This is a genomic window from Pseudoalteromonas sp. BSi20480, assembly GCF_000241365.1.
Classification (GTDB): Bacteria; Pseudomonadota; Gammaproteobacteria; order Enterobacterales; family Alteromonadaceae; genus Pseudoalteromonas; species Pseudoalteromonas marina.
This window is the reverse complement of record NZ_BADX01000075.1, coordinates 1-57,671: the sequence shown is the minus strand read 5'-3', so window position 1 is coordinate 57,671 and position 57,671 is coordinate 1. Positions and strand designations below refer to the sequence as shown.

47 protein-coding genes and 1 pseudogene (1 of these 48 running past the window's edge) are annotated in these 57,671 nt (G+C 38.5%); 19 read left to right on the top strand and 29 right to left on the bottom strand.

Going from position 1 to position 57,671, the window contains the following annotated elements; genetic code table 11:
* The 5 genes from radD to P20480_RS10085 form a co-directional block, all read right to left on the bottom strand.
* On the bottom strand, positions 1 to 1,449 hold the 5' portion of the coding sequence (gene radD, locus P20480_RS10065; RefSeq protein WP_008129314.1) for a DNA repair helicase RadD. 303 nt of this gene lie to the left of the window's left edge; 1,449 of the gene's 1,752 nt are visible here — the first part of the coding sequence; the start codon lies at positions 1,447 to 1,449; its stop codon lies beyond the left edge, outside the window.
* Positions 1,450 to 1,588: 139 nt separating this feature from the next.
* On the bottom strand, positions 1,589 to 4,480 hold the full coding sequence (locus P20480_RS10070) for a TonB-dependent receptor domain-containing protein (protein WP_008129313.1): 2,892 nt from the start codon (positions 4,478 to 4,480) through the stop codon (positions 1,589 to 1,591).
* A 413-nt stretch (positions 4,481 to 4,893) separates the two neighbouring features.
* Entirely contained in the window at positions 4,894 to 5,199 is a 306-nt protein-coding gene (locus tag P20480_RS10075) for an H-NS histone family protein (protein WP_008129312.1), read from the bottom strand.
* A 228-nt stretch (positions 5,200 to 5,427) separates the two neighbouring features.
* Positions 5,428 to 8,352 carry a TonB-dependent receptor domain-containing protein gene (locus P20480_RS10080; RefSeq protein ID WP_008129311.1) on the bottom strand — a complete coding sequence of 975 codons (2,925 nt, stop codon included), beginning with the start codon at positions 8,350 to 8,352 and terminating at the stop codon, positions 5,428 to 5,430.
* Positions 8,353 to 8,682: 330 nt separating this feature from the next.
* A complete protein-coding gene (locus tag P20480_RS10085; protein ID WP_008129310.1) occupies positions 8,683 to 11,046 on the bottom strand; it encodes a DNA polymerase II in 2,364 nt (787 codons plus the stop codon).
* 60 nt (positions 11,047 to 11,106) lie between these two features.
* Between P20480_RS10085 and dinG the strand changes: the two genes are divergently transcribed.
* From dinG to P20480_RS19180, 6 genes are read left to right on the top strand one after another with little or no spacing between them, the layout of a single operon-like run.
* The gene (dinG, locus tag P20480_RS10090; RefSeq protein WP_008129309.1) at positions 11,107 to 13,182 is read left to right on the top strand and encodes an ATP-dependent DNA helicase DinG; all 2,076 of its coding nucleotides are present in this window, start codon (positions 11,107 to 11,109) and stop codon (positions 13,180 to 13,182) included.
* Entirely contained in the window at positions 13,182 to 13,958 is a 777-nt protein-coding gene (locus P20480_RS10095) for a TSUP family transporter (RefSeq protein WP_008129308.1), read from the top strand. Before dinG ends, P20480_RS10095 begins: the two co-directional genes overlap by 1 nt.
* Before the next feature lies 1 nt (position 13,959).
* Positions 13,960 to 14,568: a primosomal replication protein gene (locus P20480_RS10100; protein ID WP_008129307.1), complete on the top strand. Its 609-nt coding sequence runs from the start codon at positions 13,960 to 13,962 to the stop codon at positions 14,566 to 14,568.
* 10 nt (positions 14,569 to 14,578) lie between these two features.
* A complete protein-coding gene (locus P20480_RS10105) occupies positions 14,579 to 15,478 on the top strand; it encodes a histone deacetylase family protein (protein ID WP_008129306.1) in 900 nt (299 codons plus the stop codon).
* A 51-nt stretch (positions 15,479 to 15,529) separates the two neighbouring features.
* Entirely contained in the window at positions 15,530 to 15,811 is a 282-nt protein-coding gene (locus P20480_RS10110) for a late competence development ComFB family protein (RefSeq protein WP_006793580.1), read from the top strand.
* A complete protein-coding gene (locus P20480_RS19180) occupies positions 15,795 to 15,947 on the top strand; it encodes a YbaM family protein (RefSeq protein ID WP_008129305.1) in 153 nt (50 codons plus the stop codon). The genes P20480_RS10110 and P20480_RS19180 overlap by 17 nt, the downstream gene beginning before the upstream one ends.
* Positions 15,948 to 15,949: 2 nt before the next feature.
* On the opposite strand, the gene P20480_RS10115 is transcribed toward P20480_RS19180, so the two are convergent.
* Entirely contained in the window at positions 15,950 to 16,474 is a 525-nt protein-coding gene (locus P20480_RS10115) for an SEL1-like repeat protein (RefSeq protein WP_008129301.1), read from the bottom strand.
* 103 nt (positions 16,475 to 16,577) lie between these two features.
* On the opposite strand from P20480_RS10115, the gene P20480_RS10120 reads away from it, so the two are divergent.
* Positions 16,578 to 17,462, top strand: coding sequence for a DMT family transporter (locus P20480_RS10120; protein WP_008129299.1), 885 nt, complete (start codon positions 16,578 to 16,580; stop codon positions 17,460 to 17,462).
* Positions 17,463 to 17,494: 32 nt separating this feature from the next.
* On the opposite strand, the gene P20480_RS10125 is transcribed toward P20480_RS10120, so the two are convergent.
* The 3 genes from P20480_RS10125 to P20480_RS10135 are packed head-to-tail and all read right to left on the bottom strand — an operon-like array spanning position 17,495 to position 19,261.
* A complete protein-coding gene (locus tag P20480_RS10125; protein ID WP_008129297.1) occupies positions 17,495 to 18,007 on the bottom strand; it encodes a CC0125/CC1285 family lipoprotein in 513 nt (170 codons plus the stop codon).
* Between the two features lie 25 nt (positions 18,008 to 18,032).
* A complete protein-coding gene (locus tag P20480_RS10130; protein WP_008129295.1) occupies positions 18,033 to 18,773 on the bottom strand; it encodes an anti-sigma factor family protein in 741 nt (246 codons plus the stop codon).
* A complete protein-coding gene (locus P20480_RS10135) occupies positions 18,770 to 19,261 on the bottom strand; it encodes an RNA polymerase sigma factor (protein WP_008129292.1) in 492 nt (163 codons plus the stop codon). The genes P20480_RS10130 and P20480_RS10135 overlap by 4 nt, the downstream gene beginning before the upstream one ends.
* A gap of 140 nt (positions 19,262 to 19,401) precedes the next feature.
* Between P20480_RS10135 and P20480_RS10140 the strand changes: the two genes are divergently transcribed.
* Positions 19,402 to 20,748, top strand: coding sequence for a S8 family serine peptidase (locus P20480_RS10140; protein WP_008129288.1), 1,347 nt, complete (start codon positions 19,402 to 19,404; stop codon positions 20,746 to 20,748).
* Here the strand turns inward: P20480_RS10140 and P20480_RS10145 are convergent.
* The 3 genes from P20480_RS10145 to P20480_RS10155 form a co-directional block, all read right to left on the bottom strand.
* On the bottom strand, positions 20,732 to 21,685 hold the full coding sequence (locus P20480_RS10145; protein ID WP_008129287.1) for a hypothetical protein: 954 nt from the start codon (positions 21,683 to 21,685) through the stop codon (positions 20,732 to 20,734). The genes P20480_RS10140 and P20480_RS10145 overlap by 17 nt on opposite strands.
* A 62-nt stretch (positions 21,686 to 21,747) precedes the next feature.
* The gene (locus P20480_RS10150; RefSeq protein ID WP_008129285.1) at positions 21,748 to 22,629 is read right to left on the bottom strand and encodes a hypothetical protein; all 882 of its coding nucleotides are present in this window, start codon (positions 22,627 to 22,629) and stop codon (positions 21,748 to 21,750) included.
* Between the two features lie 136 nt (positions 22,630 to 22,765).
* The gene (locus tag P20480_RS10155) at positions 22,766 to 25,003 is read right to left on the bottom strand and encodes an exonuclease domain-containing protein (protein WP_008129283.1); all 2,238 of its coding nucleotides are present in this window, start codon (positions 25,001 to 25,003) and stop codon (positions 22,766 to 22,768) included.
* A gap of 89 nt (positions 25,004 to 25,092) precedes the next feature.
* On the opposite strand from P20480_RS10155, the gene P20480_RS10160 reads away from it, so the two are divergent.
* Positions 25,093 to 25,587, top strand: coding sequence for a phosphatase domain-containing protein (locus P20480_RS10160; RefSeq protein ID WP_008129281.1), 495 nt, complete (start codon positions 25,093 to 25,095; stop codon positions 25,585 to 25,587).
* Between the two features lie 7 nt (positions 25,588 to 25,594).
* Here the strand turns inward: P20480_RS10160 and P20480_RS10165 are convergent, their stop codons facing one another.
* The 4 genes from P20480_RS10165 to P20480_RS10180 form a co-directional block, all read right to left on the bottom strand.
* Positions 25,595 to 26,314, bottom strand: coding sequence for a DUF6445 family protein (locus tag P20480_RS10165; protein WP_008129280.1), 720 nt, complete (start codon positions 26,312 to 26,314; stop codon positions 25,595 to 25,597).
* Entirely contained in the window at positions 26,307 to 27,047 is a 741-nt protein-coding gene (locus P20480_RS10170) for a SapC family protein (RefSeq protein ID WP_008129278.1), read from the bottom strand. The genes P20480_RS10165 and P20480_RS10170 overlap by 8 nt, the downstream gene beginning before the upstream one ends.
* Before the next feature lie 38 nt (positions 27,048 to 27,085).
* Positions 27,086 to 28,642, bottom strand: a complete 1,557-nt coding sequence (locus tag P20480_RS10175; protein WP_008129276.1) for a tryptophan halogenase family protein — start codon at positions 28,640 to 28,642, stop codon at positions 27,086 to 27,088.
* Between the two features lie 71 nt (positions 28,643 to 28,713).
* Complete coding sequence (locus P20480_RS10180; protein ID WP_033025396.1) at positions 28,714 to 31,560, bottom strand: TonB-dependent receptor; 2,847 nt, start codon at positions 31,558 to 31,560, stop codon at positions 28,714 to 28,716.
* An 801-nt stretch (positions 31,561 to 32,361) separates the two neighbouring features.
* Between P20480_RS10180 and P20480_RS10185 the strand changes: the two genes are divergently transcribed.
* The 8 genes and pseudogenes from P20480_RS10185 (at position 32,362) to P20480_RS18025 (ending at position 38,974) form a co-directional block, all read left to right on the top strand.
* The gene (locus P20480_RS10185; protein WP_033025389.1) at positions 32,362 to 32,934 is read left to right on the top strand and encodes an RNA polymerase sigma factor; all 573 of its coding nucleotides are present in this window, start codon (positions 32,362 to 32,364) and stop codon (positions 32,932 to 32,934) included.
* Entirely contained in the window at positions 32,927 to 34,021 is a 1,095-nt protein-coding gene (locus tag P20480_RS10190; protein WP_008129270.1) for a FecR family protein, read from the top strand. The genes P20480_RS10185 and P20480_RS10190 overlap by 8 nt, the downstream gene beginning before the upstream one ends.
* Positions 34,022 to 34,057: 36 nt before the next feature.
* On the top strand, positions 34,058 to 35,488 hold the full coding sequence (locus P20480_RS10195; protein ID WP_008129267.1) for a sugar porter family MFS transporter: 1,431 nt from the start codon (positions 34,058 to 34,060) through the stop codon (positions 35,486 to 35,488).
* Between the two features lie 224 nt (positions 35,489 to 35,712).
* Positions 35,713 to 36,357, top strand: a complete 645-nt coding sequence (locus P20480_RS20010) for an OmpP1/FadL family transporter (protein ID WP_008129266.1) — start codon at positions 35,713 to 35,715, stop codon at positions 36,355 to 36,357.
* Positions 36,258 to 36,971 carry an OmpP1/FadL family transporter gene (locus P20480_RS20005; RefSeq protein ID WP_256438041.1) on the top strand — a complete coding sequence of 238 codons (714 nt, stop codon included), beginning with the start codon at positions 36,258 to 36,260 and terminating at the stop codon, positions 36,969 to 36,971. Before P20480_RS20010 ends, P20480_RS20005 begins: the two co-directional genes overlap by 100 nt.
* Position 36,972: 1 nt before the next feature.
* Positions 36,973 to 37,386: a YeeE/YedE family protein gene (locus P20480_RS10200; RefSeq protein ID WP_008129261.1), complete on the top strand. Its 414-nt coding sequence runs from the start codon at positions 36,973 to 36,975 to the stop codon at positions 37,384 to 37,386.
* 3 nt (positions 37,387 to 37,389) lie between these two features.
* A complete protein-coding gene (locus P20480_RS10205) occupies positions 37,390 to 37,791 on the top strand; it encodes a DUF6691 family protein (protein WP_008129258.1) in 402 nt (133 codons plus the stop codon).
* 102 nt (positions 37,792 to 37,893) lie between these two features.
* Positions 37,894 to 38,974: pseudogene (locus P20480_RS18025) on the top strand (mechanosensitive ion channel family protein).
* Positions 38,975 to 39,003: 29 nt separating this feature from the next.
* On the opposite strand, the gene P20480_RS10210 reads toward P20480_RS18025, so the two are convergent.
* Complete coding sequence (locus P20480_RS10210) at positions 39,004 to 41,139, bottom strand: TonB-dependent siderophore receptor (protein ID WP_008129252.1); 2,136 nt, start codon at positions 41,137 to 41,139, stop codon at positions 39,004 to 39,006.
* A 221-nt stretch (positions 41,140 to 41,360) separates the two neighbouring features.
* On the opposite strand from P20480_RS10210, the gene zigA reads away from it, so the two are divergent.
* Both zigA and P20480_RS10220 read left to right on the top strand, forming a co-directional pair.
* Positions 41,361 to 42,560: a zinc metallochaperone GTPase ZigA gene (gene zigA, locus P20480_RS10215; RefSeq protein ID WP_008129250.1), complete on the top strand. Its 1,200-nt coding sequence runs from the start codon at positions 41,361 to 41,363 to the stop codon at positions 42,558 to 42,560.
* Entirely contained in the window at positions 42,560 to 43,255 is a 696-nt protein-coding gene (locus P20480_RS10220; RefSeq protein ID WP_008129249.1) for a DUF1826 domain-containing protein, read from the top strand. The genes zigA and P20480_RS10220 overlap by 1 nt, the downstream gene beginning before the upstream one ends.
* A 54-nt stretch (positions 43,256 to 43,309) precedes the next feature.
* On the opposite strand, the gene P20480_RS10225 is transcribed toward P20480_RS10220, so the two are convergent.
* The 12 genes from P20480_RS10225 to P20480_RS19495 form a co-directional block, all read right to left on the bottom strand.
* On the bottom strand, positions 43,310 to 45,721 hold the full coding sequence (locus P20480_RS10225; RefSeq protein WP_238530296.1) for a response regulator: 2,412 nt from the start codon (positions 45,719 to 45,721) through the stop codon (positions 43,310 to 43,312).
* 773 nt (positions 45,722 to 46,494) lie between these two features.
* Positions 46,495 to 49,269 (bottom strand): tyrosine-protein kinase family protein, encoded by a 2,775-nt coding sequence (locus P20480_RS10230; protein WP_008129246.1) that lies wholly within the window; start codon positions 49,267 to 49,269, stop codon positions 46,495 to 46,497.
* A gap of 7 nt (positions 49,270 to 49,276) precedes the next feature.
* A complete protein-coding gene (locus tag P20480_RS18020) occupies positions 49,277 to 49,780 on the bottom strand; it encodes a hypothetical protein (RefSeq protein ID WP_033025388.1) in 504 nt (167 codons plus the stop codon).
* Between the two features lie 520 nt (positions 49,781 to 50,300).
* Positions 50,301 to 50,903: a type I-F CRISPR-associated endoribonuclease Cas6/Csy4 gene (gene cas6f / locus P20480_RS10235; protein ID WP_008129244.1), complete on the bottom strand. Its 603-nt coding sequence runs from the start codon at positions 50,901 to 50,903 to the stop codon at positions 50,301 to 50,303.
* A complete protein-coding gene (csy3, locus tag P20480_RS10240) occupies positions 50,900 to 51,928 on the bottom strand; it encodes a type I-F CRISPR-associated protein Csy3 (protein ID WP_008129242.1) in 1,029 nt (342 codons plus the stop codon). Before csy3 ends, cas6f begins: the two co-directional genes overlap by 4 nt.
* A complete protein-coding gene (locus P20480_RS10245) occupies positions 51,928 to 53,979 on the bottom strand; it encodes a type I-F CRISPR-associated protein Csy2 (RefSeq protein WP_008129239.1) in 2,052 nt (683 codons plus the stop codon). The genes csy3 and P20480_RS10245 overlap by 1 nt, the downstream gene beginning before the upstream one ends.
* 101 nt (positions 53,980 to 54,080) lie before the next feature.
* On the bottom strand, positions 54,081 to 54,335 hold the full coding sequence (locus tag P20480_RS19815) for a hypothetical protein (RefSeq protein ID WP_238530295.1): 255 nt from the start codon (positions 54,333 to 54,335) through the stop codon (positions 54,081 to 54,083).
* Positions 54,336 to 54,375: 40 nt separating this feature from the next.
* Positions 54,376 to 55,161 carry a TniQ family protein gene (locus P20480_RS18015; protein WP_008129236.1) on the bottom strand — a complete coding sequence of 262 codons (786 nt, stop codon included), beginning with the start codon at positions 55,159 to 55,161 and terminating at the stop codon, positions 54,376 to 54,378.
* Positions 55,162 to 55,270: 109 nt separating this feature from the next.
* On the bottom strand, positions 55,271 to 55,666 hold the full coding sequence (locus tag P20480_RS10250; protein WP_138922283.1) for a hypothetical protein: 396 nt from the start codon (positions 55,664 to 55,666) through the stop codon (positions 55,271 to 55,273).
* 86 nt (positions 55,667 to 55,752) lie between these two features.
* Entirely contained in the window at positions 55,753 to 56,124 is a 372-nt protein-coding gene (locus tag P20480_RS10255) for a hypothetical protein (protein ID WP_008129232.1), read from the bottom strand.
* 16 nt (positions 56,125 to 56,140) lie between these two features.
* Complete coding sequence (locus P20480_RS10260; protein WP_008129230.1) at positions 56,141 to 56,470, bottom strand: hypothetical protein; 330 nt, start codon at positions 56,468 to 56,470, stop codon at positions 56,141 to 56,143.
* A partial coding sequence (locus P20480_RS19495) for a hypothetical protein (RefSeq protein ID WP_033025380.1) occupies positions 56,454 to 57,671 on the bottom strand: 1,218 nt, incomplete at its 5' end. The genes P20480_RS10260 and P20480_RS19495, both read right to left, overlap by 17 nt.

The following is a 57,671-nucleotide window of genomic DNA, read 5'->3' as shown; positions in this document are numbered from 1 at the left end:
TTGAGTTACTGTTAGCCCACTACAACGAAGCACTAATGCATCTTTTAAGTTTAGCGCATTACGCAACTTGTCGTCAGGATCAGCCATTATAGCGCCGCAGTCGTGGCATTTTCGAGCAGCAATATCGTTTTGCGCACCACATTCCTCACACTCTTTAAATCTAAAACGATAATCGCACTGCTCTTTGCTACCTTCATCGTCTTCTAATACCCCTTGGCAACGTCTACCAAAATGCTCAACAACTTTGCCAGCAGAGTTCGTTTTACCCCAAAATATATTAGCAAACCCACAACCTGGACAAAGTACTTGTACAGGTTCATTATCGCTGTCGCCTTTTTTATCCCCTACTTCAGGGTGAAATAAATTAAAACCATTTCCGGCATAATCAATCACTAAGCAATCGGTTTTAGATTCTGATAATCGTAAGCCCCGACCTACAATTTGTTGGTATAAGCTTACAGACTCTGTAGGACGCAAGATGGCAATAAAATCTACATGTGGCGCATCAAAGCCGGTTGTTAACACAGAAACATTAACCAAATACTTTAACGTTTTACTTTTAAACGCAGAAATGATTTTATCGCGTTCAATATTAGGCGTATCGCCTGTAATTAGCGCGCTTTGGGCTGTTGGTAAGTAGCTTAATATTTCTTGGGCATGCATAACTGTTGCCGCAAAAACCATTACACCTTTGCGCTGCTCGCTATATGCAATCACTTGTTTAAGAATAGCCTGAGTTGCTCGCTCGTTACTTTTTAAAAGCGCGTTCATATCATCGGCAGTGTATTGGCCAAACGCATTCGTCTCTAGAGACGAAAAATCATAGTGGTTAATGGCAGCATCAACTTCATTTGGTGGGGTTAAGTAGTTATTTTTAATCATGTACCTAAGCGGCAATTCAAATATACAACGTTTAAATGGGCTTTCTGTCGTCCCTTTAACAAAACCATGATAATGGTGATGGTATATCCACCCCATGCCTAAACGATAAGGCGTAGCCGTTAAACCCAATACTTTTAAATGCGGGTTGTACGCTTGTAATGCACTTATAACTTTGCCGTATTGGCTTTTTTTATCACCATTTACTCTGTGGCATTCATCAATAATAAGTAAAGAATAATGCTCATTGAGTTTATCCAAATTACGTGAAAGTGACTGCACACTAGCAAAAGTGACTTGATGGGTTAAAGATTTTTCTTTTAAACCTGCGGAAAATATACTCGCCTCTAAACCAAAACTTTTATATTTTTGTGAATTTTGCTCTACAAGTTCTTTAACATGAGCAAGGACCAATATTTTTTGTTTAGCTATACGGGCAAGCTCAGCAATGACAAGGCTTTTACCTGCACCTGTTGGCAACACAATAACTGCAGGATCATTCGTTTTTCTAAAGTGAACAACGGTGCGTTCAACCGCCTCTTGCTGATAGGGTCTAAGTTTATAGCTCATAAGTGTAAGAGTTCATATTATATATTTACTATTGTACCTTAATATAAAAAGCCCCCTTAATAAAAACTAAGAGGGCTTGTAATTACTTTAAAATGTAATTGCTTTTTATACGTTCAGTTTATGCATCAAAACATTAAACTTAGAACTTATAAGAAGCTTGTAGGTAAGCAAATCGACCAATATTGTCGTAAATTGCCGATCCTGCACCTGTACCGGTAGTGCTACCAGGTAAGCCACGATTAAATAGGTTATCAACACCTAACTTAAAGCCAACTCCACTATCAAACTTATAAGCAACTGATGCATCAGTTATAAAGTAAGAACCGTAACGCATCTGGTTAGATGGATTTGGATTTGTCTCGATAGACTTATGATCGTACAACTCAACACCGTTAATAAAGCGAGTACTAAAATCTAATACAAGATTTTCGTATGTATAATCAACTGAGATACTACCTTGCCATGTTTCATCACCTAACACACCTTCATAATCAGTATAATTTTCAGGCTCTGCAGAGAACGGGAAGTCTTTTGCTTCAATTAAGTAAGTACCAATAAAACTAGTACCAAAACTTCCGCCTAGCGCATCAAAATCATAACCAAACTCAAAATCGACACCAGAATTTAGGCTTCGAGCAATGTTCAATGCAAACCCTTTAAGAAGCGTAATTTCACTTGTATTTGGATCACGAGTAATCAGACCACAAAACTGATTATCAATACCTGTTGGTGAATCAACACAACGGTCTATAATTGTTTGAAAGCCGATACCGCTAATTGTGTCATCAATATCAATTTCCCAGTAATCAGCTGTTACACTGAAACCCTCTAACCACTCAGGTTGATAAACAATACCTGCAGTGATTGATCTAGACTCTTCAGGTTGAAGATCAGGGTTACCACCCACTAAAGTTTCAAGCGTTGCGCTATCGTAGTTTGAATCAAAATCTGCTGGAACGCCTAATGCAGCACAGTTTTGCTCTCGGATAGCACGACCTGAATCGCTTAATTGAGCAAGCTCTGAGACCTTACAACTATCGTCAACACCTGCGAAAGACTGGCTTTGACCGGAGAATAACTCATCAATATTTGGCGCTCGCATAGCTTCTGACAATGTAAACCTAGCACGAAGCTCTGGTGTAACAGTCCAATCAAGTCCTAACTTCCAGCTTGTTGTATCACCAATTGTTGAGTAATCAGCATAACGAACTGCTGTATCAAATACTAAGGTATCAATTAAAAATACATCTTCAATAAGCGGAACTGATAATTCAAAAAATGCTTCAGTTACATCATATCCACCATCAGTCTCACCGAGCGCATTAAAGAATGTTGCACCTGTTTTAGCAAAGGCATCTTCAATAGTAACACTTGTTTCATCTCGGTATTCAACACCGCCAGCAAATCCAACCATACCCGCAGGTAGCTCAAAAATAGCAGAGTTGCTAAATGTTGCATTGAACACGGTTTGTTTAATTTCAGACGTACCAATTGAAGTCGTTGTTACATAGTCAATCGCTTCTTGGCTAATAGCGCCGTCACCCATTATATTCGCAGCTACACAGCCATCTTCACGGGCTGCTTCATCACGACAAACAATACTTCCGCTATCATCAAATACAGCATCTATAGCATTAGCATAATTTGCCATAATAACGTTAGCACCGTTAATACGCTCAATTTCTGATTTACCATGTACGAGTGAAATATCCATAGACCAGTCTTCACTGATTTCGCCTTGAATACCAGCTACAAAGCGCGTTGTTTCACGAGTGTTTTCTTCTAGACGACGACCAATATCATTAAACATTTTGTTAACACCAATAAAGGGTAAGTCGTTGTCGTCCATTAACTGAGCAACATCTGGTGTTAAGAATGCATTGTCTCGTTGAATTAAGTTGGCACCACTGTAAAAACGGAAAAACGGCTGTCCAACATTTTCACCCTCAGTTTTAGAGTATTTTGCTTGAAAATAAACGTTCAGTTCATCCGTAACATCATAATTCGTTTTAAAGTTAAAGTTTACACGATCAAATTTTGGTTGAATTTCTGAATATTGTCTTAAATTAATATAATCACAACCAGGGCTTGCACAAAAGGAACCATCCGCAATAGGTCCAGTGTAAACATCACCAAGTGTACTATCACCATTAAACTTACCCATTATGCCACCAGTGAATGGATTCCACACTGTGCCTTGGTTTGATATTAGGTAATAACCTGCGTTTGGTAATAGAAATTTATCAGGATAGTCCTCACTATCAATTTGGTCATCTGGTCGAGTTTGACCTGTAACCACATCATAAGGTAAAGATGCATATGACGTTGCCGTCCATGGATTATCAAGCGCATTCAATGAGTCCTGGGCATTATATTCGACTGAAAATGCAGCATTACCACGGCCTTCGTTAAAATCTGTGCCATATGATAATGTAAATTTCTCATTTTGATATTTACTATTATCTGCATAACCCTTTGTAGCGGTTGCGTTAAAACCTGTAACATCTTTTTTCAATATAAAGTTAACAACGCCAGTTACAGCATCTGCGCCATAAACAGCAGAAGCACCACCTGTAATTATTTCTACTTTTTCAATCCAAGCGCTAGGTATTGTATTGGTATCTACTGATGATGTACCAGGCGCACTAGCAACATGACGCTTACCATCTACCAATACTAGGGTACGAGAGCTGCCCATTCCCCGTAAGTCAAGTAAGCTGATACCAGCCGTGCCTATAAAACGACCTGAGTTAGCAAGCGAGTATGTGGTAGCTAATGCTGGTAATTTATTTAAAACTTCACCAATATTCATTGCACCAGTACTAACTAGATCTTCACCTGTAATAACTGTAACTGGTGAAGGTGCTATTGCCCCCTCACGTAAAATACGAGAGCCTGTCACTTCAATTCGCTCTACTTTTTCGGCTCCTTCTTGCTCTTCAGCAAATGAGTTTACTGAAAAAGCAGCTGTTGATGCCGCACCAAAAGCAATCGCTAAGCGAACTGCTTTTGAAACTTTATTATTTATCATATTGAAATCCCTGTTTGTATTTTAATTATTTTGATTCAAAACAAATAAATTAACATTAGTACCTGTTTTGAATCTATATATTAACCACAAGTTTACAAACTTATCAACACAGATTGCGTTAAGGTGTAGCTTTTATAAGTTATAAATAATGAAGTGCTAAAAAGCTTAGAAATGTTCGATGATTGAATACTTAATGGTACTCGCGTACCGAAACGTTAATCGCCGTTTTAGGAATAAGCGGCTTATTAGATTACTATTAAGTTATAAGCTACGATCAGTATAACTTTGTTAGCAGAAGTGGTATCAAACCAAGGGACTAAGGAATGAGAAAGGGTTATAGTTACTGAAAAGTCATTTGAATACCTAATTAACTTATTAGGTATTCAAAAACTAATTTCTAACCACTAATATAATTATTTAGCTAAATACTTTTCAAGCTCAACGCCTTCAAACGCTTTGGGACGACGACCCCGGCCGGTCCACTCTATTACTTCACCATTTAGTTCCATTCGGTACTTAGGCGCAACTTTAGTACGTTTATCTGAGGTAATATCTTGTAAATCTTCTAACGTAAGTCCTTTTTCTTTTAAAAGATCCAAAACTTCCTGTTTTGCTTTTTGCTGTTGGGTATATTTTGAAATTGCATCAGTAACTAATTGTTGTGCTTTTTCAAGTTCAGTTAAGGATGCAGTCTTTATAAAAGCTCGAACTTCTTTCATCTATATCTCTTTAATTTAAAATTATCTAAGTTGTAACGATCACACAATAAGGCAAAAATTGTATTCTCTCTATTAAAAATCATTTAAACAATGATGGTTCACACTCTTGATAAAGTAAACTTTTGAATTTGACCCCTTGGAGTCTGAAACTACAAACCGCATTTAAATGAAAAAACCCTGCTTAAATTCGCAGGGTTTTAAATAGTATAAACTTAACTAAGTTTTGGCTTAGAAGCTTTGAGAAAATCTCATGAACCAGCTACGGCCAAACAGTCTGTAGTTACTTTCATCAGTGTTACCATTGAAAGCAGGCTCAATGTATGGAGGTAACTCATCAGTAAGGTTGGTGATACCAACTGAAATTGTAGTTTTAGACTCAAAGTTATATGTGGCTGTTAGGTCATGGTACATGTAAGAATCTACACCATACTGAACTAGTGGACTATTTTCGTCATCCGGGTTAACAGCCGTAGTACCCCAGTAAAGAAGGTCTTCATACTCGGTCCCGCCAATGTAGTTCATGCTGTAAGCTAAATTTAAGTTATCCAAAGTGTAAGAAACATTTAAATTAACTTTATCTGTAGCGTACGTTGTATCATTTTCAAAGCGACCATTTAAGTCTCTCATTTTGAAAGCGAAATCAGCTGAGTCATAAACTTGGTTTTCACGCTCTAAGAAGTGTGTCCAGCTTAAGACCGAACTCCAAGAACCGTTTAAAGCTTCAAATGAATAGCTAGCTTCGAAGTCAATACCTTTAGCTGTCATACGGCTTAAGTTAGTCGCCTGAGCGCTAAGAAGAGATATCTCGCCGTTTGTACGTTCAACATTAGAACATAAAGACTCGATTCCACCTAAGTAACAACCTCTTAAAGAATCAGATGCACCTACTGAATCAATAACTTCTTCAAGCTCAATTGACCAGTAATCTACAGTGATACCAAGGCCTTCAATGAACTCAGGAGACCATGCTAAACCTAATGTAAAAGTATCACCCTCTTCAGGCTGTAATTCTTCATTACCGCCCACTTTCGCTAACTGCTGAGAGTCAAGGTTGTTACTACCGCCAGCAGGAACACCATCGGCAGTACAGTAACCTTGCTGCGTAGATGTTAATGATGCCCAGTTAGATGTGCTACATGGATCTGTAGCTGATGGGAATGAATCATTTTGTGGTCCGTATAGAGAAGAGATGCCTGGTGCTCTAAATACTGTCCCGTACGTTGCACGAAGTAAAAGATCATCATTAGCTTTCCACTCAAGACCTAGCTGGTAAGTTGTTGATGAATCAAAAGCACTAAAGTCATCGTAACGCACGCCAATTGGCATTTCTACACGCTCAGCGAAAGGTAAGTCTTCTAGTAATGGGATACGGAATTCAGCAAATAAACTATGTACATAGAAGTCACCAATTGTACCTTTACTCTTATTACCTGTTACTTCACCCATAAACTTACCAGAATCGACTTGGCTCTCTAACTCTTCTTTACGGTATTCGTAACCAAAACCACCTGAAACTACACCTGCTGGTAATTCAAAGAAGTCGCCGCCCAAAAACCCAGTTAGAGTTTGTATGGTGTAATTTGATGAATCAACTAACGGTGAAGTAACGTAGTCAAGCATTTCTTGAGTTACAGAACCTGGGCCGCCAAATACGTTCATAGAAACACAGTCAGCAATTGGAGAAGCTTCGGTTCCACAAACGATATTACCAGCATCATCTTGGAAAGATGGACCCATTGCTTTAGCTAAATTTGGCCCATAAAGTTGACCAAAATCAGTACTGATTGTTTGGCTATAACCGTAGTTGTAATTTACGTCATAATACCAACCATCACCAAAGTCACCTTCAAGCCCTAAAACTTGTTGGAATCTAACGATGTCTTGCTCAAAACTACGTCCACCTTCAAGCATGCGTCGGCGTGAACGAGTTACGTCATTGTCAAATGGGTTATAATAGTTGTCTTTCGAAACACCATTAAAAGCGATCATTACAGGATTGCCATCTGCATCTAATACAGTATTACCATCTGCGTCTAATTGCTCATATGTACCACTGTAAGCTGGATCAAAGCGAGTATCGTATGGAACTGCAGCTAACTCTTGACGTGATGTACGCTTGTTAATTCGCGTTTCAGTGTACATACGAGTATCGTCATTAATCTCAAAACCACCTTCAATAAAGAAGTTCAATTTTTTATATGGCGTTTGAAGATAGTTTACTGGTGCATAGTTATAAGTGTCGTTATTTGCTCCACCACCCACATAAGGACGCATATCAGCTGCAGAAGCGATACCACCATCACACGTATCATTAGTAAAACTACCAGCTGTATTAGCTAGATAAAAGTTACCACAAGGGATAGAGCCAGAGCCAACTTCAATTACGTTAGCATTTTCATTTGGCAAACCAATTAATCCGTTCTCACGGAAAGATTTTTCAGCATCATCGCCCCATACCTGCCATGGGAAATTGAAGAAATCAACTTTATCTACATCGCCTTGATATACTTCAGATTGATCAACATAATCTATACCAACAACAATATTACCAGCATCAAAATTCTTACCAGCAACTAAACTAAAACCAACTTGTTTATTTTCTGATACATCAAAAGAACCAGAAGTTTGAGCTTTAAACTCAACGCCTTCAAAATCATCACGAGTGATGATGTTAACAACACCAGCTACTGCATCGGCACCGTAAGTAGCAGACGCACCATCTTTAAGAACTTCAATTCTGTCGATCATTGAAGCTGGGATACCTTGGAAATCAGAAGAAACTGGGCGTCGACCGTTTACAAGTACCAAAGTTCGAGACGAACCTAATCCGCGAAGTTCTACGAAAGTCCCACCGTTACCACCGTTGTTTGTAGTTGTCATTGCCGGTGAACCAGACATCACAGCGCTAGATTGTAGGAATTGCCCAACGTCTTGTATACCTTGATTCTCAAGTTGAACAGAATCAATCACTGTTACCGGTGACGCTGTTTCTAAATCTGTACGTTTAATACGTGAACCAGTTACTTGGATACGCTCAACTTTTGCTGCAGATTCTTCTTCTGCAGCAGAAGAACTTGCTGAAAACGCAGCTGTAGATGCTGCACCAAAAGCGATCGCTAAGCGAACTGCTTTTGAGATTTTGCTATTTAACATTTGATTCTCCCAGGAATACATTTATTAATTATAATTTTTTCAATCTAGCGGCACGTAACTTGTTACAAGACGCCATGATTGTGTTACCAATGATAATACTAGTGAAACAACAAGGTCAACAAGGAATTAACGTTGCATTAATATTTAATTATTACATATGAAAAGAAATTGCTATTACAGGGATAAATACACCACTAAAAACTTGTTTTTATTAAAAAAAATAAAAGTTAAATATTTCGTTTTTATTAATTATTCAATATGAAATGCAAAAATTTCGATTTAAATGTTTATTAATTTTAACTTTTACGTGATAACTGGCCACTTATTAACCTAAAAGTTGATAAGTGAAAGCTGTCCATTGATAGGTTTTTCTTCTGAACTTGATATTATGGAGTCAATAATTGAATTAGAAATTGGCGTTAATTGGCGCTGCAAATATAGCTGATAATTAAGTACATTTTTTCCATTAAAAATTTCAGCCCCTGACATCGCATAAACATACTCTATAATTTGCCCGCGCCTTACTTCAAAGTCAGGATGTTCTGCCTTGTGTTTTTTTACCGCTTGTACATGTGGTGGAATATTTTTTTCGTAATCGTTTAAATTTCTACCAAGGCGTTTTTTGTAAACAAGTTTTTGATCAAACTCACCGGCAAAAAGTCGCTTAGTATAATCTTTTACTATTTCGTCAAGTTGGGCAATTTCAAACTGTGAATCAAACAAAGCCTCAAATAGCTCTTTTTGAAACTCTTGGGCAAATTCAGTCCAATCACTTCTCACGGTTTCCATACCTTTAAAGACGATTTTAGATTCATCACCTTTTACTATTTTACCAACGTAACGTTTTTTAGAGCCCGTTTTTTTATCGCGAATTGTAGGCATAAAAAAGGGACTGTAATGGGTTTCAAATTCAATTTCTAAATAGCTTTTTAAATTAAAATGCTTCGCTATATGCCGCTCCCACTGATGATTAATATGAGTCATCAATTCATTACCAATTTTATTGCAGCATTGGGCAGTTAAGCTCTCATCCACTTTTACAAAAATTGAGTCTGTATCACCATAAATAACACTGTACCCAAGCTCCTCCATCCATTTACGCGTCGTTTGCATAATTTCATGGCCGCGCAGTGTAATAGAACTTGATAAACGAGGATCATAAAACCGACACCCCTTGGAACCAAGTACACCATATAAGCTGTTCATAATAATTTTAATTGCTTGCGATAACATTGGTTGGTTGGTGTCTTTGGCGTTTTGGCGGGTTTTAGTTAGGTATTCAATTAGCTTTGGTAAATGATGCTCACTACGAGAAAACACTGCATTATTAAAGCCTTGTATTGCATCATTAGGGGCATTTAACCCTTTTATTAATCCTAGAGGGTCAATACAAAAAGTGCGCATAATAGAGGGGTATAAACTTTTAAAATCTAAAACCAAAATATTTTTATAAAGCCCAGGCAATGAGTCCATCACGTAGCCACCAGGGCTGTCAAAAGACAAACCATGGTCGCCTAAATTAGGGGCTACATAACCACTGCGGTGCAGCAAGGGTAAATACAAATTAGTAAAAGCAGCTACAGAGCCGCCCATTCGTTCAAGCTCAAGGCCTGTTAGCTGTGTGCGAACAATAGCAAATTCATATAAGTTTAATTTAGTAAAAATACGATTAACTAAAATACAGTCTTGGCGGTTGTAAGCCGCTAGAGTCAGTTTATCCTCATTAAATTGGCGAATAATTTCGCCTAACCGGTTGTCTGATTGAATTAGTTTGGCTTCACCTAATACTTTTTCGGCAATGTTCCCTAAAGAGTAATTATCAAAGTGGTAAGTCGCATTTTTTAAAGTGTCAATTCCATCAACAACACATCTCCCTGGCAACGTAAGGCGTGTATAGTGCCCCGTATTGATATTAATTGGTTGGCTATCTCTGCCCAATTTAAGGGAAGTTCCAAGCGCTTCAGCACGGGCATTAAGTACTGTAAAATCAAACTCTATTACATTCCACCCAATAATAATATCGGGATCATTACTACTTAAATAAGTATGTAATTTTGTAAGTAACTCAAGCTCATCCAAACACCAGTCAATGTTGATTTGTTCACTATGATTGTGTGGTTCACCAATCATTAAAACGCAGTCAAGTCCATTACCAACAAGACCAATTGAAAACAGCACGCCTTCCCCATCACATTCAATATCTAATGACAGCGACTTAAGCTTGGGCGTGTAATCTGTATTTGCTTTCAACTTTGCGTTTTGTATAAGTAAAAAGCCATTTTTTTGACTAACATCTCCAGTAACCCAAACACCACCTCTAATAAAGCGCTCCATTAAAAAGCGATCGCTATGGCGAATATCACCCTCGTAAACAGTTATGGTGTTTTCAAATAATGTTCGTGCCTTATAAAGACTGCTGGTATTATTAAAATAGCAGGCAACACAGGCTTTGCCGCTAAAGTGACTCATTTCAATTGTTTTAAAATTAACACTTATACGTGCTTTACCTAATAACTGCTGGGCATGTTGCTGTTGATCTTGTGAGATAAAAAACACAGCTTGCTGATTTTCAATAACAACTTTAATTGGGCCGTGATCGGATGCAAGCCAATAGCATAGTGTGATCCCCTCACTATGTTTAGACGAATATTGTTGCCTTGATAAAATAAAGCCCTGATAGATTGCTTGTGTCAATGCACGATCCCACTTAATATACACACTGTAATTATATACATACTTTAGGCAAATCATTCCATGCTTTCTGACTCTCTAAAAAAAACTATTAGGCAAGTGCATCAGCATGTGGCTAAAAACCTGAATGATTATAGGCCGCGCAGCAGTCAAAATTACCTTGTTGCAGAAATTGCAAAAACATTGGCTGGTGAGTATCACAAAAAACAACGAATTTGCGTCATAGAAGCTGGAACAGGTACCGGTAAATCACTTGCTTATTGTTTGGGAGCCTTGCCTTTAGCATTGGCACAAAAAAAGAAGCTAGTAATTTCTACGGCTACAGTGGCATTGCAAGAGCAATTAATTGCAAAAGAACTGCCTTTTTTTAAAACACATTCTGGGCTCGACTTTAAGTTTGATTTAGTTAAAGGGCGCCACCGCTATATTTGCGCCCATAAACTTCATAATGCTGTTAATGGTGATAGCCAAACCCAAATGGACTTTATGCCAACGCTTACCTCTCCACTAAGTGATATGGAAAGCAAGTGCTTGCAAGGGCTATACGATGCTTACGTAAATAAAAAATGGCAAGGCGATAGAGATAGCTGGGCAGATACAATTCCCGACAGAGTTTGGAATTTAATTGCTTGTGACAAGCATGCTTGTCAGCGCCAAATGAAAGCGCATTTGACTTGCCCATTTCAATTAGCTCGCCAACAACTCATGCAAATGGATGTGCTGGTTATTAATCACTCTTTGCTACTGGCTGATTTAGACTTAGGCGGTGGTAAAATTTTACCCGAGCCAGACAACACTATTTATGTAATTGATGAAGCACACCATTTAGCACATATAACACGCGATTTTTCGTCTGCTGCAGCAACCATTAAAGGCACAATAGAATGGCTCGATAAGCTCACTAAATTCAGTGGAAAAATGGCAAAAGTGCTAGTAGGACAAAGAGCCATAGGTCAAAATTTTAAGCTTTGCGATAGTATAAACGATGCAAATAAAGACCTAAAAGTAGTGAGAGATATTCTTGATAATGCTGACTTTGAATATTCAAAAGACGACACATACCGTTTCGAACATGGTGAAATACCCAAATCGCTACACAGCAAAGCAAAAGATATAAGCGAAGCCACACAAGATGCACTGCGTTGTTTAAATAAAATGCACGACACCCTTACACAAGATGTGAGCGACGGCGACATAAAACCTTATATTGCCGATCCTATTCTTGCTGAAAGCGGTCACTACATTAATCGTTTAGAACAACTAAATAAATTATGGTTTAGTTATGCCAACAAAGGAGAAGGCATACCCCACGCACGTTGGATAAAACGCCTTGAATATAAAAGTCATCATGACCACCTTTTAAGCGACTGCCCCATTGAAGTAGGCTACTACCTAAAAGACAAACTTTGGAACGAGTGCGCCGGCGCTGTTTTATGTTCTGCTACATTAAGTGCACTTGGTTCGTTTGACCATTTTGCTTATGAAAGTGGTTTAGCAAAAGAGGAAGGCGTTAAATTTATAAAGGTTCCCTCGCCCTTTGATTACCCAAAACAGGCAACATTACGCATTCCTGTGTCTAAAGTTGAACCTACCGATAAAGACTTTAGCGATCACTTAGCAACCACCTTGCCAGAGTATTTGAGCACTAAAAAGGCAAACTTAGTCTTGTTTGCCTCGTACTGGCAAATGGACCATGTAGCAAAGTTTCTTAGAACAAAAGGTTTTAACTTATTAGTACAAGGTGAGATGTCGAGAGAAGCACTGCTTAAAAAACACAGCCAAAATATTGATAGCGGTAAAGGTAGTATTTTATTTGGTACGCAAAGCCTTTCAGAAGGTCTTGATTTACCTGGTAAATATTTAGAGAACCTCATTATCACAAAAATCCCTTTTGCTGTGCCTACCTCTCCAATAGAGGAAGCGCAAGCAGAATTTGTGCAAAGCAAAGGCGGTAATCCGTTTTTAACAATTACAGTCCCTGATGCTGCTAAGAAATTGGTACAAAGCTGTGGTAGACTGCTGCGAAAAGAGAGTGACGAAGGCTGTATTACTATTCTTGATAGGCGTTTAGTAACCAAACGCTACGGTAAAGCCATGCTCGACACCCTACCACCATTTAAAAGACAAATAGACTATTAATGTTTGAACTCGCACTCGACCCGACAACTTGGGCAATTTTATGTGCTGTTGCATTGGCAGCAGGCTTTATAGATGCAATAGCCGGTGGCGGTGGCATGTTAACCGTGCCCGCATTACTTACGGCCGGTTTACCACCGCACCTAACATTAGGTACTAATAAACTCGCTGCGAGCTTTGGTTCGTTAACAGCAAGTTTTACCTATTACAAAAAAAACCTTTTTAGCCCCAAATTTTGGTTGGCATCAATTATTGCAACCGCAATAGGCGCGCTACTTGGTACGGTTATTGTTGATTATTTAAGCATCGACTTTTTAAATAAGCTGCTACCAATTATTATTATTATTGTTGCCTGCTATAGCTTATTTGGAAATTTGAGCACCACACAAGGTGATGAGTTACCAAAACTCAACAATGCAATGAAAGTAAAGCAGTGGGTCCAAGGCTTAGCACTCGGTTTTTTTGATGGATTAGCAGGCCCAGGCACCGGCACATTTTGGACCGCGTCTAACGGCATGCTTTATAAAATGAACCTGCTTCTTAATTGCGGTTTAGCCCGCTCTATGAATTTTGTGTCTAACTTTATTTCTCTTATAACCTTTGTAGCTTTAGGGCATGTAAACTTTTTGCTTGGTATAACAATGGGCTTTTTTATTATGTTAGGAGCCTGGTTTGGTGCGCACTCAGCAATTAGGTTCGGCAGTAAATTTATACGCCCTGTTTTTAATACCATGGTTATACTTTTAGCATTAAAACTCATTTACGAGGCTTACTTTTAGCATGCAAGTGAATGCATTAGAAAAACTACAACAGCAAGTTACTTCGCTTAAGCAACAAGCTGAGCAATTTGACAGAGCTAAATTGTTTGCTAAAAACCGTTATATGCAAGCACAGCCTAGCCTATTTGACCGCGCTGTATTTCAAACTAAAAGCATGAACCTTGTTGATTACGTAAACGAAATAGAAGAAGAAGTAGCAAGCTTACCACCGAGCGATCACCGCCATGCTTATACCTATGCGTTAGAGCGAATTGCATCGCAAGTCCAGGCCGTATTTAATGTCATTAAATCAACACCAATTTGGGAAAAAGAAAATAAAAGTCGGTATAAACCTCGCCCAAAACAAGCTGTTTATAAGCAAGCTGTAAAAAAAGTGATGCAGTCTTCTCATGAACTTTACGACGAGTTAAAACAAAACCATGAGTTTGAACGCCGCTTAATGCTGATGATAGAAGAGCGTAAAATGCAAATGGAAAATGCATCCCCAGCAAAAGCTCAAAAGCTTAACCTTGAAATATTAAGTACTCACGCACGTTTAGGTCGATGCAGAAAAGCCATTTCAGCCACTGAAGACAAAATACAACAAGTAGAAAAACAGCAACTCCGTTAGGGCTTTGTCCATGCAGCTATACTACCACCCTCTTTATTCAAATTTGCCTTTGCCCGAAAAGCACCGCTTTCCAATTCAAAAATATCAACGGCTTAAAACCGAAATAGAACATTTAGGCTTTTTACCAACCGCATTCAAGCAGCCCGCCAAGGCACGCCCCTCGCAATTAGCCTTATGTCATAGCGAGCAATATATTAATAATTTTTTAACTGGGAACTTATCTGATAAAGCGATAAAAAAGATGGGCTTTCCTTATTCGGCTCAATTAGTTGAACGAACATTGCTGTCTGTCGGTGGGAGTATTCAAGCAGCAGAAGAGGCTTTAAAAAGCGGACTAACCTGCAATTTAAGCGGTGGTTATCACCATGCCTATAGCGATTACGGCAGTGGTTTTTGTATATTTAACGATTTAGCCATAGCGGCCACACACTTATTAAATACTCATAAAGCTAAAACTGTGCTGATTTTTGATTGCGACGTGCACCAAGGCGACGGCACAGCGCAGATTATTAATCAGCAAAGCCATAAAAATATCATTACTTGCTCAATTCATTGCGAGCAAAACTTTCCGCGTTTAAAGCAGCAATCTGATTACGACTTTTCTTTACCTGCTAAATCTGGCGACGATGAGTATATCGACACATTACAACACGCACTTGCGCTGTGTGTAAGTATCCATCAGCCAGATATTATTCTGTACAACGCGGGCGCAGACATTTACACAAAAGATGAGCTAGGTTTATTAAATGTATCTATTACAGGTGTTTATGAACGAGATCTTTTTGTTCTTGATTTTTGTAAGCAACATAACATTCCCCTTATGTGTGGTTTAGGCGGCGGTTACCAACGTAATTTAGACAGCTTAATCAATGTGCATAAACAACTATTTAAAGCGGCTATCGATTTATAACAATCCTTAGTATAGACTTACTCAAATGGAACATAACAAAGCGGTAGGAACATGCGATTACACGACGATATACATAACTATTACGAAAAAATTGTTGTTGAAGAAATCATAAAACGAAAACTAGACGAAAAATATGACGACGACGTTATGGCCGACTTTTGCTGTACCGTGTTAAACCAACTGCCACCTCGTTACATTCGTTACGACGTAGATATGGCGTTTTATTTACCACAAGCTGAACGCATACACATGGAAGAACGTGTTCAAACCGCTATTGATGTGGCTATTAGTCAAATATCTAAAAAGAAAAATTTAAATGACCAACCCTCTTGAGGAAGCGCCAACGCATATTAAACTCGCTGTTGATTTAATTATGATACTGGAGCAACACAACGTAGAGCCTGAAGAAGTCTTAAAAGCGCTCGATATAGTGAAAAGTGACTTTGAAAAGAAGCTAGTTAACAACTAGCTTTATTCAACTGTGTCTACTTCATACACAGTGACCGCTCCGTCACGTTTAGTGCAATCAATTTTAATTTCGCCAAATGTTCTTCTAGCTGATGTTGACCTTCGGCAAGTCATGTTTTGAGCTTTAATACCAAACTGCTTAATGTAGAGCGCAACAATTGCATCTATTTGCTGCTTCTCTTCTAATGTTGCAGCGGCATAGAAAGTATCATATTGATGTGACCAATTTTCAACGCCAGCTTCTGCAGCTACACCTAACCACCCCATGCCAAGTTTGGTTGATTGATCTAAATATTGACCTTTTAAAAACATAAACGCTAGGGTGTATTGTGCGCTTTTATACCCAAGTGCTGCAGGCTCTTTTAAATCATTAAAAGCTTGTTCGTACAGCCCGTTTTTATAGGCTTTAATACCGTTGTATTCTTTTTTCTTCATTGTATTATCGCTGTATAAATTAACTGGGGTCGACCCACACCCACTTAATAAACTCACAGCCAAAATTGCTGTAGCCAGTAAATACCTAACCATAACTAGTCCTTTATTATTTTTAATATGCGAGTACCGAATCTGGCTTACACTCTTCGTAAAGCCTGTTATTCTATAACTCTATTCGTATAATTAAAATATTATCATGGGCTTAGCAAGTTTACTTCGATTATTTTTCCTAGCTGCAATTTGGGGCGCGTCATTTTTATTTATGCGCATGGCCGCCACTAGTTTAGGGCCCGCAGTCTTAATAGAATTTAGAGTAGGCTTTGCGGCACTCACACTATTTATAGTTGCGCTGTATTTAAAACGTCGCTTGGCGTTTACTAAACACAAAAAGCACTTTTTTATAATTGGCGCTCTTAACTCCGCCCTGCCTTTTTTACTTTTTGCTTATGCCGCGCAAACTATCAGCGCATCTACGTTATCTATTTTAAATTCTACAACGCCTATTTGGGGCGCAGTTGTGGGTATTATCTGGAGTAAAACCAAGCCAACTAAGAGTATGGTTTTAGGCTTGCTGTTGGGTTTAGTAGGTGTGGCAATTTTAGTTGGGCAAAACCATCTTATACTAAATACTCAGTCACTTATTGCTATTGTAGCAGCGCTAAGCGCTTCATTTTGTTATGCCATTGCATCCCATTACACAAAAAATGCGCCAAAGCTTGCACCGTTTGATAACGCACACGGCTCAATGTGGGCAGCAAGTTTTATGGTACTGCCCCTTATACTTTTTATGCCAATGCGTGAAGTACCAACCACCAACGTTATGCTTGGCGTTTTAGCCCTTGGCGTAGTGTGTACAGCGCTTGCTTATATTTTATTTTTTAAACTTATTGAAGATATAGGCCCAACCTCAGCTTTAACGGTCACGTTTTTAATTCCGCTATTTGGCATTTTTTGGGGACATTTAATTTTAGACGAACAAATTGGGCCAAACACGTTACTAGGCGCTTTATTTGTTATTGTGGGCACTATGCTGGTTACTGGATTTTTACCACGAAAAAAGCACTTAGCTAAAACAAGCTAAGTGCTTATATCAAGCACTTTTACCAAAAAAGCTTACTTTTGTGCTTTTTTGCTTAAGTTTTCAATTAAGTCTTGGGCGCTAAAACTGTTGTCGCTTGGCTTTATACCTTTGCCCATTTTAATATCAATTAAGGTGTGCACTTCTTTGCGTTTATCATTGTTGCTCACTTGTACGCCTACGCTGCTTGTCGGACGTACGCGTGTTTCGCAGGTTAATAAACCGCAGCTTCGCTCATATTGCTGGCTTTGTGATGCACTAATAGATGACGCGGGAGCTTGCGATTTAAACTCAACAAAGGTTTCTTTGTTGGTTACAACAAACCAGTCGTAGCCTTGTGCTTGTGTAAGCTCAGCCGCGCGTAATAATGCATAGTCACCGGCATCGGCTACGTTGTTTGACACACTTTTAAACTCTACTCGGTATTGATCGTCGCTAATTTTTTGCTCGCTATAACCTTGCGATCCATTATTTGCGGCGCGATAATCAGGTTTAGATGCACAGCCCGCCATAAGTAAAATACTGATAATTAAAATAGATGTTTTCATAGTTCACCTCGTTTTATACACATTATTATTTGTTTAACTGCCACTTTGCGCTAATTGCTTGCTGCTCTTGTGCTCTATCGAGTGGTGCGCCGCTGATCATGCTATCTATAACAGCATCTAAGTCACTGTTATTAGACGCCGTTTGATATTGCGCGCCATTGTTACTTTGCTGCGTAGCTGTTTGCGCTTTAATTTGCCAACCGCTTTGCGTTTTACAAGCAATGCTTGTTTGCGTTGTATTATTTGAGCTTAGTGCATACTGCCTACAAAGCTCACCTTGCTGATTTTTAAAACTTAGCTGTGCGCTAAATACTGAGCCATCACTTTGCTCAAACACACCACTACTTAGCTGCGTATTAAGGGCTGAAGCTGTATTGCTGGCTACTAAGTTTTGCGCCTCACTGGGTTGTAAATAGCTCGTCATTGCAATACCAAATACCACAGCTACGCTTGCTGCTATTGCTATACTTTTATTAGCCGATTGCTTAACCTTTTGCCAAAGCGTTAACGTTACTACATTACTGTTTAACGTGTTTTTTGTCGTTGCTGTATCAAGCTTTGCAACCGTTTTAGCTAATGAGTCACTAAGTGGTGCGTCGTCAATACTTGTTGCGTGCTCTTTTACTAACATGTCTACTTCGCTAAATTCTGCAAGTCGCATTACTAGCTCATCATCGGTTTCAAGGGCTTTGCGCACTTGTTCCATTTCGTGCTCGCTTAGTTCTGAGTCTAAAAAGGCGCTAAGTGTTTCGTCGTTAATGTTCATACTTGCTCCTTTTTAAAGTCGGGTTTTATTAAATTATAAAGTGTACTGCGTGCGCGCGATAATTTACTCATTACACTGCCTATAGGTATATCTAGCGTATGTGCTACCTCTTTATAAGCCATGCCCTGCACTGCCACCAGCGATACTATGGCGCGTTGCTCTTCTGGTAATTGCCCAAGTGCTGTATTTACATTTTTAAGCATTTGTTTGTTTTCGAGTGTTTGGTGTTCATTGCTTGTAATTGGCTCTGGTAAAATATCGGCCTGAGCCGTATTTTGCCTTACCTTGCGTGAGCGGTATTCGTCTATCCACACATTACGGCAAATTTTAAATGCCCATTTAGCAGGCTCAACGTCATCCGGAATGCCTTTTACTAATAGTTTTTCAATTGTTATTTGCACTACATCGTCTGCATCTGCTTTACTACCCGTTAGCGAATAGGCAAAACGCCTAAGCATGGGCAATAAGATTTTTATAGTTTCGTTCATTAATTTTTACCCCTTTTATAAAGAAGACGATTCAAAAAAGCATTTATTCCCAAATAATCAAAATAATTTAAATAATGAAATATTTTTATGTGTTAAACGTTAACTAACCAGCATGATAAATTTAATAGAAGTAACCCACTATGAATATTATAAACACACGCGTTAAACACATAATAGCCGCTTCGCTTTGTATATTTAGCGCAACGAGTTCAGCCAACATAGTAAGAGTCGATCAGGTGCTTGGGCAGCTAAACCCAATAGAGCAGCGTATTGAACAAACTATAGAGCGAGCACAGCGCCTGCCGCTTCCGGTGCCTGTTCCGCAAATATCGATTGATGAACTAAAAGCGCAAATAAGTGAGCCAATTAGCAGCTTACCTAATGTGCTTAACATTAATATAAATAGTCAAAACACCGCATTTGTTGAAGTAGAGCTAGAAAACGGCTTTAGAGCAATAGAGCGCCAATGGTTATTAATGGCAAATAGCCAACAACTTAATACCCTACAGCAGCAAAATGTTACTATTGTATCGGTAAAAAATTACAACGCACTTAACATGAGCTTAGTGCGCTTTAACGTGCCCCAAGGTGTTAATTCTAAAAGTGAGTTATTAAAAGTGCTTAACTTAGATGAGTCTGCAATACTTGACCGAAACCACATATACCAAGCGCAAACTGGAGAGCCTACCGCAAAAGTAACACCAAATAACTCTATTGCCCCTTACTGCACACAAAGCGTAAAAATTGGCATGATCGACAGCGCCATTAATACCAAACACAGTGCTTTTGAAGGCGCAAATATCACTACGCAAAGCTTTTTACCACAAGGGTTAAGCTCGCCAAATTTACACGGCACCGCCATTGCAGGGCTAATTACAGGTAAAGGCGCAAAACTTAGCCCGCTTTTAGGCAGTGCCAAGCTTTACAGTGCCGAGGTGTTTTATAGGCAATCTGAATATGCACAAGGGGCTACATTATTTGCCATAGTAGAAGCACTTAACTGGTTAGTAAGTAATAAAATACCCGTAATTAATATGAGCCTAACAGGGCCAAATAACGCAGTTTTAGAAGCAAGTATTACTGCAGCAATAAAACAAAACGTGTTGATTGTAGCTGCTGCAGGTAACCAAGGGCCGGCGTCGCAGCCGTTATACCCAGGTGCGTATAAAAGCGTGATAGCGGTAAATGCTATTGATTCACAAAACCAAATTTATAGATGGTCAAATAAAGGCGATTACATAGACTTTGCAGCTCTTGGTGTAAATGTTGTTACAAGCCAAGGCAGTGGAAAATTTGGGAGGGAGTCGGGTACGTCAATGGCGGCGCCGCATGTAAGCGCGGCATTAAGTTGTTTATTGTTAAAGCATGGTAATAATAAAACCAAAGCTCTTAACGAGCTTACATCGCTTGCCGTCGATTTAGGCGAGCATGGCAAAGACACCACCTTTGGTTATGGTGCCATTTACCCACCTAAAAATGCACTTTAACTGACGCCGATAAAACCGATTGCGTATAGGTATTGCTACTAAGCTTTGATTGATAATCGCCATATTCAGCCTCGGCTATTAATGTTACGTGCTCAAATAAAGCTAGGTTATAAAACGCATTAACGACATTTCGGTGCTCATCTCGCGACGGTATTTGCTCAAAAAAATCATCCGTTGTTTGCTCATCGTAATCTTTATTTTGATAACGCCAGCCTGCGCCCACTTTATTCGCTACATTAAAGGCCGTAAATTTGTGCGTAACTTTAGTAGTAAAACCGTAGCCGTTAAAGTCGTATTGGTTGTCGTCGGCGTTTTCTTTATCGGCACTTAGCGCTGCCATTAGCATGGTTTGGCCATTATTTATAAAATGATAAAGCGCTACATCGCCGCCTACGCCGTCGGCATTACGTGCTTTTGCAGTAGCAAAACGTTTAGCTTTGGTTTTTACACTCATACGCAAATACGTATGCGGGTTTAAAAAATGGCCATAGTAGGCGCTGGCTTGGTTAAAATGTAAAAATGGTTCGCCATCTACATTTGCTTTTGCACCATCGTAACGAACCCCTAGCTCATGGCTATTAAAGCTATAACTGCCATCTAAACCGTATTGATGCAGGTCTAAATCGTATTGATCAAACTCATCGTAGTCTTGTTGTTCAAACTTATAGCTTGAGGTTAATTTAGTGCTTTTGGTTACTTGCCATTTTGCATTAACACCGGCTGCGGTTTTTATGCCGCTGTCGCTTTGCGACGAAATATCGTCAAGCTCCTGAACAGACAGCGCCGAGTTACTTAATACTCCAACTTCTGCATCTGCATTTAGCTCAAAGCTACTTTTAAAGGGCTTATTTTGCTCAGCTGTTTTAATGTGGTTAGTTTGTGCAAGCACCGCTTTGGCACTAAAAACACACAATGTGGCGGTTATAACTGCTTTCATATTTATTCTCCAACAGGCCGAATAGGTTTCCCCATTCGGCATTTGTGCAAGCACTTGGCGTATTAAAGGCCTAGGTCTAAATCGTTAGTAATGTTGGTTACTACTTCACTTGCGGTGCTGAGTGCTACATCGTTACTAACTTGATCAGTAACCGCTGCACTCACCTGCCCGCTAACACTTTGTTGTACTGTGCTTTGTAAACTACTAACCGTACTGTCTTGCACACTGGCAATTAAAGATTGCTGAACATTGCTTACTACTTCATTACTGGTATTAATTGCATCACCCATTTGCAGTGCAGAACTCACTGAGTTTGCAGCCGTATTAGTAATTGCTAATTGGTTTGTAAGCTCACCCGCATTAAGCGCATTAGTTGCATCAGCTTGTGTAACTGAATCGGTAGCGCTGCCCACATTTGAAAGTAAAGAGGCATCGGCTGCTGCGTCGGTAGTGTCTGGCTGAGCGCCTTGCTCAGAGGTAACAGAAAGTAATGACGACTGGCTCACAGCGGTTGTTAAATTACTCGCCGATGAGGTTAACTGCGCTGTTGCATCAAGCGCTGTATTGATTGTGGTAATGCTTGTGGTATTTAAAGACGAGGCCGATGCATTTAATGCATTATTTAAAGATGAGCTGGCAGATGCAACTAATGAATTTGCAGGCTCTGCGGCCTCGCTGCTTTCTTGCGCTGGAGTTTGCGTGTCACTAGCCGTTGAATCTGTGTTTTGCGAGTCATCAGCCGTTACTTGTGTATCGTTAGATACGTTTGACTCGTTGCTACCACTGGCTGTTAAACCATTTTGTGAAAGCGTAATAGATGAAGATGATTGTTGCTGCGCCGACGTTGACTGAGATAGTTCAATATCAGCGGCATGCACTGCACCTGTAAAAGTACACACACCGCTTAACATCATTACGCTTACAATTTTATTTAATTTAGTCATTGTTTTGTCCTCTAGTTTGTCGGATTGACATAAAGAAGACGATTTACAAAAACACTTTATTCCAAAAATAAATAATAAATTATAATAACGTTACTTAATTACTTAAGTTTCATACCCTTAAATATAAATTACTCGTTTACTGCGTTAGCGTTTCACTGTTTTGGATCAGCAATAACAGCTCGGCAGTGGCGGTAGCATCGGCCAATGCGCGGTGATGGCTGGTTAAATTTAAATTAAAATGCGCGCTAAGGTTACCAAGCGAATACGACTTTAAGCCTTTAAACGCTCTGCGCGATTCAACCACGGTGCACATTTTTGGCATTTTAAAAAAGTGCCCTGCAACCTCGCATTCTTTTTTTATAAAACCGTAATCAAAGTTTACGTTATGGGCTACAAAAATACTGCCTGCAAGTTTATCTAGTAGTGGCTGTGCTATATCGGCAAATACAGGCGCGTTGTAAACCATGCCATCGCTTATGCCGGTCAATTTAGTAATAAAGCTTGGGATATGGCGCTGCGGATTAATAAGAGTCGTCCAGGTATCAATCACTTTACCGTGCTGCACTTTAACTACGCCAATTTCGGTAATGCGGTTACCACCTTTTAAGCTGCCCGTGGTTTCTATATCAACCACGCTGTAAACACGATTAGGGTCTACAAACCATTTAACTGCGGCAATATGTACCGTAAAGCCTACATTTTTTAAATTATCAATAGTGGTAAGTTGGTTGCGCCTAAGCTTATCGCCTGGGGCTTTAACCTCTTCAAAATGTACTTGGCCATTATTAATAACCATTAAATCGGGGTAACCGTCTTTTAGCTGTAAATAGTGTTTACTCATAGCCGTTAAATGCGCAATTAACGCTTCAAGCGGACTGTTTAAAACAAGTGCTTCTAGTGGCTCTAATAAATTGCTGCGCCATCTAAATAAACCATTGGGCTGCTCAAAATACTGTGTGGCATGCTTACATACCAAATTAAGCAGCGCCTGATTAGTGCTACAGTTTTTTAAACGTGCGTTAATTTGCGTGCTTTGTGCATCATAAAAATTACCAAGCTGTAAAACTTGCGGGTAAATATCAAATTCATTACACGGCGGGTAAGGCGATTCAATAAATAACTCGTGCCAAAATACTAAGCCAAACAAGCTTTGCCATAAGGTGTTTTCGGTATTAAAAACCGTTAACCCTTTTGCACTGTAATGCTCATTTACGCCTTGCTCTACATCGCCTCGGTAAATTTCGTCAATTTCAAGCACACACTGGGTGTCGGCCAGCATAGTACTTAAGCGCGAACGCGTTTGTTTATTAAACTTACGCATTAAAAAGTCATCAGCAAAATACAGTAAATCGTCGGTGAGCGGGTTTTCTATAATTTGCTCTAGCTGCGCTTTTACCCACGCTTTATTACCTAGGCGGTATTGCTCTCTTATTTGAATTTCTTGTGCTTCGGCGTAATCGGTGCAGCCTTCAAGTAGGCTAAAAGCAAGTTCGCTATAGGTATTTTTAAGTTGTTTATACAGCCTAACCAGCAGTTTGTTTTTAATGTCGTGCGCTTGTGCGCCATGCGCCGGTTGCGCTAAAACTAAATGCGCAAGCTCGGTGTAAGGGGTTTTGTCATCAAAGGTTTCATCTTTTGTATTACCGGCTGTTTTGCCGATGTTTTTAAACGCTAAACGGTAACGATTTAAAACGTAATTAGATTGCGCCTCAGCGAGTGTATTAAAGCGCGATAAGCTCTCGCTGTGCCCTTCGCGGGTAGCGGTTAACCCTAAATCGCGCATAACAAAGCGGTTTTGATGGTTTACATCGCCACTACTTAAGCGCCCTGCAAATAAAAACTCAAAATACTCGTAATAATCTTCACGGTTATTTATCACATATTGGCTATATAAAGGGGCTAAATCATCTGCGTGAACACTAAAAAACTGACACGCAATAGTGACCAACTCCCCTTTAGCTGCGCTTTTCTTAAAGCTTACTTGCTCACTGTAATTACTGAGTAACTCCATCAGCATGGGCTTGGTTAAATGCGCTATAAGCTGCTTGTAATGCTGTGCGTTTGGCTCATATAAAATACCCGCTGTTTTTAGCGTACAAATAGCCTGATGCGGCGAGATTATTTCTTCATAATTGAGCGATTGCGCCTGCACTAAATAAGGTTTGCGCGAATACACACGCGCCAACATGCATTGGCTTTGCTCATCAAGCTGGTTAATTTTACTAATAAATTGGCTGTGCTTGGGCTCAAGTAAATGCATACATTTACTTGTTACAAACTCAATAAGCTCTCTAAAATGCGCTAAATAGTATTTTGCTGGTAATTCTTTTTTCATAACATCGCCACAACTGTATATAAAAACAGTATCTAGCATTTGTGCTTATTATTCAATCTTAAACTTGTAACTAAAACACGCTATAGTGAGTGTATAAAAGTAAATTTATTAAAAATAAAGGACTTACCATGAGCGCGCACCCATACGATGTTTTATCACTCAATAACGGCGCAAATATTATTTTTACGCCTTGCCCTGGTACAAAAACGCAAAACCTAGCGGATTCAATAGCTACATTAAAAGCCGCTGGCACTCACATGCTACTTTCGCTTATGCCGCAAAAGGAGCTTGAAAAAAACAACGTACAAACAATTAATAGTGAGTGCAAAAAGCACGATATAACCTGGTTTCATTTACCTATAAATGACGACGAAGCACCCAGACAGCCTTTTACATCAAGCTGGAACACCCACAAAACAGACATACTACAAGCCATACAGCAAAAACAAACCATTGCCATACATTGCAAAGGCGGCACTGGCCGCACAGGGTTGGTTGCTGCGCTTATTTTAAATTCAGCAGGTTACACAAAGGATGAAGTGTACAGCTTAGTACAAGGTATTCGCCCTAAAGCACTGACTATAGAGCTGCAAAAAGAGTACTTTGAGAATTTTAGCGGGTAATGAAAAACTAACGTAAAACAGCAAAGCTACTAATAGTTAAACGCCCATTAATTGGATCGCAGGCATAACCGTTAGCTGCATTTATATTCCCGGAATGCAATAAGTTGCTTGGATATATAACAACCCGGTTTAACTTTGCCTCTACACTGAAAATTTGCTCAAACAAAGCTGTACTGCCATTTATATAATGTGGGTTTTTGTGAAGCCTTTGCGCCATGGCTTGTTGCTTTATAGCTTGCCTAAATGGCATAAGTCGCTCTTTTGTTATGCGTTCATACCCCAGGGCTTTATGTTTGTAAAATGAAGTACCCCCATGTGTTTCATCACATAAAAAATGCACCATAGCAAGTTGGTTCATATTAGGTGTGTCAAAATGGGGAAGCATCTGTATTGGCCTGAGTTTATCAGGCTCTGTGCATGCAATTGAAAAGGCAGAAAGTATTACATCAAACTCGCTTTTATCTGCCATATTAAAGTGTGAATTAATAATTGGCGACAGTGCTTTTAGCTGCTCTATATAACTAAGCGGTGCTGCTTTTCTTACTCCTGGGTAAAAGTCACTTTCTTGTGCGCAAAATGTTTCTCTGGCGTTTTGAGAAAACACAGCAAAATTAATTAGCGCATCTACATTATTAACAAAATCATCAATAACAATTATTGGGGTTTGCTCTTCCCCAACAGTGTGTATGTGTAACACCATATTTTTGTTAAGTGTAAAATCAATCATCGGCTAAATTAAGCACCGCATTTTTACGCTCTATTAATGGGTATATCTGACCAAGTGAGGTTATTACTGTATAAATGGCAGGTAATAAAGCACTTTGATGTAAAAGCGTAATTTGATCACTATTAAGTTGTGAGAGCTTTTCTTGATTAATAGTGTATAGGCCGTTTAACTTTGTTTTTTTGTTATTTTCAAACGTTACTTCAAGCGATAATGGCTGTAGTAGTTCATACTTTAACAACGCATCAATTAACTTTTTATTGTCTATTTCGCCTTGTAGTAAATGCCCTAAACACTGCTTTATTTGTTTAAAATAGCCACTTTCTTCTGCGCTTTGGGTATAAATTGGTTCTAAATTATTTTCGCTTTGCGCAGAGTTATCAACTACTGCAGGGCTGTTTAAATTAATACACACAGGGTATTGCGTCTGCTGCGAATGCGTATCACCAACAAAAAATGGCTGACGCTGTAACTGAAGCGGTAAATATACGCCCTGCCACTGTGATTGCTGATAAAACAAGTTCTCATGTTGCTCAAAGCCTAATAAAGCATTGAGTGTAAACTCGCCTGTTTCTGAGTTTTTTGCAAAAACTATAGGCTGCTGAACGGCAATTTGGCTAAGCTCCACCATAACTACGGGGATCATATTAAGATTTTTAGCGTGTGATTGTGCTTTTTGTGTATCTATTTTTATATGCTGATGAGCACTTTGCTCTAATGCGACTAAATTTTCCATGCGTGTCTCTTTATTGTTTTTATGTGTAATTTTTTAAGCTAGATAACACTAAAACCATGGTGCTTAATTTTATTAAGCAGCTCTCGGTTACTAGGTAAGTTAGTGACTGCTTGATTTATCATACTCTTATTTTTATCAAACTGACTTTTAGCGAAAACAGTGTCTTTAAGCATATAGGCAGTTGTGCTGTAATCACTTTTAAAGCCCATGCCGTATAAAACATATTGATAACTGGCCGCTGGAAACACCTCATTATTACTTGTAAAGTCGTGATCAGCAGGAGCGCGGTATTGCCACAACTTCATTAGATCTTGTAAGCTTTGAGGAATCGTTTTTGGGTCTCTGTTATCACGCCAAAATGCGTTATCGTCACGGTTTGATAAAATATAATGCAGTTTTAAAAAGTCGATTATTTTTTCCCACCTATAGGTAAATGTCTCGTTAAAGCGTTTGGCGGTAATATCCATAATATCGCGGGTCTGGGGGAGTTGTTCGCTTATCATTTGCGCTGACATTTCTACTAATACCAATGCAGAGGCTTCAAGCGGCTCTAAAAAACCAGCTGAAAGCCCAACCGCAACACAGTTGTTCTGCCAAAAGTGTGAGCGGTGGCCGCTTTTAATAGGGATTTTTCTAATTGTTAACGACTCTATTTTATCGCCAACATACGCTTTGAGATTTTCTCGTGCTTGAGCTTCGCTACTATATTTACTCGAATACACATAACCTACACCACGGCGGTGCTGTAATCCTATATCCCATATCCAACCTGCTTCTTGCGCTGTTGAGATTGTGTGGGATGCAATACACTCATCTTCATTATCATAAGGGACTTGCACTGCTAAGGCGGTATCAATAAATAGCACGTCATCGCACGGCTTAAAAGGAACCTCATAATGCTCGCCTAATAACAATGAAGAAAAGCCGGTGCAATCAACAAATAAATCACCGCTAATTTCACCTTGTTGCTTTGTGGTAACGCTTGCAATATCGCCATTTTTAGCACTATTAACCTGTGTTACATCAGCCAAAATATGTTTAACACCAAGTTCCTGCGTGCAATGTTTTTGTAAAAAAATGGCAAATTTTGCAGAGTCTAAGTGGTAGGCATAGTTGGCTATAGCTGCGTATTCTGGTGTGCGAATAGTTTTAGGGGCAAGTCCTTGCTCACAAATAGCTTCTTGGTAACACACTGCGTTTGAAAAAGACGTTGACTCAGCGGCGTTATTTAACCAGTGGCCAGCCATATCTGTTTTTGAAAAGCCCTGTGGCAAAACTAATGGGTGATAATAAAAATCATCCTCGGAGCCATCCACCCACTTGGCAAATTTTGCTCCTTGCTTAAAGCTTGCTTCACACTCGCGTATAAAATCAGTTTCGCTAATACCAAGTGCTATTAATGTACTGCGCATGGTAGGCCAAGTACCTTCCCCAACACCTATAATTGGTACATTTGGAGACTCAACGAGAACAACATTAAGGCCATCCGGGGTATTACTTTTGTGGTGCGCCGCTAATCGTCCGGCTGTTAGCCAGCCCGCTATACCACCACCAACGACAACCACTGTTTTTATTTTTTTATTTTGCTGGTTCATACTTGTTACCTATAAAGGCATAGTTAAAAAGTGGCTATTACTAAATGTAAAAGCCACTTTATTAATTAAAGTTAAAAACTACCGCGAATACCTAACGCAAAACGTCGTCCGCTATCTTCAACCAACAATAATTGATTAGAAAAACGACCACGCTTGTGCACGTATTCTTCGGTTAAGTTAATACCTTCAAAAAATACCGATACATTTTCGGTAATGTCATAGCTGCCGCTAGCATCAAGTTGTGCGTAATCTTCCACAATTGTCACACCATCACCATTTAGCTGTGTAAGTGACTGTACAAAGCTATCGCGCCAGTTATAGGCTAAACGCGCTTGAAATGGTCCATTCTCATAAAAGCCAACCACATTATAAGAGTCGCTTAAGCCTGTTAATGCAAAAACTTGAGTTATATCTGCAGAGTCTAACTCTGCATCGCTGTCTACAAATGTTGCATTAACCATAAATCCAAAGCCACTATCAAAACTATGTTGTAAGGCGACTTCCCAGCCATCAACAATCGCCGATTCGCTATTATTGGGCAATGTATTAGTGAATACAGCCGTCGAGTCGGCAGCATCAGGGTTGTCTACATCGTTACCTGTAGAGGGGTCAGTTAACAATCCGCCGCCAGACAATTCAAAAGTTAAGTCTTCGGTCGTATTAATAATGAAGTTAGCAACATTTTTTCTAAAGTAACCCGCAGATAAATAACTGGCATCAGCGTAATACCACTCCAACGATAAATCTAAGTTATCAGAGGTAAATGGCTCAAGCGCTGGGTTACCAGAGCTTGATGTTAAATTGCCGCCTTGACGAGTTGTTTCAATAACTGTTACAGGCGACATACTATCGAGCGTTGGCCGTGTAATTGTTTGTGATACCGCAGCACGTGCTATTAGCTCATCGTTTATTTCAAGCTTTACACTAAAGTTAGGTAAAATCGCTTCGTAATCTGAACTTGCTGAGATATTTTCTACAGCGCCAAAGTTAGCGAGCATTTCTGTTTTATCTAGAATGGTTAACGCACTAACCGGCTCATCGGTCCCCTTTACGTTTACATCAGTGCTTTCGTATCTAAAGCCCGCTGTTGCGTATAAAGGCATGCCTGCAAGCTCAGCTTCAAAATCAAACTCAGTATAAAACGAGAACGTATCTTCAGTTATCTCAAACGACTTATTACGTTTAACTGCATCAAAACTAATAGGTTGACCATTCGCTGCAGCTATTTGCTCAAGGTACGCAAAGTTTGCCTCACCATCATGTGCAAGCCATGACGTTGGCATACGACCGCTGCCGCTCACATCAGATAAAAAGTCATCTCCTGCGTCAAATACAAATTGCGCTAAACCATCCATACTTGGGTCATCTGGGTAACCACAAAAAGTACAGTGAATACCAACACCTTCGTTATCCCAACGATCAAGGTTTTTAGTTTCAGTTGAATACATAGCACCAAACTTGACCGAAACTAGGCCTGAGCTACCATCGTTATGCCAAATGCTATCCCAACGAAACTGATCCACGGTATCTTCTACAGCCCAACCACGGCGTAGCATTACATGTGCTCGGCTATTGGCTGTATCTAAATAGTTTGATACGCCATCAGGTGTAACTGCAGGGTTATAAGCAACACCGTCCAGCTCTTGCTGGCCGCTATAAATGTTAGGGTTAGCAGAGGCAAACTCACTCGCATAAGGTAAAATACCGCCATCCACTTCAAATCGAACTCGATTAGCATAGCCAATCAACGATAACTGATCCCCGCCACCATTATTAGCCTCACGCTCAGCCTTTGAGTGGCTTAAATCAAATTTCATATTTAAATTATCGTTTACATGCCAATCAAAGTTTAAACCTAATGCGCTAGAGCTTGTTAAGCGATCAAACTTTTTAGCGTGCATATCAGTAGCAAGGCCTACCTCTTGATATAAATCAACCACAGTACCATTTTCATCAACAGTAGGTCCTGCAGCCCCGCCAAAGCCTTCTATGTTTGGCGCTGTAAACCAATGCCCGTATGACGTGGTGTCTGCTTCTACATCGAAATCAGAATAAAGCCCATCAGCTGTTATGACTAAATCATCTGAGGGTGCATACTGTATAACTAAATTTGCATTAGTACGTGTACGTGTTTCTGTTGTTACTTTATGATCATAGTTACGCGGCGAAAAAATATTACCGGTGTATGCTTGCCCGCTTTGAGTTTGCGGGTTTGGGACGCCTACATTTTCTAACCAGCCATCTACCTGCGCCTGGTTTAAGCGTGTTTCGCGCTCTTGGCGAGAAACAGCAAATAACACACCCAGTGTGTCATCATTAAACGTATTGCTGATTAACCCAGATATCTCAGGTGTGGTTTCTTCACTATTTTCATCGTAAATACCCTTAACACTTCCCGCAACTTTAAAGCCATTAATAGCAAATGGGCGCGCTGTATTTACATTGACTGTTGAACCAATACCACCTGACTGCTTTGTGGCTGTTGAGGTTTTAAATACGTCTAAGCTTTTAACCAGCTCTGATGCAATGGTATCAAAACTAAAGGCACGGCTTTGATTTTCAGAGGCCATTTGGCGTCCATTTACGAGCACTGTATTAAACTGAGGGCCAAAACCACGTACTGTAATGAGCTGCCCTTCACCGCCTGAACGGTCTATTGAAACCCCTGTAATACGCTGTAAAGACTCAGCTAAATTTGTGTCAGGAAATTTACCAATATCTTCAGCTGAAATGGAGTCAACCACGCCACCCGCTTCTCTTTTGGCATCCATAGCTCGGCCAAGCGAGCCTCTAATTCCGCGTACTTCAATTATTTCTGGTTCTTGTGCTGCTGTCTCTGCTACTGCAGGGAGCGTTGCCATTGTGCTTAGTACAGCTAGTACAGCACTCGACACGCCATTTTTTTTATAGTTAGCCATGTTGTCAGTTCTCTCGAAGCTTGGATCTATTAAAATAGATATTTGCCCATCTTCGCTAACATGCGGTTGCAACCCTGTGCCATCGAGTAAAATCTGTAATGCGTTTATTATTGAATACTCGCCAGCAATAGTATTTGTTTGTAACTGCTGAATTTTATCCAGCGGAAAAAGCAAAGTAATATCGGCTTGCTCGGCAAAATTTATTAGCGATAAATCGGCCCTTTGTCTGGGAATATTAAACACTGCTTTGTCGTTTACAGGGCTCGCTTTTAACTCGGTGGTGAATAAGCTAAAAACCAGCACATAAATTGGTAAACAAAGCGGCAAATGCACATATTCCTTGTGTATAGTTTTTGGCCATACACTGAACAAAGACGAGTGACTTTTTATTTTCCTCCATAAATATTTTTTATTTTTTTAAATTAAATTATTTTTTTGACTTGCCATGCTAATTTGTTTTTGCCTTGATTATTTTTATTGTTAGCGCGTTTACTTGTATTTTTAAACGATTAAAAATACAGTCCAAATTGCCATTTTTTACTTATTAATTAAAAAGTTAAAGTTTTTAAAATGAATAATCAGTACCTGGTGAGGTATTTGTAATGAAAAAAACTGTAGTACACTTCGCCATTACATTACAAGCTTTATGCCCCGTGCGGTTAATGAACATTAAATTTAAAAAATAAAATGCTGATTTATTTTTAAATTTAATGGCGGATTTTTTCTTACCATTCGTCTTAGTTTGTAGTGGCAAAACAATAACAATAATTGCCGTAAACACACACACGAGACACACACTAAATGACGAAAGACACACTTTTTTATAAGGTCTATTTGGCCTCGCGCAAAAGTCTCTCAAATGTAGTTGCACGCATAGTGCCGCCACATGAAATTGAAGATATAGTGCAAGAAACTTATGTGCGAATTTGTCAGATTAAAAACACTGAAAACATAAGCTCACCAAAATCTTTTATTTATAAAACGGCGCGAAATTTAGCGCTCGATTACCAAAAGCAAGCCAATATACGCCTAGTCGATGGGATCGACAACATGGAAGCGTTAGAGCAACTCTTAGCGGAGCATCAGCAAGACGAAATGTATGAAAAAGCACTAACCGATAGTGAGTTTTCTAATTTTTGTGAAGCCATACGGCTTTTACCTGTGCAGTGCCGCAAAGTGTTTGTATTAAAAAAAGTGTATGGTTATTCGCAGCGAGAAATTGCTGCTCAATTAAACCTTAGTGAAAGTACCGTGGAAAAACATATAGCAACAGGCATGAAACGTTGTACGCAATTTATGCGTCAATCTAAAAAAAGTGTTTATGAGCAACCAAATACTTCTTCCCAGCTAAATGCAGGAGGTAGGAATGACTAATATTCATCACATAAACGAGCGAAACACTAGCGACGATTCGCGCCTTGATGAAGCCAGTGAGTGGCTGGCTAAACTTGATCGTGGATTGACTAAATCTGAAGAGCAAGCGCTAAAGCAATGGTTAGCACAATCTTATAAAAATGTAGAAGTGTTACTTGAGGTAGCAAAGCTGTGGGATAAAATGGACGATCTCAGTCGTTTGTCAGATTTATTTCCACAAACACCAATAAAACAAAAACGTCTCCCTATGTGGTTGGGTGCAACTGCTGCTTCTATTTTATTAGCTGTTGTACTTAGCCTTTTTCAAGAAGCGTTTAACTTTTCATTTTTTTACCCAGTTAATCAGTCAGCAGTGGTTGCTAAACAACTTAATTTTCAAACCGACGTAGGTGAAAGTAAGGACATACTGCTTTCTGATAAAAGCAAAATCACCTTAAACACAAATAGCTTCGTTCAAGTGAGGTATACCCAACACTCTCGCGTAATAAATTTACTGCGTGGCGAAATTCATATAGACGTAGCTCACGATAAAACGCGTCCTTTAAGTGTTATCGCTGGTGATAAAGTTATTCAGGCTGTTGGTACTGCATTTAATGTAGAAGTAGGTCAAAAGCAAATAGAACTCATTGTGACAGATGGCAAAGTCCTTGTTGCAGAGCAAAAAGCCGAATCGTTACCCAACCTTTCCCTGGGGACTAATAAACAAGGACAGTATTTATCAAATAATTCAACTTCGGTGTCAAAGGGAGAAAAACTTGATTTAAGCTTTAAAGGTAAAATTGCTAAAGCGGTCGAAAAAGTTGATCCTATGGATGTAGCCGCTAGATTATCGTGGCGCAAAGGTAGCTTAATATTTAGAGGTGAATCACTTGCTGAAGCAATGGCTGAAATCAGCCGCTATACAAACATAGATTTTGAGCTTTCAGAAGATGACCGTCTCAAACAAGTACAAGTAGCTGGCATGTTCAAAACGGGCGATATTAAAGGACTATTAGAAGTATTAAACAATAATTTTAATATTGATTATGAGAGAGTTAGCCCAGATAAAATTCGCCTAAAATACGCTGCACCACACGTCTCAATTTAGTAAAGTACACAATAATAAAAACCAGGACACACAATTATGACATCACCTATCTCGCCGAGCAGTAATAGCTCGGCGCACACATTGGGCACATGCTCTCTTTTTTATGTAATTTTTATATCGGCCGTGGCTGCTATTGGTGGCTTTTTATTTGGTTTTGACTCGGGCGTTATTAACGGCACGGTGTCGGCGCTCGGCAATGCGTTTAATTCAAGCAGTGTGGCTACGGGCTTCAATGTGGCATCGGTATTATTAGGGTGCGCCGTGGGGGCACTTGCTGCGGGGCCGCTGGCTGATAGGTTTGGTCGCCGCGCAATTATGATCATCACCGCGATTATTTTTGCCATTAGTGCGTTTGGCTCGGGCATTAGCGAAAGCTCGGGCGAGTTTATTTTTTACCGCTTATTTGGTGGTTTAGGTATTGGTGCTGCATCGGTATTGGCGCCAGCTTATATTGCAGAGGTTGCACCACCAGCCCTTCGTGGTCGTTTAGCTACATTACAACAACTCGCTATTGTATTGGGTTTATTTGCTGCGTTTTTAAGTAATTATTTAATTGCTGATGCGGCAGGTAGTGCGCAAAACATTTTAATGCTTGATATAGCCGCTTGGCGCTGGATGTTTTGGGTTGAGCTTGTGCCTGCAATACTGTTTTTAGTGGGTGTGTTGTTTATTCCTGAGTCGCCTCGTTATTTAGTGGCGCAAGGTAAAGTAGACGATGCAAAAACGGTATTTAGTAAAATTTCGAACGACAGTGCTGATGCGCAAATAAGCGATGTTAAAAGCTCTTTGCATAGCGATAAAAAGCCGAGTATTCGTGATTTATTTATTGATGGCAGTAAAAAAGTACACCCAATTGTTTGGGCGGGTGTTGCGCTGAGTGTATTTCAGCAATTTGTAGGTATTAACGTGGTATTTTATTACGGCTCTGAGCTTTGGCAAGCTGCTGGGTTTGACGAGTCGCAATCGCTATTTATAAATGTATTAGCGGGTACTACTAATATTGTATCGACCTTTATTGCTATTGCCCTTGTTGACAAAATTGGTCGGAAACCACTTTTACTTGTGGGCAGTGTGGGTATGTTTATTAGCTTAAGTGCGCTTACTTATATATTTGGCAGCGCAGGCCTTGATGAAGCAGGCAAGCTTGCACTTAGCGATAACATGGGTACGTTTGCGCTTATAATGGCTAACTTATTTGTGGTATTTTTTGGTTTAAGTTGGGGCCCGGTTGTGTGGGTGTTATTAGGCGAGATGTTTAATAACCGTATTCGCGGCGCAGCGCTTGCTGTTGCTGCAAGCGCACAGTGGATTGCTAACTTTGCCATTACCATGACCTTCCCTATTATGCTGGCTAATATTGGCCTTGCAGGTGCGTACGGCTTTTATGCGTTATCGGCACTTATTAGTATATTTTTTGTTGTTAAATACATTAAAGAGACCCGAGGTAAAACACTTGAGTCTATGTAATTAGCCCAATAAAAAGCGGTGAACCCTCTCACCGCTTTGTGTTTTTTAGTTAAATGATTGATTCAACAGTTGTATGCAAGGATTAAGAAGTTACTGCGCTAAATATTGGATTCACTACCCACCCTTAATATTCTTTTTTACTATAAGTAATCGATTTAAATTCCTTTTTTGAATATAGAAAATTAGCTATTGTCCGCCTTTTCCAACTACGTATGTCTGTCAAAATGAAAAATAAGTTAGTATCTGGTTTGGCCCTAACCTTTACCCTAGGTTCTTTTAACGTACTTGCTACCAATGGGTATTTTACTCATGGTTATGGCATGACCCACAAAGGCATGGCAGGTGCGGGTGTTGCGCTATCGGAAGAGTTGATGTCGGGTGCAAATAATCCTGCTAGCTTTAATGTAAATGACACTGAAATTTCAGTTGGGTTAGAGTTATTTTCACCTGATAGAAAATACACAGCTTCATCTGTAGATACGTTTTATCCTAATGCGCTTTATCTTGAAGCAAAAACCCAAAAAAGTGATAACACGTTATTTGCCATTCCTGAATTTGCCATTGGCCACCAGCTCAATGACAAAATAAATATTGGCTTATTAGTTTACGGCAATGGCGGCATGAACACCGACTACAACGCCGAGTCAGAACCCGAAGGCACATTTTATGCTGGCACGACTGGCGTTGATTTAAAGCAGATGTTTATTAGCCCAACTATTAACTACCAGTTAAATGAGCAAACAAAAGTGGGGGTTCACCTATTTATGTTGTGCAACAGTTTAAAGCGACAGGCCTTGGAAACTTTGCGCCTTTTTCGCAATCGCCCCAAGCGCTTACAAATAATGACACCGACACCAGCACAGGTTTAGGTGTACAAGTAGGTATAACTCAAACCGTAGGCACATCGTTTAGCTGGGGTGCCAGTTACCGCTCATCGGTGTCTATGGAAGAGTTTGATAGCTATAAAGGTTTATTCGCAGAAAACGGTGGCTTTGATTTACCAAGCTCGATTCAAATTGGTGCCGCTTATAAGTTAACGCCTACAAACCAAGTTGTATTTGATTGGCAAAAAATAAACTACAGTGAAGTTAAAAGCATTGCCAATCCAATGAGTAACTTAATGTCTGCACCTTTAGGTGCAAGCGCAGGTGCAGGGTTTGGCTGGGAAGATATGGATATATATAAATTAGGCTATCAGTGGCAGCGCACTGCAAAACAAAAAATTCGCTTTGGTGTTTCATACACGCAACAGCCTATTCCATCGTCTGAGGTGTTATTTAATATTTTAGCGCCGGGTGTACAAGAGTGGCATTTTACAACGGGTTTTAGTCATGAAGTTAGCGAAAAAGTACAATTAAACGCTATGGCTTTTTACTCGCCAGCTAAAAAAGTATCGGGTGCAAACTTTTTAGCGCCTAACCAACAATTATCAATTGAAATGCAGCAGTCTGGTGTTGGTGTATCTATTGTTTGGGGGATTTAAAATGGTAACCGAATTTACGCCCATTTCAGCCGCTTTAGGCGGTGCTTTAATAGGCATAGCCTGCGCACTATTACTGGTTTTATTTGGCAAAGTAGCCGGTATTTCAGGATTAGTTAAATCGCTGTTCACCCCATTAAAATCCGATAATGTATGGAAAGTATGCTTTATTGCAGGCTTACTAATTGCAGGCGTTGCTACCTCATTTATTGCACCTGAATTATTAGAGGGCGATTTAAATATACCCTCTTGGTTAATTATTGTAGCGGGACTTTTAGTGGGTGTAGGTACTTCACTTGCTAATGGTTGTACAAGCGGGCATGGCGTGTGTGGTATGTCGCGTTTTTCTACTCGCTCTTGGGTTTCAACATGTGTGTTTATGCTTGTTGCCGTTATCACTGCTAACTTAATTGGATAAAACATGAAAGCAATTACATCGGTGTTTTTAGGCTTTATTTTCGGCATTGGTCTTATTATTAGTGGAATGACTAACCCTGATAAAGTACTCAATTTTTTAACCTTTGGCGAGAACTGGGATGGCAGTTTAATTATTGTAATGGCTGTAGCCATGGGAATAATGATGTTGGCGTGGTTTTGGGTTTCTAAAAAAGACAGCCCTTTATTTGGTGAAACATTTAGCCTGAGTAATCTAAAAAATGTAGATCGTAGATTAATTACGGGCTCTGTTTTGTTTGGTTTAGGGTGGGGATTGAGTGGTATTTGCCCAGGCCCAGGCTTGGTTCAGTTAGTGTCACTCAAAATGGAGTTTTGGCTGTTTTTTGCCTCCGTGTTGAGTGGAATGTGGTTGGCTAAAAAAATATAAGCGACTATTGCCGAGCTTGTCTCGGCAATACACTTTTTTTATTCTAAACATAGGTACATAACTTGCTGTAATAAATATAAATATATTTATTAGGTTTAAGTTATGCTCAAAAATACGCTTGATGTTATTAATAACACCCCTTGGTTGAGTACAGTAGCTTACCTTTCAATCATAACTATACTCTTTGTTTTTTATTCGTTTTTTTATAATGTATTGGTTACAAAAGTGGACATCAAAAACCACTTTTACCTTCGATACCCTACTTCTTGATTCAATATCTAAACCACTCACACTTTGCACATTTATTGTGCTAATCACCATTTTGGAGCACGATACATTCGTTATTGACCCCGAGTTAGCGAACCGAATTCCGTTCAACAGCATCAATATTGTATTAGCTTTACTTGCACTTATTTTCTTTTTAAATCACTTTATTATTGGCACGGTTAATCACTACGCTAAACAATCTGCCGTTATATTCAATTCTCAAAGTATTATTAAGGGGGTTATTCGCGTTACATTGTTTTCAGTAGGGTTGTTGGTTTTATTAGGCACATTGGGTATTTCAATTACACCTATTATTGCATCTCTTGGTATTACGTCATTGGCGGTGGCACTTGCTCTGCAACCCACCCTTGAAAACTTTTTTTCGGGCGTACAGCTCGTTATAGATAAACCCATACGCGTAGGTGATTTTATTGAGCTTGAGTCAAAGGAGCAAGGCTTTGTAGAAAAAATTGGTTGGCGCTCTACGTGGGTTAAAATGCTGCCAAATAATATGATTATTATTCCTAATAGTCAGCTTTCTAAATCGCGTATTATTAATTACTTTTACCCCGAAAAAGAGCTGAGTGTACCTGTTGATGTAAGCGTTCACTACAGCTCAGACTTAGAGTTTGTAGAACAAGTAACGCTTGAAGTTGCGCGCCAAATACTGATTGACCATGAGTGGGGCGTTGATGATTACAATACCTTTGTGGTGTATCACACCTTTGATAACTCAAGTATTAATTTTACCGTAATGCTGCGCGCAAAAGAGTACTTTAATCGGTTTTGGGTTAAATCTGCTTTTATTAAAGCGCTGCACAAACGCTATAACCAAGAAGGTATTGTGATCCCCTTTCCTATTACAGCTATTAACACAGCGCAAGAAGCCGCTAATTTTAATAGTGATAAAAATTAAGCGCGAGATAAGCTCGCGCTTAATTTACTTTAAAATTTATAGGTTACTTGGCCTACTATTTCACGTGGGCTGCCCGGGAAGTGGCCGTTACGCTCACTAAAGCCACTTACTGCATATTCTTTATCAAATATATTATTAATATTTACGCTTAATAACACATCGTCAAAGCGGGTACTCCAGCTCATGTCAAATACGGTAAAGGGTTTAACTTTTTGGCCGTCTTGGCTTATTTGCTCGCTTACGTAATTTGCGCCAAATGCTATAGACGAGTCGATGCTATCAAGCGCAAAACGCGACCATAAACCAGCTTGGTGGCGCGGGGCATTAGCAAAACGAGAGCCATCACCGTAGGTGCTTGAAATAGTATCGCCCGTTACACCCTCAACAACCAGTGTATCGTTATATGCGTAGTTAGCAGTTAGCGTCCAGTGCTCGGTTAAATCGCCCACCAGCGTTGTTTCAAACCCACGGCTTTCTACCTCACCTATATTTAAAAGCGCTGCAATGCCGTCACCCGCGCCAGTGTCGTCTGGGTTACTCATTACTACGTTTTCTTTATTAATTTGGTAAATAGCAAAGGTGCTCATAATTTTGCCATTAAGCCATTGGTTTTTCATACCAATTTCGGTTTGTTTACCGGTTTCTGGGGTTAAATTGCCCTCGCCCTCTACATCTTCTTGATCGCCTGATGATGCGGGGTTAAAGCTTTCTGAGTAATTTATGTATACCGATGTGTTTTCAACAGGTTGGTATGTAACAGCCACGCGCGGTGTTACATCGTTATCTGAGTAACTGTAACCGGTTTCTTTGTTTAGCTCTTTAAAATGGTCATAGCGCAAGCCTGCAATAACTGTCCATTGCTCGTTAATGCTTACAACATCTTGTACGTATAGTCCAAAACGGTCAGTATCAACACCATCGCGGTTCATGTCTGTCAGGTTATAAGTACTTGGGTCGGTTTCGCCGTAATTTAAGTCAAATATGTTTAAGTTAGCCACACCGTCTGCTTCATAACGGGCGCGTAAGTAATCGTACTCGGTATCGACTATGTGGTAGTCGCCACCAAACAATACTTGGTGCGCTAATTGGCCTTGCTCAAAGCTATAAACAAAGTCGGTGGTTAAGCTTGTTTCTTCGTTGGCGCGGTATTGCTTTCGGTATTCGCGTTTAATGGTTTCGTCATCAATGTTGGCTTCACCATCACCGTTTACATCTACCCAGTTTTGCGACTCATGATAAGCTTGGTCGCGTTCGTTATCCATGTAACGCAGTGTGCTACTTACAGAAAAATCATCATTAAAGTAATGCTTTAGCTTACCTTGCAGCACTAACGCTTCCATGTCTTGGTAGTCAAATGCTTCATTTGCGTTGTAACTAGGGTCAACTAAAAAATTACCGTTGTCATCTACCGGTACACCACGTAAACGGTTACCGCCTAAGTCTTGTTTGATGTAGTCAACAGTGGTGGTTAGTGTGGTTGAATCTGTTAAATCAAATAATAAACCACCGGTAAACTCACTGTTTTTTGAATCTGCATTATTACGAAAGCTGTCTTGCTCTTCGTAATAACCACCTATACGATACGCCATGGTGTCGGTTAAACCGCCGGTCATATCAAGTGAGGCACCACGCGTGTTGTAATTGCCAAGCGTTATTTTTAGCTCTTTGCTTTGCGTGTACGAAGGCTTTTTAGTCACATAGTTGATCATACCGCCTGGCTCACCACCACCATATAACGCAGAGGCTGGGCCTTTTAATACTTCTACACGCGCTACATTAAATAATTGCGGTACACCAAAGCCCGAGTACGGATCGCCACGTACGCCATCGTAAAATACATTGGCATCGTCTCTAAAACCACGAAAAGTAACGCCTGAATAACTATACTCACTTACCCCGGCTATTGAGCGGTATAAATCGGTAATATCGCGCGCGGCTTGGTCAATAATAAGTTGCTCGGTTAATACCTGCGCAGATTGCGGTAATTTAATAAGATCTAAATCCGTTTTAGTCCCAATTTTACTTTCGGTTTCTAGGTAAAACTGCTGAGCACGGCCTGTTACTTCAATTGTTTCAATTTCGTTATTTTGCTCGGCAAATGCCACATTAGAAAAAGCAGAAAAAGACGCAGCAATACTGAGCGCCAAATATTTTTGGTTAAACATGTTGATCCAGAGAAGATAATTACAAGGCAATACAAATGATAACGACTATCATTGCTATGTGCAATGTGAATAATTTCATATTCACCTTTATTTTTCGTATGAAGAGTTTTGAGCAATACACTAAATCTGCAGCTCAGTTTTGAATAAATTAATTAGCATTACTGGAATACGGTATTGATATAATATAACATATCCAAATTGCAATTTAGTAAGATTATTAAATGATAAATAAACTGCCCGTCACAGTGTTATCAGGTTTTTTGGGGGCTGGTAAAACAACCGTTCTTAGCCATATTCTTAATAACAGACAAGGTAAAAAAGTCGCCGTTATAGTAAACGATATGAGCGATATAAATATCGATGCATCCACTATTAAAAGTGGTGTATCGCTCAATTACAGTAATGAAAAACTGGTCGAGATGAGTAACGGTTGTATTTGCTGTACCCTACGAGAAGACTTACTTATTGAAGTGGGCAAATTTGCCAATGATGGGCGTTTTGATTACCTCGTCATTGAATCTACAGGCATATCTGAGCCCCTCCCCGTTGCAGAAACATTTACCTTTGCCGACGAAAACGGGGTTTCACTTAGTGATGTTGCCACCCTCGATACCATGGTAACAGTGGTTGACGCCGTTAACTTTTTAAACGACTACGAGCAAGCAAATGATTTACAAGATACCGGCGAATCATTAGGAGAAGACGACGAGCGAAGCGTTGCCGACTTACTTGTTGACCAAGTTGAATTTGCCGATGTTATTTTAATTAGTAAAACTGATTTAATTACAAACGATGAATTAAATAGACTCACTGCCATTTTAAATACGCTCAATACTCAAGCTAACATTATTCCTATTTCAAACGGCCATATTAATATTAACGAAGTGCTAAACACCGGTTTATTTAATTTTGAACGTGCCCAACAAGCACCGGGTTGGCTTAAAGAAATGCGTGGTGAACATATTCCCGAAACCGAAGAGTATGGTATTAGCAGCTTTAATTACACTGCGCGCCGCCCATTTGCCCCAGAAAAGTTTTATAACTTTTTGCACAATACCGAGCAATTTGGCAAGCTCATTCGTTCTAAAGGTTATTTTTGGCTCGCAACGCGCCCTTTATTTTGCGCGCAGTGGAGCCAAGCTGGCGGTATAGCGCATTACGGGTTTGCAGGCATGTTTTATAAAGCAATTCCTAAAAAAGACTGGCCCACAGAGCCCGAACTACTTGCTGATATAAACAGTAAGTGGTTAGAGCCCTTTGGTGACATGCGCCAAGAGCTTGTGTTTATTGGTCAGTCGTTAAATAAACACGCCATGATTAAAGCGCTTGATGACTGCCTACTCCCAGAAGATGCTGTTCTAAAAGGTAAAGATTTTTGGAAAACCTTTAACGACCCGTTTCCTATTTGGGAGGAAGAGTAATGAATGCCCTAGCCCCAATAACAGCGCAAGTAAAACCGGCGGAACCGCTATACCGAAGAGCAGCTATAGAGAGTGATGCCAATGCATTGCCACAAATTTATAACCAAGACACTAACATTGTTATTTGGCAAAGAGACCTTGAGCAAACATTAACAAATGCAGTCAATACACTCATTACCGCCAACGCTTTAAAGCCACTTGAACTTGCGGTATCACCTGATGATGCGTTTGATCAATTAATAAAAGCGCTTAAGCCAGAAGATAATAACCGCGATGAAATTAAAGCTTTGTGTGAAGACATCACACTGTTGGTTGAAATGTTTTGTTGCCTGTTTGATTTAAAACGCGCCGGTTTAAGGCTAAAAATATTAGATAAACCTATGTGCCCGCGTTTTCATGTAGACAAAATTCCGTGCCGGTTAGTGACTACTTACCAAGGTGTTGCTACGCAATGGTTAAATCACAGCGATGTAAACCGCTCAAAGCTAAGTACTGGTAATTTAGGTAAGCCTGATGAGGAGTCTGGCTTAATTAAAAGCCTAAATAATATTAACCAGCTAACAGAAGGCGATGTTGCACTGCTTAAAGGCGAATACTGGGATGAAAACGAAGGCGCAGGTTTAGTGCATCGCTCGCCACCGTTGGCTGGAACTAATAGCGCCCCTAGGTTACTGCTTACTCTCGATTTTATATAAAATTAAAGCGCCATTCATAAAGGCCATATTTTGTCTGGCCTTTATCAATTATACTTAACCTATCTTTGTAAGGTTATTAGCAATAACACTATATAACCCCTGAGAGTTGACCGGTTTTGAAATAAAGTCATCCATACCTACATCTAAACAACGCTGCTTATCTTCTTCATATGCATTGGCTGTAATAGCGATAATTGGAACCCTTTTATCTTCCCTTATTTCATTTTCGCGAATGCGTATAGTACATTCATAACCGTCCATATTAGGCATTTGACAGTCCATTAAAATTAAATCAAACACATTATTTTTTAATGCTTTCAGCGCTTCTAAGCCGTCGTTTGCCATTGTAATAGTAACAGCTGTTGGCTCTAACATTTTTGCAATTACTTGGCGATTTATCGGATTGTCTTCTACTAGCAGAATATGCTTATTGATCAAATCTGGTAAAGATTGCTCTTGTACACGATTTGCTAAATCGACAATTTGCGCTTTAGGTGCATGTATCGAAAACTTAATCGTACTGCCTAAACCTGGCACGCTATTGAGGGTTATTTCACCCTCCATTTTTTTAATCAAACCTTGGCAAATAGCCAGCCCAAGCCCTGTACCGCCATACTTACGAGCTACGCTAGCATCTGCTTGGGTAAACTCACTAAAAAGTAATAGTTGCTGCTCTTTTTCAATCCCAATTCCGCTATCAGACACACTTACCGTCAGTTGCTCATCTTTGTAATCAAACGATAAACGCACAAACCCAGCCTGAGTAAACTTTTGTGCATTTGACAATAAGTTAATAATTATTTGATTTAAACGTAAGTCATCTACATTTAAGCAATCGGGTAAGTCTGGGCTGCGCTGAATAATAAACTCAACATTGTTAGAATGAATAATGGGTGAGAATAACGAGTGTATATTTTCTATAAACGGAGCAAGCAAAGTAGCACGGGGGCTTATTTGCATAGCGTTAGCTTCAATTTTAGAAAAATCTAAAATATCATTTAATATTTGTAGTAAATTTTTTGAGCTTTTTTGTTGTGTTTCAAGAAGGTCACGCTGCTCATCGGTAAGGGTGGTATCACGAAGTAATACCTCACCCATACCTAAGATGCCGTTCATAGGCGTGCGCAGTTCATGACTCATATTGGCCAAAAACTGTGACTTAGCTTTGTTAGCTTCATTAGCAGATTTAACTGCTTTTGTTAGCTCATCTGTTTGCTCTGCCACTTTAACTTCCAATTGCTGGTTAAATTGGCTTAGCTGTTTATTTAGATCCTGATTTTTAATATTAGACGCTTGTAAGCTCTCTATTGAGTCCCTTAACGCACTTCCCAGCATCTTAAACTGCTCTTGTAGTTGCAGTACTTCGTACCAACTAGACTCTGTATTAAAATGTTGTTTTTCTGATTTATCAAAACCATGCATTAAATTAGTTAAACCAATAATTGGCTGAACTAATAAGTTAGACAAATGATGTATAAACAACACCACTAAAAATATCAACACTGCACTAAATAATATTGTTGGTAACCAGGCACTTGCTACTACCTTTGTTAAGTGCTTACGATTGTAAAACGTGATGACCTGCCATTTACTAACAGTATCAACATACTGATTGGTATGAAATACTTCATTATTAACAGAACGGAACAGTTGATTATCGCCCAAGTTACTTATCGTAAAATCTAAAGTTTTAAAGTCAGCCAAAATGTCAAATTGTGCTAATGAGCTAAAAACAATCCTTTGCTCAGCATCGAGTATAATTAGCTCACCAGTTTGGTTAAACAAATTCGGTATATATTGCTCTAAACGTTCAAGCTTTAACGACCCTTCCACTACACCATAAAACTCATCATTTCTGTAAATAGGCGCAGAAAGTGCAACTATAGGTTCATTACCAAGGCCACGCCCCTGAAACACACCACTGCTATAACCTTGAGGATACTGTTTAGCTTGAGAGAAATAAGGGCGGTCGTTAACAAAACGCTTTTCTTCACTAAGTCCTTCTAATAATGTGCTGGGAATACTTTTAGCAACATAGCCATTTGGCATTGCATATAAGCTTGTAGTAAAACCTGGGTATAAATCCATTAACTGCGTTAACTGTTGTTGTATAGTAATTCCACCACCTATGGCATCACTGCTCATTACCACCGCGTTTTTATGAAACTGTAAATAGTCATTCAACTGTGTGCTAATTGATTTCGCTTTTTCTTCAAGCTGAGCATTTACCTCATACTCTATGCGTGAGTGATGATCGTTCACCAAAAAAACACTTGTAATAAGGACAACCAAAACAATAATGACGCTGACAACATAGCTAAGAATACGAGCTAGTGGGCGTCCTTGATAAGCACGACTAGCAAAGGGAACAAATATGCTCATCAAATCAACGAGTGCTAAGCTTATTAATGCATTTACCAAGTATTTAAACACTGCAACAATAAGCGTTAGCGATGCTAAATCCATTACAAACTGGCCTATACCCCAAATGATAGGCAGTCCAACTAAAAACCAAAATACGGCACCTAAGGGTAAAATAGGTTTAGAGCGCCTTAAACAAAAAACATAAAGCCATAAAAGCTCCAACAAATAAACTATGCTGGGCCAACAGTGCCCCCATCTATAGAGTAAAAAGCTTGAGACAATTGCGAGCGTAAGGCAGGAATAACGCAGTCCAGTGAATACTAAGCTGCATAAAAACAAAAAATTGTCCAAATAAAAAATTCAGAACTATCGAAGAAATACAGGGGTAAAAGGTTAACCAACCCGCCTATTAACCCTAATAAAATAGCTAGTGCCCACTTACTTCTTTGAGACATTACAACAACCCTTGGGCATCTGATTTAACATGTGTAGCGTTAACGTTAACGTATTATTTCATTATTGCGCAATATCTAAGTGTTGTCTATAAGGCAGAAATATAGGGAATATCAGAAAATAAACTTGTGTGTATTTGGTTAAAGTTTTTTAAATTGATTAGCTGTAGTCACCCAATGTTGTTTGAAGTATAAGTTGACATAACCACATTCGATTTCATTGAACTACAACGGCACAAGTGAAGTGTAAGTTGGCATAATGTTGAAGCTTATAATGGCATAAAGTTACCAAATACAGGCTTTATGAAGCCAACCAAATAAAAATACTGCCAAGTTTAGTTGACTTATAACGTGTTGAAATTACTAACAGCCTTTTACTATGAAAAATGATTACTATAGACAAAGGCTGTTATCAAAAAATAACTAAACCCCAAAGTAATTCGTATACAAATATGCGTAACCATATCTATTTTTGTTACCGACCATATATGGAGTAATAATTTTATTAGCGATCAAAATTTGCTTAAACTCATTTATAGTCGTAGAGCTAACAGTGCTATCAGAAATATGGCGCTGTCTAATATCTTGTAGCAACTTTTCAAATAAACCTTCATCTAACTTAGCTTTTTTATACTGTGGATGAACTCGATTATTCGATAAATCTTGGCAGAAGTATTTGACCAATTCATTTCCCTGTTCACCCCAAAGATCTATCAGGTAATTCACAACTGCCTGCTTTCTTACATGCTTACTTGTGCAATAAGCTAACCCTAAGATTGCACCTTTTCGATAACCACGATCAAAATCCTGCTGCTCCTGCTCCTCAATTGCGTACTTGATCAAATCTAAAAAAGGTCTGAGATTCACTGTACTATCAGCACTTTGAATATTTCTATACAAGTCATCATAAGCACTGCTATTTTTACCATTTTTTTTCTGCTTTGATTCACCAAAGAATGCGTTAATTACAGGCTGAATTAAATAAGTATCTAAAGGCAATTGATTTCGAGCACCTTTTTTATTTAGGCGCTTCGTTACTTCATTAACTAAAACTGGTTTTAATTTTTCGCGTAGATATGTAGTAAATTCCTCGGGGGAATAAGTAAAAACAATCTTTAAAAAGTAAGAGTATATTTCATTCTTAGACCACTCTAAGCCAATTATTTTTGGCTTAAAGGAACTTTTATTTGTAAGGTTGCCAAGCCTCTCATATAAATCCCTCCTCAAAAAAAGTTTTGGAAATATGCTTTCCCAAGGAAACTTATTACATAATTTAACTAATGGCGAAACAATGTCATCCCAAAGATATGGTTTTACAATATTGTCTAGGCGGTCAAATGTTAAAATTAACCTTTTATCCTTTCCTCTAAGCTGACTATTGAAAAGTTCTAATTCTTTTTCAATCAATTGAAAAGATTCATTTAAAGTAACAATTTCTACAATTCTATCAATTACATTTATGTCGGAAAGGTTAACTATCAGTTCTTTGTTTTTAGTCGAAAAGTCTGCTCTGGTACAAATTGCATTCCAAATATAGAAGATCCAAAATTTCTTAATAAAGAGTTCGTTTTTGACCAGTTCTTCCGTTAAGCCTAAGATTTCAAAACTATCATTCTCATAATTAGTAATATTTAATACATTATAATTAAGATGCTTTTTCTGAGATTTTTCGATTAAAAGTTCAAAAATACTCTCAACTTGTAAAGCTTTATATAATGCTGTCTTGCCTGTTCCTTTGTCACCTAACAAAATAGTTTTTTCAGGTATAAAAAAATCTTCCATACAAGGTCTTATATAAAAGCTATTTCGCAAATAATCCTCAGTGTAGTCAATGTTTTCTGCGTACAAATCAGGAAGGTGTTTCTTTACCTCAAAAAGTACATTATCACTTATACTTGTATTGATTTGGCTTCTGCTTGATGATTCTTTTACTTCCTCTTCATTAACATTTACAAATAATTCTTTTTTATCTTCTGACTGAGCAGCTTCAGCTAATTCATCCGCACTAGATGGAATTAATGAATGAATATATTCAAATAGCATTTGGTATCTAGGTGAACCATTCTCTCCATTAATAAAATCATTTAAATCATCAATATCTTCATAAGGGGTACCTATAAGTTCCAGAATAAGCTGTCGGTCAAGATAAAATGTAGATATATTATCACTCTTATTAACTGCAATATAAGTGTTGAAATTGTTGAATCTCTTAGAAGGGCCACTACTAAGTATTGACAAAACATAGCACTGATTTACATCAATATTAGAAAGTAGGCTTGTTACATATTCCGCACCAGGAGTGTTTTGAATATCATCACCTAAAAACGTAATTATTGAACTCGAAATATTTACAAGAGCCCCAAAAATATTATTGAATCCTGTTCTTGAATCAACCAAAATAACATCAGGGTTATAAGCATCATTTATATCTGAGACTAATTCCTTTAATCTTTCAATTAGAATATTACTTTGAAGATCTAATCGTGCAATGCCTTCAATATAACTTAATAAATCGTCACTATCCCCAAGTAAATTTCCAGCTGGCATCAAGTGAATATTTCCTATTCCTGAGTAACTCTTTTCTACTTCATAGACATAATCATCAAGAGTAACTTCTGAATCGAATAAACAGTCATTAAGATACTCAACAACCCCTGATTTTTTAGAACCTGATTGAGAGGTATTAAAGAAATTAATCAACCCTGGCGCTTCAAAATCACAATCGATTACAAAAACTTTTTTACCCATCCGCGAAAGATATGTTGCAGTTAATGCAAGTGAGGTTGTTCTTCCAACCCCTCCTTTGTAGCTATAAAACGTAATAACATTACTCTTATTAATTTGATTTGAGCTTTTATCTAAAAGAGCAGACAAAGACCGCCTCAGACCGTAATCAACTTTACTTCCTGAAAATTCATATGAATAATCGACTTCACTATCTTCAGTAGAAAAAAACTCAAATGTAATGGAGTCATTTAGTAAGCTTTCTTTGATTAGCTGTTGATCTTCAATATATTCTTCATATTGAGATAACTCAGCCTCAAAATCAACTATTGACTCAATAGAGTCGCTTGCAACTAATACTTTAACAGTTTGATTAATAGATAACTTTACTTTATATTTTTCTATTATTTTCTTGTCTTGAAGGTGGATTAAAAAAGCTTCTATCGTTTTTATGAATTTGAATGACTTTAACATTATTAACCTATAGCCTTTCCACTGTTTTAAGCACTTCACGTGCACAGTCTAAAAATGTGAATAAGTGTTTATTTTCTAACATCGAATATGACAATGGCTTTGAATCATTGTACAAATATCTTACAGGGGCATCCCAAGAATTATATAACTTAACAACTTCAGGTGGGACAGAGTTTCTATCATCAACCAATTTTATACCTGCATGTCTGACAATTAGGTGTTCAGAATAACGATCGAATCTATGTTTTTTGATGTCATTGGCAAAGTCTATGCCTGGGACATTAAGCTCATTAATTGGAGTTTTAAGATCATGATTTACTAATTTATATATCCCATATTTAATTGAGCATTCGAAAATATAGCCCGTTAAATAATATAAATTTAACCTAAAGTGTTTATTATTAACTTTATCTGGGGCTTTTACTAAATCCAAACCCAAGATAGTTGTTTTTAGAGCTTCGCATGTCGCATAGTGCTTTCTAGCTGCGTTAAGGTATTCTGAATAAACCATGAAATATATCTATTTATTATTTTTACAATATTACAACATATAATTCCTGCACTTAACCAATATGGTGTAACCCCCCCAACATCTTACATGAAAAATTTGAGTTTAATACGTAATTATGTCAGAAATTGTACGAGTAATAGAAAATCAAAGTGAATTTTTGACCATGTTTGGACGAATAAAAACCTTAATAAAATCCAAGTTTTATATCAAATAACGAATAAAAAGACCCCAGCGTTTGCTGGGGTCTTTTTATTTAGCCTCTGCCTTTTCGGCAGTTATAAAGTCACAAGTTGTGGTTGTTTACTTCCTGGCCTAATTTCAGCTGCCTATTCGGCAGAAGATACACGTGTAGGAACTACTCGACTATTTTCTAAATTTTCAGCTGCCTACTCGGCAGTTCACTATTAAAAGTAGTTTAAATTTCTATAAATACCAAACTGTTAAACGAATTTAAATTATTTACCCTTATTTTAATCAACCAGATAACCCATTGAAAATTAAGAAGAGTGTTGTATAACTATTAAAAAAGGGTATTCAAAGAGGGAACCGTGCCTTGAAATGTTTGATTTGTAGCAAAGCCATAATTGTTAAACTGATTATTTATGGGTTCAGTTTTTTCAATTTTTTGTATATGCAGAATATAACTTTGGCCGTTACCTTTGCTTGATACAGGTATTGAATGAAAGTGGCCTATGTCCTTTGCCTCAAATTTATATTTAGGGTTGTAGACTTCGCCTCTGGCTTCAGCTCGCTTTTTAGCGCGTTTTAATCGTCTTTGCTTTTCGCCAACAAATGCTTTGGCTACCGATTGGTTGCGAACAAACATTACATCACTTTGGTTTGTTGGTACTTCGAGTATTTTTGATAAATCAAATAATTTATCATGAGCCATCATCTCAAAATAGCTTTGCTGAGATAGGTTGGTTAATTGCTTTTTATCTGTTGATACGAACGCTATTTGATTACCTATGGTTTGCTCGTTCCATTTAGGAAAACACACACCTATATTACTAATTTCGCGTGAACTCATAAACCCATGCAAAATACCAATACAACGCCCAGCAAGAAGGCTTACATCACAATTCTTGGGTAAATAAGTAATGGTAAAATAATAGCGCTTCAACCTTTACTCCTTTGAAACAAGCCACCTTTAATCAGCACTGCCGCAATAAAGTGAACTGCGTCTGATTGTTCACTTTGCCCTAAACCATGCTTTTCCATGTGCTTAATATGCATGGCAATGCGCGGGAGTAATGAATAAAAGTCTGAATGGCTCTTAGGTGTTCTGTGTGCAACTAATATTTGCTTATCTGCGCCATACTCGTGAGTGCGTAAAGGTTTGTAACCTCCCTCGTACCAATCATCAATAGTTTGAATCGCAGCCCCTACTTTTTGCGAGTTTAAACTTGCTGCTTTTTTATCGCCCACTTGAGTGTATGCAAGTTGTTTAGATGACATGCCTTGTTCAACATTATCTACAAACTTTTGACTAGGGTGAACTTCTTGGCTAAATGCATTTTTAATTTTTGCTGTTATATCTAAATAACAATAATTTTGAGGGTTGCTGAGCCCTTCTTGAATAGCTTCTGACAACGTTAATAATGCCGTTTGATTATTTTGCCAATTGCCTTGCCATTTTAGTTTTTGTACACCTTCAACAATAATTGGAGCTGCGTGCTCAGTAAGGATTTCAATATCAACATTTGGTGATTGGCGGTTACGCCAAAGCCAGTTGCCCATCAGTATATTTTTAGCATAGCGAGTTGCAACGTCATTAAAACCATTGTGTTTTTTGTAGGTTTCAAAAAAACGTTTTAACCAATAGATAACTTTAGGGTCATCACAAACATGTGGCTCATTGCTATTGGCCTCAACCCTGAGTGAAAAACGGCAAAATAGCTCATTTACTGTTGGAGGCACGTAGCACACATCAATTGTTTGAGGGTTTCCAAAAGCAAGATCTTGTGGCGCTAAATTTTTAGCTTCACCTTGCTTTTGATACGCATCGCCAAATCCTGATTTTTGCCCAACTAATTTATTTTGTTCTATTTGTAGCGGTTCAAAATCAGACTCTGGTGTTTTATAAAAAAACACTGCTTTGCTGGGTGAAAGCGAACGCGAGTAACTTAAGTGCCGAGGTAATTGCATTATTCATACTCAAACTTAGACTTTTTCATAAGCATAGACTCTTTTTGAACATCCATAACCCAAAATGCGTCATGAAAGAACCGCTTAGCCCCTGCATACTTAACTGACGTATTGCTAACACACTCTAACAACCCAATTACGGGCTCAGCGTAACAATGATATTCATGTAATGCTGCATCTCGCTTTACGGGTTCTTCAAGCGCAGCAAAGCCAATTGCAGCGGGTCTTAGATTAAAGTTACCGTTAAGGACATCAATCAATTGTTCAAAACTTTTGACTACTTTTTTTGAAGGGTACAACCAACTGCCATTTAACGATTTTGCCTTTATATTTTTAAACAGCTCACTCGGTGTAGTATGTACATGACACCAGTTTATATTTTGATATAACGAAGGTGGATGCATGGTCCCGCCTGCATACGTAGATGGTAGTGCGGGCTTTATAAGCTGACTATTTAACTTATTAAGTATCTCTTCATTTGGTACGAAAAACCTAAATACTAAATCGAGTGTTATGTCACATTTAGGTTTATCGATAATTCCTGATCTTATTACATGACTACGGCCAGCAACTTGTTTTAACTTACTTGGCTCAGGTAATGGTTTACCTTTATGTAGTTGATAGTTTTCAATGTAAATAGCACTGCCAATACACTTAATTGAAGGGTCTATAAAGTTTTTTAGCTTACGCTCAAAGTTATGAGCAAGCCCATTTAAAGCAGTAAGTGAGGGCATGCCTTGAATATATGGGTTAGCCATTGCCTCGGCATCAAACACTCGCATATCTTGGCAATGTACATACACTATTTGCTCATCATTTAATGTTTCCTTTTCAGTTGCACAATGAGTAAACACATAGTTTAACTGCGATTTAAACAGCCCCATTAAATTAGGGTGATACGCAAAGCGTTTGAGCTTACTTAAATTACCAAGGCTCTCATTTAGTACGTTACTAAATTGGCTAATGCAGTTAGTAATACTCTGATCTAAGTAATGCTTTGCCCACTCAGGGTAAGCTTGCTCATGAGCGTTATTTTTAGCTTCCAGAATGTTATCCAGCCACAACTGCAAGCTAACACGTACTTGCCTAATCGCCGCGACTCGCGCTAATCGCTTTTGCCTTAACGTATTAAACTGTTTAATACCAACCAATACCAAAAGCGCCTGTTGAAATTGACTACTTAATAGCGCACGAATTTTAAATGCTTTCTCAATATCATTATTGGCTACTTTAGAGCGGTTAATAGCCTTTGAATATGTTTTAGGGAAGTAGCGCAACACTCTAATATTACCACCTACTGAGCTTGCTAAATCGCCAACATTGGCTGGTCTTGAGTGCTCAACAAAACCAAAATTTAACTTACGATCTGTTCTTAATTGCTGAATTTTAGCTAGCATTGCGTGACTTACTACAGGCGTAACCGCAAGGTAGCTTTGCTGAAATGGCATTTGTAGTTGTGGTGAAAAAGAGCTTACTTCTAATGGGAGTTCTGCCACTGGCAACTGCTGTTTTATTTTACCCGCGATGTCTAAAACCGTCTTTTTAGTAAACCCGTATGCTCTTATTAAATTAATCCAAACAGGCTCTTCAGTTATTAGTAACTTTGCTAAACAAGTCACTTCGCCCTGCCAACTAAATGAGGTTAAAAATAACTTTGCATGATTAATTTCAGCACTGTTGTGCGACCAGCCAAAACTTAAAGGTAATGACCGGCTACAAATACCCGCAATATCTTCACTTATAACGTCACTAATTAAACGTTGATGGCTTACGCGTATATCAGGATATTTTAAATTATGAGTATGAAACCATTTTACTTCGTTAATGCACTTACTCAGTAACACTTCATCGCGTAATACACTTTGAGCGGTTCTTGTACTTGTTAAATCATCAATTTCACTTCGCTTATAAACTAGGTTAATGAGCACAGTCAGCGCTTGTTCCTCAAAACCATCTACCGCAACATGAGGCATGTATGGAGCAAACAACTTTCTAATGGCTGTGGTTTTTTCTTTCAATAATTCAATTGCAAATGCATCTTGTAAGTTCATAAGTTACCACGGCGCTATAAATTGTTTTTTTGTTTGAGTCTTTTCAGCTGCAAATGCTTGCTGTAGTTCAATTACTTGGCGTAAAATAAAAAACATGGCTATCAGCTCTGAGCTGTTCGTGTCTTTTTTTGTGAGTAAGCACAGTTTAAAAAGCCTTCTTGGTGAAGCCTGTAAACTTGCTCTGTGGTGGTGTTTAATAATACTGCGGTGTCAAAAGTACAAAGCAGTAAGTCAGCAATATTTGGATGTTTAGCTTTAGGATTACTATCAACTAATTCGACAAAGTAATTAATAATCTCATCAAGAACTTTGTTTTTACGGTTACTTGTTGCAGCTATTTGACCATCACGGATCACACTGCCATACACAGAGTTAAACTTAGTTTTATTAAAAGGGTTAAGTTGTTTGAGCCGCGCATTTTTTTGTGAGTAAATCTAATTCAGCGGTAAAGCCATCAGGCCAAGTACTAAAGTAATCAACAAAAGCGCAGTTAAAGTCAGCATCGCTTACATCAAGTTGCTTAACCTTCGCAAACCAGGATATTAACCCGACTATTTTATGGCTGTTATTACTTGCAAGCGCAAATGCAATTTTAAAGTCTGCATAGTTTAACTGTTCACTACTGGTTGGTTTATAACCACAAACACACTCTAAAAACGCCTCAGAAGCTCTATAATCAATTAAGTTATGACATTTACCACAATGTATGGCTAATTGTGTTTTATGCTTATGGCACGCTTTATAGGGCTTTAAATGCCAGTGAAAAGGAATATATGAAGATTCAGACAAGCATTCAATGCAAACAGGTATGTTATCAGTATGAAGTAGCTCAAGGGGAATTGTTAGATCATTACGGCTTACTGCTGCAAGGTTGCCAAATTTAAAATTACTGCGCCGCCATGCAAGCGCAAGAATATCACCAGCGTTAACATCAGCTAATTGGGCTACTAACTTAAGCGCTCTTATTCTAAAGCTGCTCGCTTGCCTAGCATGATAAACATCAACTTTACTCAGCTCTAACGGCAACGCACCTTCAAGCTCATGATCTTGCTCCGCAAGCCATTGCCATAAAATATCAGCAAGCTCACTATAACGATCGTATGAGTTATCCCTAGCAAGCCTTAGCAAATAGCTTTCAAGCGCCTCTTCAGGATAAGGTTTTGTTTGAACTAAAAAATGCATCGCCAACCTAAACTAAGAAAATCTTAGTTTAGGTTTAGGCTAAATAAATGCGACCGTCAAAGTATATCCCTAACTTATTTGGTAAAATGTAATCACTTTCTCTTATGGTCTATATTTTACTCTGTAGATTTTTTAGTAATTTCATTATGTCTTCTCCAAACTTTGACATCAATCCACTTAATTGGTCAGGTGATGTAATTTCATTCAAATCATCATCTAAATTGTCGAGCAATGTATTTACTTCTTCTTGTATATTCTCACTTAAAGGCCTAGCTAATAAAAAGTTATCTCTAATAGCATTCGATTTCTCTAAAAAAAACTTTTCATAAAAGTCTGACAAGTGACTAAATTTAGTAAACTCGCTTCTTGCTTCAATTACAAGCTCAGTTACTACTCCCATGCACTTAGGAAAAATAACTTGTCTCATCCAATAGTCATCTATAACTGATCTTTCTCTAGATTTAGAGAATGAATACAGTGCCCAACCGAATGAAAGTACTGACAATATAAAGGCCAATGTAGAAAGTAAGACAGATAATATATCTTTAGTTTCCCAAAGTCGAGGTGATGTACCCTTGGCTTTATTAATATTTATATTAGTAACTGACTGTTTTTTAATAAATTTAAAGCGTTTTCTTGGGGTGTGATAGCTGCTACATTTTTAAATTTTCGTTCATTTGTCATAGTAGCATGAGGGTTATCAGTAACTAGAATCGTATTATTAGGAGCCGATTGCTCTAAACCCAATTCAATATATTCACTAACATACTTATCATTCTGTTGTATAAAAGCTTTACTACTTAAAGATTTTTCAATTTCAAAACTTCGCTCTGTTATTTTTGCGTCATTTATAGAAACAGTGCTCTGAGTATTTGTAATCTCTTGACTCTGTGCTGATTTGCTCTCTGAAGAAAATGAACTAGTGCAGCCAGTAATAAGAAGAAGCTGTAAAACTAGCTGCATATATAAACTGTACAAATTAATGACCCATCAAAGAGCGAGGCTTAGTAATACTTCTTCTAATTGCTCTAACACATTCATCTTTACTTTTTTCATTAAGTGAACTCAAGTCAACGTGCTTTAAGAGCTCATTGATATTACCATTTTCTTTTTTTGCCAATACGATAAGTACTTCACTTAGTAATCCAAGAAAATATGAGCTAGTAATTAGCTGATCGTCGTTTGCTAACATTATAAAGTTATCTGCATCCTTGATATCAAACCTAGTCCGAGCCCTCTCTCCATTTTTTCTACCTGATAATAAAGTCTCGCCCGTTTTACTTAAATCAATTCTAATTGTTTGCATCATTGTGTTCCTCATCATCTAAAGGAGTTGTACTTCCAGTTAGAGGCACCCTAATATTTAAAAGCATGCCAGGAAAGCTAACTCCTTTCATACATAGTACATGATCAGTAGAAGGTGGCACTTTCAAGTCACCACATTCATTGAAAGGAAAAATAAAATCTTCTTCTCCGGATTCATTTGAAATATTAACCGAATCAAATTTGCCATCAAACTTGAGAACTGTATTACCAGTAATTATATTCATTTGTGCACCTGATTCGCAATAATTACCTCTCAACTGCTCATAGGATTTATAAATTCCTTCGAATGTCTCTATGAGTCTAATAGTTCCTTGTCCTCTAGTACTATCAGAATCCTTTTTTGAACTAATATTGCCTTGCATAGCTGAAACCGTAGTTAGCACATCTTTATTTGCCTTACCTTCATGGTAATTTACATACTCCATCGCGAGGCTTTTAGCCTCACTATCATCCTCTAATGAATTGAAAGTGTCACTGATACTTAAACCAAAATTCATCACTGTCAGGTCAAAAAACCTTTTATCTGCCACAGTTGTATTCAAATAGCTTCTTACAAACCAAATAGGTGCAGTTCCACCACAGTGTTCATGCGCATTGTCTAAAACCTCACCAATACACATTTCAATATCTTTGCCGACATTTTCTCGAAGCTCTAACTCTTGAGTACTTAGACAAGCTTTTAAGTGCTTGACTAAGTTTTTGGCCGTTTCATTTTTCACATCATTAGCTAAACCGCTTGAACTTTCATTCAGGTAATTATCTTTTCTAAAATAAAGAACATCACCTTTGACACATTTTTCAGGAGTATTTTGCTTTAACTCCGCAACAATACCAACACTGTTAAGCATTTCATAATGAGTCCCATCATCATGTATCATACCCTTCACTTTTAAAGGAAAGGTACTATCTCTTGCTGTATTAACCTCATTTGCAACTAAACCCAACATCATCTCACTGGCTACACAGCTATTGACATTATTGTGTTTAACTTCAAGCGTGTTTAGTTTTGGGTTTAAAATAGATCGATAAAACTTACTTACAAAACTAATTACCTTTTCAGGATCTTCATAAATGTTGAAGTCTTTAGGTATTTTTACTTTCAATCTATCTTTTTTTAATCTGAAAGTATTATGATGTGAAGGAGTCAATTTATCAAAATACTTAGCTAATCTTGATTGACTGCT

Bases quoted from the DNA above. Each gene is read 5' to 3' on its own strand.
- P20480_RS10075 (WP_008129312.1), bottom strand. From the start codon at position 5,199: ATGAAAGAAGTTCGAGCTTTTATAAAGACTGCATCCTTAACTGAACTT.
- P20480_RS10220 (WP_008129249.1), top strand. From the start codon at position 42,560: ATGAATGCCCTAGCCCCAATAACAGCGCAAGTAAAACCGGCGGAACCG.
- P20480_RS10140 (WP_008129288.1), top strand. From the start codon at position 19,402: ATGAATATTATAAACACACGCGTTAAACACATAATAGCCGCTTCGCTT.
- P20480_RS10190 (WP_008129270.1), top strand. From the start codon at position 32,927: ATGACTAATATTCATCACATAAACGAGCGAAACACTAGCGACGATTCG.
- P20480_RS10145 (WP_008129287.1), bottom strand. From the start codon at position 21,685: ATGAAAGCAGTTATAACCGCCACATTGTGTGTTTTTAGTGCCAAAGCG.
- P20480_RS10135 (WP_008129292.1), bottom strand. From the start codon at position 19,261: ATGAACGAAACTATAAAAATCTTATTGCCCATGCTTAGGCGTTTTGCC.
- P20480_RS19180 (WP_008129305.1), top strand. From the start codon at position 15,795: ATGACCAACCCTCTTGAGGAAGCGCCAACGCATATTAAACTCGCTGTT.
- P20480_RS10125 (WP_008129297.1), bottom strand. From the start codon at position 18,007: ATGAAAACATCTATTTTAATTATCAGTATTTTACTTATGGCGGGCTGT.
- P20480_RS18020 (WP_033025388.1), bottom strand. From the start codon at position 49,780: ATGGTTTATTCAGAATACCTTAACGCAGCTAGAAAGCACTATGCGACA.
- P20480_RS10095 (WP_008129308.1), top strand. From the start codon at position 13,182: ATGTTTGAACTCGCACTCGACCCGACAACTTGGGCAATTTTATGTGCT.
- P20480_RS10195 (WP_008129267.1), top strand. From the start codon at position 34,058: ATGACATCACCTATCTCGCCGAGCAGTAATAGCTCGGCGCACACATTG.
- zigA (WP_008129250.1), top strand. From the start codon at position 41,361: ATGATAAATAAACTGCCCGTCACAGTGTTATCAGGTTTTTTGGGGGCT.
- P20480_RS10230 (WP_008129246.1), bottom strand. From the start codon at position 49,269: ATGTTAAAGTCATTCAAATTCATAAAAACGATAGAAGCTTTTTTAATC.
- P20480_RS10105 (WP_008129306.1), top strand. From the start codon at position 14,579: ATGCAGCTATACTACCACCCTCTTTATTCAAATTTGCCTTTGCCCGAA.
- dinG (WP_008129309.1), top strand. From the start codon at position 11,107: ATGCTTTCTGACTCTCTAAAAAAAACTATTAGGCAAGTGCATCAGCAT.
- P20480_RS10160 (WP_008129281.1), top strand. From the start codon at position 25,093: ATGAGCGCGCACCCATACGATGTTTTATCACTCAATAACGGCGCAAAT.
- P20480_RS10080 (WP_008129311.1), bottom strand. From the start codon at position 8,352: ATGTTAAATAGCAAAATCTCAAAAGCAGTTCGCTTAGCGATCGCTTTT.
- P20480_RS10120 (WP_008129299.1), top strand. From the start codon at position 16,578: ATGGGCTTAGCAAGTTTACTTCGATTATTTTTCCTAGCTGCAATTTGG.
- P20480_RS18015 (WP_008129236.1), bottom strand. From the start codon at position 55,161: ATGCATTTTTTAGTTCAAACAAAACCTTATCCTGAAGAGGCGCTTGAA.
- P20480_RS10130 (WP_008129295.1), bottom strand. From the start codon at position 18,773: ATGAACATTAACGACGAAACACTTAGCGCCTTTTTAGACTCAGAACTA.
- P20480_RS10205 (WP_008129258.1), top strand. From the start codon at position 37,390: ATGAAAGCAATTACATCGGTGTTTTTAGGCTTTATTTTCGGCATTGGT.
- P20480_RS10070 (WP_008129313.1), bottom strand. From the start codon at position 4,480: ATGATAAATAATAAAGTTTCAAAAGCAGTTCGCTTAGCGATTGCTTTT.
- P20480_RS10260 (WP_008129230.1), bottom strand. From the start codon at position 56,470: ATGATGCAAACAATTAGAATTGATTTAAGTAAAACGGGCGAGACTTTA.
- P20480_RS10200 (WP_008129261.1), top strand. From the start codon at position 36,973: ATGGTAACCGAATTTACGCCCATTTCAGCCGCTTTAGGCGGTGCTTTA.
- P20480_RS20010 (WP_008129266.1), top strand. From the start codon at position 35,713: ATGAAAAATAAGTTAGTATCTGGTTTGGCCCTAACCTTTACCCTAGGT.
- P20480_RS10155 (WP_008129283.1), bottom strand. From the start codon at position 25,003: ATGCTAGATACTGTTTTTATATACAGTTGTGGCGATGTTATGAAAAAA.
- P20480_RS10175 (WP_008129276.1), bottom strand. From the start codon at position 28,642: ATGAACCAGCAAAATAAAAAAATAAAAACAGTGGTTGTCGTTGGTGGT.
- P20480_RS10110 (WP_006793580.1), top strand. From the start codon at position 15,530: ATGCGATTACACGACGATATACATAACTATTACGAAAAAATTGTTGTT.
- P20480_RS10165 (WP_008129280.1), bottom strand. From the start codon at position 26,314: ATGATTGATTTTACACTTAACAAAAATATGGTGTTACACATACACACT.
- P20480_RS10185 (WP_033025389.1), top strand. From the start codon at position 32,362: ATGACGAAAGACACACTTTTTTATAAGGTCTATTTGGCCTCGCGCAAA.
- P20480_RS10255 (WP_008129232.1), bottom strand. From the start codon at position 56,124: ATGCAGCTAGTTTTACAGCTTCTTCTTATTACTGGCTGCACTAGTTCA.
- P20480_RS10115 (WP_008129301.1), bottom strand. From the start codon at position 16,474: ATGGTTAGGTATTTACTGGCTACAGCAATTTTGGCTGTGAGTTTATTA.
- P20480_RS10225 (WP_238530296.1), bottom strand. From the start codon at position 45,721: ATGGATTTAGCATCGCTAACGCTTATTGTTGCAGTGTTTAAATACTTG.
- P20480_RS10210 (WP_008129252.1), bottom strand. From the start codon at position 41,139: ATGTTTAACCAAAAATATTTGGCGCTCAGTATTGCTGCGTCTTTTTCT.
- P20480_RS10150 (WP_008129285.1), bottom strand. From the start codon at position 22,629: ATGACTAAATTAAATAAAATTGTAAGCGTAATGATGTTAAGCGGTGTG.
- P20480_RS10100 (WP_008129307.1), top strand. From the start codon at position 13,960: ATGCAAGTGAATGCATTAGAAAAACTACAACAGCAAGTTACTTCGCTT.
- P20480_RS10170 (WP_008129278.1), bottom strand. From the start codon at position 27,047: ATGGAAAATTTAGTCGCATTAGAGCAAAGTGCTCATCAGCATATAAAA.
- P20480_RS10245 (WP_008129239.1), bottom strand. From the start codon at position 53,979: ATGAACTTACAAGATGCATTTGCAATTGAATTATTGAAAGAAAAAACC.
- csy3 (WP_008129242.1), bottom strand. From the start codon at position 51,928: ATGCAATTACCTCGGCACTTAAGTTACTCGCGTTCGCTTTCACCCAGC.
- P20480_RS10180 (WP_033025396.1), bottom strand. From the start codon at position 31,560: ATGGCTAACTATAAAAAAAATGGCGTGTCGAGTGCTGTACTAGCTGTA.